Origin of the sequence: Paenibacillus mellifer (assembly GCF_023195895.1) — a bacterium.
Classification (GTDB): Bacteria; Bacillota; Bacilli; order Paenibacillales; family Paenibacillaceae; genus Fontibacillus; species Fontibacillus mellifer.
In genome coordinates, this window is the sequence record NZ_JALPRK010000022.1 from 1 (window position 1) to 57,671 (window position 57,671).

Consider the following 57,671-nt stretch of genomic DNA (forward strand, 5'->3'; position numbering starts at 1 on the left):
CTTCAGTTTGCTGCGAACGGAGAGAAGAGAAAGGTTCGGGATCAGTGAGACGTCGTATTCAGTCGTACGCCGGTTACCCTTGATGTCCAATTTACAATTACGGATTATGGTGCCTCTCAAGACTAAAAAGGCCAATGAGTCGGAGTAAATATCGACCCATTGGCCTGCGGGGACAATACCTGCTTTATTGATCTTCCTGCAGATCCTCGTTAGGATCTAGAGTATCTAATGCATGTGGCTTCACGGACAATCCGTTCGCCTCGCGAATAAGTGAGAAGTAGTGATCGCCACGAACGACTTCAAACTCCGGTCCGAGCGCTTCGCTCATGGTGACAACATCCGATGGCGTCAGACTCCAGGCCAGCAGGCCAAGCGAGACGAATAACGGGGATTGTCCGTCCCAGTTTGCTTTGGCTTCTTCGAGGATGCGCAAGCCGTCCTGAACGGTGCTGATGCCCTGAATCGTCGACACCGGCATAGAATCATTTACGATCTCTACCCCATGACGATCCTCCCAACTCAGGAACAATCCAGGCGCTTTGTAATAACGCTCATAGACTGTCGCATAGGATGAGCCAAGCGGTACATTTTTCCCGTCGATCCGATTCAGTACATACGTGAGTTTCATTCCCGTCTTCTGTAAATATTTATAGGACTTCTTCAGAAAGTCCGCAAACGAGGCTTCCGGCCAAGCTTCTGGGTAGAAATAGCCGGCGCCGGACGGTCCGGCGATAATCAGGTCGTTATCCGTTGCCGATTGCCGGAAATAATTAAGTATGGCCGGGGCGGCATCGTACAACAGCGGGCTGGACGTCCAGTTGATCGGCACCTGACCACGGGCAGGGTCATCCCACAGAATACGCATGCGATGCTGATTGTATTGGAAGTTATCGCCTTCGCTGAACGTATACGTGACATAGATTTTGTTTTCCAACGGCGGTGCGGCGGGTGCCTTGGTCTTGATCTGCTTCGCTTGGGTGCCAGAGAAGACGGTCAGGTTGCTGAACCAGTCGGCAGCCAAGACGTAGACGCCATGGTTGGAGGTGACTTCCACGGAGCTGAACTCACCCGCCACGTCGTTGCTGAACCATCCGAGGTAAGGCGTACCCGGCTCGACGTCAGCCAAGATTTTCTCGAACAGAGCTCTTTGCTCCGGATCATTCACTTCCAGCCAGAACACCATCGCTTTATTGGCGACGGCGTAATCGCGCAGATAACCGTACGGCTCCTTCTGCTCGGAGGAGGGCGGCTGAATGCTGCCTGCGGAAACCTTGTATTGGTTCCACATGACGACGGAGGCTGTCAGTTCCTGGGTGCCTGCCGGCGGAACAAAGCGATAAACGAAATATCGTCCGTTGTCGGTGAAGCGATGTCCGCCATCCCCGGCGGATACCTGGGAGTCCTGCCGATCATAAAGGAACGGCTCCTCTTCCGGCGTACCCGGTATGAACTGGGCGATCGTTTGTCCGTCGGCTTGGACCACGACCTCATGCACGGCTGAACCCCAGCCGTCCTGCGTAAATGCGTCGTCAAAACGTAAGTAGACGGCATCTCCGCCCATAAACGGAGTCAGGTCCAGATCGTAGGTGTCTTTGTTACTGGCATCGCGAATTTGTTCGGTTTCTTCGGCAATAACCTCAAAAGATTCAGGGAGTCCCGGAGGGAGTTTTACGGAGACGTCCGGACTGAGACCAACCAGCATGCGGTGCGTCGTTTGTTTCCATAGATGCTCGTATTGCCAGGTATAAGCGTCCATGCGGTCCTGGAACCGCCCGCGCAAATCGTCAAGCACCTTCAGGCGATAGGGGGAAGCCTTGAGTTGTTGAGCTATTTCAGGGCTTGCGACAACGGCGTTTTTGAGCCCGGCTAAGGTCGTCGCGACGTTGATCGAATCCGGAACCTCCGGATCGTAGATGATGATGCCCTTCACTTCATTTTTGTATTTCTTCACGAGATCCCAAGCCTCGTCATGCAGCTTATATGGAACCTTAAGGTCGTTCAGCCAAGTCAACTTGCCCTCTTCCTCGTTCTCCAGTAAGTAAATGCGAGGTTCGGAACGGTTGATGACACCTTGCAGCGTAGCCAGCAAGATCTTGATATCGCCAGGTGAGTTCACCACATCGACCACATCCAGCCGTTTCACCTTTCCGAAGCCTGGAAGCGCTTGTGATTTAGGCCAGCTAATCGTGTTCTTGGATGCAGTTTCCGTTGAGGATTGAGCCGTTGCAGAGGTGGTGCCAAGGGTTAGGGACATTGTGCAGAATAAAACGAAACAAGTCATCGTTATTTTGCGGAACAAATGCGTTCACCTCGTATCCTCATATTTAGGGCCATCGTTCGTTCAGTTCTCCTCTTGAAAGCCAGATCCACGAATTCCCTCCTTTATCGGCCGGTTGTGCAAAGGTTAACGATAGCACCTGTATAATATGTTTAATATATCCAATAGTGATTGTCAAGCAAGAGTACGACATTTAATGGATTGACGAAATGCTATAAATGATATAATGTGAATATATGGAGAGTAAGAAGATAGGAGAAGTCTTATGCAAAACGAACGCAAACCGTTATATATGCAGATTCAACAGCACTTCAAGGATATGATCTTGCAGGGCATGCTGCGGGAGAACGATAAGATCCCATCTGAGAAAGAATTGATGGAGCAGTTTGATGTCAGCCGGATTACGGTAGCGAATGCGCTGATGCAGTTGGCGAAGGACGGCTGGATCTACCGGATCCCTGGCAGGGGTAGCTTCGTGAGCGAAGGAATCAGCGAGCTGCTGCAACGCCACCAAGGTTCGTCGGCACCGGACGGCGGGCCATGGACAATGCTTGATGGAAACCTGGGGACGTTGGCGCATAACGTCGCCTCTTTTGGCGGTGCTTCAACCGATGCTCAGCAAGGAGGAAGCGAGACGGGGATCCAGGTCTCGGGTCGAAAAACGATCGGACTGGTCATGCCGATGCTGGTCGACTATTTTGCCATTCGGCTGCTGCAAGGGATTAATAACATCATCGCCGACAGTCCCTACAGCCTGCAGATTGTGCTGACATACAACTCCATCGATCGGGAGAAGGAAGCAATCAAAGATTTGATTCGCAAAGGGGCGGCCGGGCTTATCATATTCCCTTGCGACGCGGAGACGTACAACGAGGAAATCTTGTCCCTTAAGATGCGCGGCTACCCGTTCGTCTTGATTGATCGTTACTTACCGGGTGTGGCGACGAATCTGTCACGCAGCGACGGGTTGATCGGCGGACAGCTTGCTATCGATTATTTGTGGGGCTTGGGGCATCGCGATATCGCGATCTGCTCGGATTCACCCCTGCCCACCATTACGGTGGAGGAGCGGATCAACGGATATATGGAGGCGCTCAAACAGAAGGAAGCGATGATTAACCCGGCCCTGATCCTAACCGATTTCAATGTGGATTATAGCGAGATCGACAAGAAACACCCATTGTACCGGTTTATTAAGAACCAGATCGCCACCGCCTATATTACGCTAAACGGACGGCTTGGTCTGCACATCTACTCGATTTGCAAGGAATTGGGACTTAAGGTGCCGGAGGACGTCTCGATCCTCACATTCGACGATCCTTCGCCGGGGCTGCATGAATGGGGGTACTTCTCGCATATCTCCCAATCCGAGATTGAAATGGGGGAAGCGGCAGCCCGAATTTTGCTGGACATTTTCCAGAAGCCGGACGTCAAAGATTCGGGATACACGAAAGTGATCCTTGAGCCGAAGTTAATCGAAAGTCAATCTACCGGACCGCTCCGGAAGCGGACAACGTAAATTAGGACCGTTGGATAGGGCATCTGCTTGCTAACAAGCAGGTGTCTTTTTTTGCGAAAAATTAGCGATAAATGATATATCTAATATCTTGACATAAATGATATAGTGAAATATAGTTAATATTACAAATAGATAAACAACTAACAACCGATGCTTAATCAGTGCACTTCACAGTAAGGAGGGTTGCTTGGACGATGGAAAATGCGGGATTACGGGAGCGGAAAATACCGCTGCAGCGCAGGTTAGGAAGACATAAGGATGCTTTGATTGCCGCCGTTATCCTAGTGCCGATGTTTTTGGTATGGCTTGTGGTTTCGGGTTTCCCCACTTTGTTCGGGTTCGTCTTAGGTTTCTTTGAATGGGTGGGGTTGGCGGATACGCCTAATTTTATCTGGTTCGATAACTTTATCAGCTTCTTCAATAATCCGGTGTATACGGATGCCTTGTGGAGATCGATTTGGTTGGGCGGACTGGTAACTGTCATTACGCTTGGGGCAGGGTTCTTTGCTGCACTGCTGATGAATATGCCGTTGTTCGGCAAGGGATTTTACCGTTCGATCTGGTATATCCCCGCCATCACAGCAACAGTTGCGACCACGCAGGTGTTCAACATTTTTCTGGATTCAAACAATGGGGTCATCAACAACATTTTAAAAGCCATGGGCAAGGAGCCCATCGTTTGGCAGTACTCCGTCGGATGGGGGATATTCTGGATCGTGGTCTACTCTGTCTGGAAAGGGGTAGGGGGGGCGGCGTTAATCTGGCTGGCTGGGTTGCAATCCGTGGATCTGTCCTTATACGAGGCGGCGGAAATCGACGGTGCAGGTCGGTGGAATAAGCTGCGGTACGTAACTCTGCCTGGGCTCAAACCAATCGCGACGTACATCGTCATTACGAATTTGATCGGGGCGATCCAAATTTACGAGCAGGTGCTGTTTATTACCAACGGCGGTCCATATGGGCAAACCGAAGTGCTAGTATTCCGCATTTACCGGGACGGCTTCTGGGACTTCAATTTGGGAATGGCTGGGGCATCTTCGTTGATCATGGCTCTGATCGTTATCGTCGTTACCGTGCTGTACTACAACTGGTCAACAAAATCCGACCGACGGACGACCATCCCGCTGAAGCCGGTCAAATCCGCAGGAAAGGAGGCGCTCCCGCATGCCCAGTCCACTAAACGCCAAGGTTAGCAAGCAGTTTAAGCCCGTTTATTTGCTGGGGCATCTCATCCTGCTTGGCGTCGGGATCATCTTGCTGTATCCGCTCATTTTTATGGTGCTTGCCGGGTTCTTTACCAAGACGGAATTCTCCTCAACGGTGTTGGGCATTTTCCCAATCCCCAAAGCTCCGACGCTGGAGAACTTTAAAGCGCTGATCGCCGGGTCCACAGACGCGGCCGTAGCCACCTATATGAAAAACTCGCTTATTCGTACGGTATATAATACGTTTTGGGCGATTTTGACTTCGTTCCTGGCCGGATACGTATTTGCACGGCTGCGGTTCAAGGGGCGGGACGCGCTCTTTCTGATCCTGCTGGCCACGCAGATGATTCCCGGCACGCTGGCCATCATTCCGACTTACCTTGAATTTGCTCGGTTTCCGTTTGCCGGGGGCAACGATGTGTTCACCGGAGGGACCGGGATTCTGAACTCTTGGTGGGTCTACTTCATCGGCGGACCCAGCATCAACATCATGGGGACGTTTCTGGTGAAGCAGTCTCTGGAGAAGGTACCGCTGGAAATCGACGAAGCTGCCATTATGGACGGTGCCGGGACGCTCCGGTTGATCTTCCAGATCCTGTTCCCGCTGCAACTGCCGATCATGGCGTTTATCGCCATCACGACGGCGCTCGGGACGTGGAATGACTTTATTACCCCGTTCTTCTATACGACCAGCGATAGTTTGCAAACGCTTCCGGCAGCGATCACGCGGATATCCTCTGTTGGAGCTAGCCCGGGTGCCGTGATCAACTACCCGATGATCATCACCTTAAGCTTAGGGATTACGATTCCGGCGTTGCTGATCTTTGCTTTCTTCCAGAAGTATATTGTGCAGGGCTTAGCCAATACGGGCATCAAAGGGTAAGGGTAACCGTCAACACGCTTTGAGAAAGAACAAATAAGGACATTACGGTCCGTTCCGGATCGAATGGATAAACACCCGAGTTGAAACTTGATTTACTGGATACTCACAATGAATCAAATCAAATTTGGAGGGGTTCAAGTATGTTGTGGAAAAAAATGCACGTCATGTTTCTATCGCTGTTAATCATCGCCTTGTTAGCGGCTTGCGGTTCCGGGGGAGGCAATACAGGCGGCAACAAGGCCGCGAACGAACCGAGAACCAACCAAAACCAACCATCCGGTAATGACGGCAAGTCATCGGAGGGAGGCGCAACCATTACGGTGCTGAACGAAGGGGCCGTTGGGGTAGGGGTAGGGGTGCTCGCCGACCTGCTGGAGAAGAACAAGCAAAAGACGATTGCCGACGAGACGCTGAACCCGCGGATTTTAGAAGAGGATTACAATTATACTCCCGGTCAGCGGTTGCAAAAAGCCGGCCTCTTCCCGTACTATTATCAATCGTTTATAAACGAGAAAATGCAAAGCAAAAACATTACGGTCAAAACCGAGGACTGGGGCTGGGGCGAGCCGTTGATCCAGAAGCAAACGGCGGGATTCCTGGCCAAGAACATGCCGGACATCATCGTTGGGGAAACGCAAATGCCTGGGTTTGCCCAACAGGGCTTGCTTGAGCCGTTCCCGGATGAAATGGCGCAGGAAATTCGCGACAATGTCGCGCCTGCTGCCTGGAAGCCAATGGAGTATGATGGTAAGATTTATGGCTTTGCCTCGCAGCCTGGCGTAAGCAGCTTGTTCTGGAACAAGGATTTGGTGAAGCAAGCGGGCTTGGATCCGGATAAAGCACCGGCAACATGGGATGAATTATTGGCCAATGTGCAAAAGGTAACCGAAGCAGGAAAAGGCAAGTTCTATGGCGGCGGGGTATACGCCGGGCCAAACGCCGGGGGATATTTGCGGTATGGTACACTACTAGTAATCAATGGCGGGGGATTCGCCCATGATCAAGGCCAACCTGTTTTTAACTCCGACGCCAATGTGGAAACGGTGCAATTCCTGAAAGAGCTTAACGCAAACCATCCTGCGGGATTGATGGCAAACACGAATGAAGGAACCTATTTCGATGCATTCAAAAAAGGACAAATCGCTTATTTGATCGACGGACCGTGGCGGGCGATCGAAAGTTCGCAAATCGGCATCGAATACGGCATGTCGCAAATTCCGTTGTCCCCGGACGGTCAAGCCGGTAATATCACGATCGGCGCTGCGTTCCATGCCGTTCCGAAGGATGCCAAAAACAAGGAAGCTGCATTTGAGTACATTCGCGCGATGTACAGCGAAGAAATCCAGCAACTGGTCGCCGATACCGGCGTCCGTTCGCCGGTCTTGAAGTCGATCGCCGAAACCGATGCCTACAAAGCTGGTTATCCGGAAATGTATCAGCATTATCTGGCGATGTCTGGTAACGTGCAAGGGCTGCCGACGTTTGCCAAGGAAGATTCGAAGATCTGGCAAATCTTTGGCGAAGCCGTCACTAAAGCGTTAATGACTGAAGGGGATATCCAAACCATCATGGACGAGGCGCAGAAGAAAGCGGAGGCCATTACGAAGTAAACTACATTGAAAGAGTGATGCAGCATGCCTTATGAATCAAATCACATCATGACCCAAAAGGCGAAGCAAAGGCTTGCCAAATTACAAGCGTACATTTACCGCCCGATCGCTGGGCTCGAGGTTGAAGCTTGGGTGACGAAGGAGCCGGTCCCTTATGCCGATCGGAAGAGCGGTCAGCATATCCGGCTTCAACCCGGAGATAAATGGGGAGAGTTGTGGGATTGCGCCTGGTTTCATTTTCAAGGAACCGTTCCGGAAACGGCCGCCGGCCAAAAGATAGTTCTGCTAATCGACATTAATGGTGAACTATGCCTCGTGGACGAAGCCGGAACCCCGCGTCAAGGCTTAACCAACGTGAGTTCCGAGTTCGACTATAGCCTGGGGCGGCCCGGCAAGCGGGTGGTGGACGTCAGTTCCGCCGCCCGGGGCGGGGAAGTCATTGACCTCTGGGGAGATGGCGGCTGCAACGATTTGTTTGGCCATTATCGCAGCGGGACGCTGAAGGAAGCGGAAATTGCAATTTGCCACGAGGAAGCCCGCCAATTGGCTTACGATCTGGAGGTGCTGATCGAGCTGGTCGAGCACCTCCCGGACTCCAGCGCAAGGAAAGCTCAAGTGCTGCAATCCGTTTACGAGGCGGCTCTCCTGCTGGCGGAGATTAATGAGAAGACGGTGCATTTGGCGAAGGAACGAGTGGCCGGCGAATTGGTGAAAAAAGGCGGCGATCCTGTACTGACGGTCAGCGCCATCGGCCATGCACATATCGATTTGGCTTGGCTCTGGCCGATCCGCGAGACGATCCGCAAGGGGGCACGGACCTTCTCGACTGTGCTGCGCAACATGGAGAAGTATCCGAGTTATGTGTTTGGCGCAAGCCAGCCGCAGCTGTACCAGTGGATGAAGGAGTATTATCCGCAGCTTTATGCGGAAGTGAAGGAGCGAATCCGTGAGGGCCGCTGGGAGGCGCAAGGCGCGATGTGGGTCGAACCGGATGCGAACATTTCCGGAGGCGAGGCGCTGGTTCGTCAGATCCTGTACGGCAAACGGTTCTTCCGGGAAGAGTTCGGTAAGGACATGAAGGTGTTGTGGCTGCCGGACGTCTTCGGCTATACGGGCAGTTTGCCGCAGTTGCTCAAGAAATCCGGCGTGGACTACATGATGACGCAGAAGCTCTCATGGAGCACCTACAACACCCATCCGCATCACAGCTTCTACTGGGAGGGCATCGACGGGACGAAGGTGCTGACGCATCTGCCGCCGGAGGATACTTACAACAGCCCGGCTGCTCCGCGGTCGCTGGCCAAAATCGAGCAAGCCTACTTAGACCGGAACGTGTCGGAGCACGCGCTGATGTTGTTCGGAATCGGCGACGGTGGCGGCGGACCTGGGGAGGAACATCTAGAGCGACTCGAACGGGAGCACAATCTACTGGGACTTCCGCCGGTCGTTCAGGAGCCTTCGCTTGCATTCTTTGAGCGATTGGAGCAGGAAGCTTCCCGGTTCCAAACCTACCGGGGCGAACTGTATCTTGAGAAACATCAAGGGACTTTGACGACGCAGGCACGCAACAAGTGGTATAACCGCAAGCTGGAAAAAGCGCTGCGCGAGCTGGAATTCGCCGCTTCGCTGCAGCTCGCGCTTGGCGAAAGCCCGGCGGCGTACCCGACCGCTCGGCTGGAGGAAATTTGGAAGGAAATGCTGTTGTATCAATTCCATGATATTTTGCCGGGTTCGTCGATCACACGCGTGTACGACGAGTCGCTGGAGCGTTATGCCAAGCTCCTTGAGGAAGTTCGGGCGATGACCGCCGAAGCCTATGGGCGTGCAGCGGGTAGGTCCGGAGTTGCTGCCGACGAGACCGTCCTGTTCAATTCCTTGCCGTGGGAGCGGCGGGAATGGGTGGAGATGGACGGCAGCTGGCAGTATGTGCAAGTGCCGGCGATGGGCTGGCGTGAGTTGAAGCAGGCTTCTGCGGAGATCCTGGCGCCGGAAAAGGTGCTGATCGCCGAGGAGCTCCGTCTGGAGAACGAGCGCCTTGAGGTTCGTTTCGCCGAGGACGGCAGCATCGTGTCGTTATACGACAAGGCTGCCGATCGAGAAACGGTTCAGCCGGGCGAGCGGGCTAACGTGTTTACGATCTATCATGATGATGGCGATGCTTGGGACTTCCCGCGCGACTATCGCGACATGATCGCGGGGACGATGACGCTGGAAAGCCGGCGTGCTTATGTCTCCGGCCCGCAGGCGATCGTCGAGCAGGTCTATCGCTTTGGAGAATCGACGTTAAAACAGACGATCCGCTTGCTGCAAGGCGAGGATCTGCTGCGATTTGAGACGGAAGCGGATTGGCAGGAGAAGGGGAAGATGCTGCGGGTTGCTTTTCCAGTGGCGGTTGTAAGCGATCAGGTGAACTGCGAAATCCAGTTTGGGGTATTGAAACGACCGACGACGCGGAACAATGCGATCGAGTTCGCTCGCGACGAAATCTGCGCTCATCATTATCTCGATCTGTCCCAGCCGGATTACGGCGTAGCGCTGCTGAACGACAGTAAATATGGACACCGCGCGGAAGGTGGCGTATTGGACCTAAACCTGCTGCGCAGTCCAGGATATCCAGACCCGCAGGCCGATCGGGCGGAGCATCGCTTCACCTACGCCGTGTATCCGCATGCGGGCGACTTCATCCAAGCGGGGGTATATCGCAAAGGGTATGAGCTGAATATTCCGCTGACTCTGGCGGAAGCGATCCCGACGACAGCTCAAGCTGACGGAGCGGCTGATAACCATACCCAACAGTCGTTGCCGCTTGTTATCTTTGATCATCCGCATGTGATGGTGGAGGCGGTTAAGAAAGCGGAGGACAGCAATCATCTCATCTTCCGGCTGTACGAAACGGCGGGAGCCGGGGCGGATGGCGAACTGAGCTTCGGACCGGCTTGCCGGACCATCGAAGAGACGAACCTGCTGGAGGAGCTAACCTCGCTGTTAGCAGAAGACACAAATCAAATTCGCTTGCAGTTTACACCGTTTGAAATTAAGACGATTCGCGTGCAGTTGGCATAACCGTAGAGTTGAGGGCTTCTAACGAACTTCTAAGTTGCGAAGGAGGGGCTATAGCGTGACAGGAAGAGCACGGGCGGAAGAGCGGACCGGGTTCCAGGAAGGTAGTAATTACAGTGCTTCGTATGATCTGCAGGCGGATTTCGTGATGGTGTATGGCATTGGAGAAACGATGCCCCAGCGGATTCGCGAGTGGGCGGAACGAGGGTATCGGGTACATCTGATGACCGGGGTGTCCTGGGGAGGTTACCAGGACTACCTGAACGGCAAGACGGACGGTCGCCCCCATTGGGATGAAGCCCAGAAATATCAGGACGGCGAGATGATTATCCATGGAACTTCGGTAGATATTCCTTACATGGTGCCAACGATCAGCTATGCCGACTTTCTCGTGGAACGGATTCGGCCGGCTGTTGACGCCGGTGTGGAAGCCATCCATTTGGAGGAACCGGAATTTTGGGTGGAAGGCGGTTACTCCGAGGCGTTCCAACGCGAATGGCAAAATTATTACAACGAGCCATGGCAGCCGCCCCATTCCTCGGAGGATGCGCAATATCGGGCCTCCAAGCTGAAGGCTTACCTGTACACGCGTTGCCTGGACCGCATCTGCTCGGCGCTCAAAGAGTATTCACTGGTCCGGTACAATCGGCCGTTGCGTTTCTTTGTGCCGACGCATAGCTTGATCAACTACACCCAGTGGCGAATCGTCAGCCCGGAATCGCGGCTGCTCGACGTGCCGACGATCGACGGCTACATCGCTCAGATTTGGACGGGGACGTCGCGGACAGCCAACGTATATGAAGGAAAACGTGCGGAGCGAACGTTCGAGACGTCGTTCCTGGAATATGGAATTATGCAGGAATTGGTGCGTGGGACGCATCGTCGCATGTGGTTCCTGCATGATCCGATTGAGGATGATCCGACGCGAACCTGGGCGGATTACCGGGAGAACTACGTCAAGACGTTGATCGCCTCGCTCTTGCATCCGGCAGTTTCCCGCTATGAGGTGGCCCCCTGGCCTCGGCGGATATTTAAGGGAAGTTACCCGTCAGCCGATGGAAACGACAAAGAGGGGATTCCGGCCGAATACGGGACGATGTTGCTGAACGTGATGCATACGCTGGGGAACATGGAACAGGAGGAGGTTCGGGTATTCGGTAATGCCGCCGTCACCGGCGTGCTCCTGGCCGACTCGGCCATGTTCCAGCGGAAACGGATCGGAACGGTATCGTCTGGGTTTATGTTGAAATACGACGGGACTAACGAAGTGAAGCTGACGGATGAGTCCGCGGTCGAGCTGCTCAATTTCTCGGCGTTTTACGGGCTGACGTTGCCGCTGGTTAAACATGGGCTGCCGGTCCGACCGGTGCAGCTCGATAACGTTCGGCGGTTTCCCGGATATTTGGACGACTACCGTGTACTGGTATTAAGTTATGAGTTTATGAAGCCGGAATCCCCGGATTTGCATGGTGTTTTGGCCCAATGGGTACGGGAAGGCGGCGCGCTCATTTACGTCGGAGATGACAGTGATCCGTATCATGGGGTTCGAGAATGGTGGAACCAGGGACGGCGACATTATGTTTCGCCTCGGGCCCATTTATTCGAATCGCTCGGGTTACCGGGTGAATCCAAGGCAAATACGGAGGGAATTACAAGGGTTGGCGCTGGTTTGATTAGCTACTTGCCGATGCGGCCGGACCGGATCGCGGAGAGTGAGGCAGCGGCTACTCGGTTCCGCAATGCGGTGAGGGAAGCGATGAAGGTGCTGGGCAGCATGAAGGGGGTGGCGGATACCGGCCATTCCACGCAACACGCAGTCTCCGACAAAAGGTTGGGAGGGCCGCCTTTGGTGGACGCCCTTTGCTGGGAACCGAAGAACTACTTCCATCTCCGCCGGGGTCCCTACGTCATCGCGTCCGTCATGACCGAGTCGATCAGCGAAACACCGCTCGAGCTGGAAGGTCAGTTCGTCAACTTGCTCGACGCCGGCTTGCCTGTTATTGAACGGGTTAACGTCCAGCCGGGCCGCCAGGCCCTGCTTTACGATTTGATACACATCGGGCCGGGCGGTCTTGCTAACAACTCCGGCTTGATCGCCGCCTCCTCCCGAATCGAGGACTACCAGGAGGATGAGCGCGGCGTCACGTTTATAGCCAAGGGGCCTCGCCCGTTGCAGGCCGTGGCACGGATCCGCTGCGATGCAAGACCTGCTGCCGTTTCTGCAGAGGAGCTGGATTATGGAAAGGGAGAGGGGCGTGCACTTCCCGCATTAACGCCCTTTGAATGGGATGCGAGATCGCGTACGCTACTCATCCACTACGAGCATGGGGACGGAGGAACTCGCATTACGGTGACGAAGTAGAAAACGATGAATAACGACAGGATCACGATATCCGCATGGGAGGCAGATAACCAATGAATACGAAATTGCGTCCACCGGCAGTACCTTTGGTAACCATTGATCCTTATTTCAGCGTCTGGTCGATGGCGGATCGTCTGACCGATGACTTCACCCGCCACTGGACGGGGCGCCGGCAGGCGTTTACCGGATTGATACACATCGACGGCGTGGCCTGGCGGTTTGCCGGGCGCGTCGAGTCCAATCCGGAGCGGTATTATACGGAGCCGGAGGCGATGAACCAAACCGGACTTGAAGTTACGCCGCTCTCGACCCGCTACCAGTTTGAGGCAGGAGGGGTCGGGCTGGACGTGATCTTTACAAGTCCGTTGTTACCGGACGACTTGGAGCTCTTGTCGCGGCCAGCTTCCTATGTTTCTTTCCGCGTTCGCTCTCTCAACGGACGCCCTCATCAGGTGCGCCTCTATGTAGACGTAACCGGGGAGTGGTGCGTGAACGAAACCGACCAAGCGATCATTTGGCAGCAAGAGGTGCAGGGAGACCTCACGGTGCTACAGGTCCGCCATGCCGAGCAGAAACCGCTTCATGTCTCAGGCGACGACCAGCGCATCGATTGGGGCACCTTCATGTTGGCCGTCAAGCAGTCGCCGGATGTACGGACTTATCTGGAACAGGCCCAGGTTCGCAAACAGTTCGTCCGGGAAGGCGATATCCGGCTTCATGAAGATAAGGCGCCGATCGCTCAACCTCAGTCGGTTCGGGACGCCGAACTGGTCATGGCTTGCGTGTGGGAGCTCGGTGAGGTTACCGGGACGGAAGAGAAGTCCCAGTTGCTCGTCCTCGCCTATGACGATGTGTACGCAATTGAATATTTTGGTCGGCCGCTGGAGGCTTATTGGAAAAAGGACGGAAAAACGGTCGCAACTCTGCTGGACGAAGCGTTCAGGGACTACCCGGACCTCATGGTGCGATGCGAGACATTTGATGCTAAGTTGCGCGAAGACGCGGTTCACGCCGGCGGGGATAAATACGCCGATATCCTGTCTCTGTCCTTTCGGCAGGCGATTGCGGCGCATAAACTGGTCCGTGATCTCGAGGGGCAAGTGCTGTTCATGTCCAAGGAATGCTTCAGTAATGGCTGTATCGCCACGGTGGACGTGAGTTATCCTTCGATTCCGCTATTTTTGCTGTACCAGCCTGAGCTGGTGCGCGGCATGATGCGGCCGATCTTCAAATATGCCGCCAGCGACGCGTGGGAGTTTGAATTTGCGCCTCATGACGTGGGTCAATATCCACTCGCGAACGGTCAAGTGTATGGCGAGAACAAGCTGGAGGGGCAGATGCCGGTCGAGGAATGCGGCAATATGCTCGTCATGGCGGCTGCAGTTACGTTGGCAGACGGTAACACGAACTTCGTGCTGGAGCATCGTGAGTTGCTTGCGAAGTGGGCTGACTATTTGGTGGAGCATGGGCTTGATCCGGAAAATCAGCTATGCACCGATGATTTCGCCGGACATTTGGCGCGCAATGCCAACCTGTCGGTCAAAGCCGTGATGGGCGTAGCCAGCTACGGGTTGTTGTGCGGGCTGCTCGGCGAAGCGGAAGCCGCGGAGCGTTACCGCCAGGCCGCCTCGGACATGGCTCGGAAGTGGGAAAGCCTTGCAGCCGACCCAACTGATGAGAGCCACACCGTGCTGGCCTTCGGTCAACCTGGAAGCTGGAGCCTGAAATATAACCTGGTCTGGGACGGCATCTTCGGGACCGGTTTGTTCGGGGAAGAGACGATCCGCCGCGAGGTTGTCTGGTATGTGGGGAAGCGGGAACGGTATGGCACACCGCTGGACAATCGGGCGGCCTATACGAAGGCGGATTGGCTGGTTTGGGCCGGAACGTTGGCGGAAAGTCGCGAGGACTTCGAGCGAATCATAGCGCCGCTCTGGACGTTCTTGAATGAGACGCGGGACCGCGTCCCGTTCACGGATTGGTACGATACCAAGACGTCGGCGCAAATCGGTTTCCAGCATCGGACCGTGGTTGGCGGCTTGTATATCAAGCTGCTGAAGGATCGCGGTTGGGAACGGGCCTAGGGTTCGATGAATCTAATCGATATTTCAGATAGAATCTTTGCCTTGGGCCGGCTTGGACGTAAATCTGTTCGTTTTTTCGCATACATCGGATATGATATCCTGAGAGTACATCTTCAAAAGGAGTGTTCATATCTATGGAGCAAATCATTCCGGAAATTACGTTAAATGACGGTTTAAAGCTGCCGGTGGTTGGGTTAGGCACCTACACGCTTCGCGGCAGCGAAGGTGTGCAATCGATTGTTAATGCGATCCACTCCGGGTACCGCTTGCTCGATTCCGCCTATAACTATGAGAACGAAGGAACCGTCGGCGAAGCCGTAAGGCGCTCTGCAGTACCAAGGGAAGAGCTCATCCTTGCGTCCAAGCTCCCCGGCCGCTATCACACCTATGATAAAGCGGTGAAGGCGATCCAGGAATCACTGTACCGCGCGCAGTTGGATTACTACGACCTGTATTTGATCCACTGGCCCAATCCGATCCAAGGCCATTATGTGGAAGCCTGGCAAGCTTTGATTGACGCGAAAAAGTGGGGGCTGATCCGCTCCATCGGCGTCAGCAATTTCCTGCCCGACCACCTGGACCGCCTGGTGGAGGAAACCGGCGTGACGCCAAGCGTAAACCAGATAGAACTGCATCCGTTCTTTAATCAGGTTGAGCAGCGCAAATATCACGAAGAGCACGGGATCGTCACGGAATCGTGGAGCCCGCTGGCTCATGGCAACGACGTCTTGAATCACGAGATCATCCGGCAAATTGCCGAACGTCACGGGAAGTCGGTGTCCCAGATTATTTTGCGTTGGCATTATCAACTGGGAGCCGTATCGATTCCAAAGTCGGCTTCCGCCGCTCGTCAACTGGAGAACCTCTCGATCTTTGACTTCGCCCTGGACGAAGGAGAAATGGGACAGATCTCCGGCTTAACCCGCCCGGATGGACGGTTAAGAGATCAAGACCCGGCGGTATACGAGGAGTTTTAATGGAGCAATAACAAAGCGAGCCGCAGAGAGATAACCTCTGCGGCTCGCTTTTCTAATCCTTCGGATGAAACGTGATTTCACTTTCGCGGTCACATCGATGGACGACAGATATCAATCGGGACCTCTCCAGCCGGTGGCATCGGCATTCCAGAATGCCAATTCCGTTCGCCGTGTCCTCCGGTTCCTGCCGGTAAACGGTCGAACGGTTCAGATACATCAGCAGCTCCCCTTGGATGGCGGCGCACTGCCGACTCTTGATTCGCACCGTTTGGGTGAAGATCCCGCCTTGTACCGGAAGCTTAACGGCTTCGAAGGCGGACAAGTAGGCGATGACGGAATAAAGGGCCTGCAGAAAGCCGAAATGACAACCCGCACCGATCAAGATGAGGCAGTTCAACAGCAGTAAGAGACGTTCCGGGGACAAACTGCGATATTGGAGCTGGTTCGCCGCTTTCTCCGCAATGTCCAGTGCCCCTCCAAACCGTAAGGATAAACCAAGCCCGAATCCTAAAGATACTCCCCCGATCAACGCCGCTGGCAGCGGCTCGTTGATTAGCGAAGGGTAGGGATGGAGCACGAGCGTCCCCAGTGAAAACACCAATATTCCGATGACGGTGAAGATCCCGTAGGACCAATGTATATTTTTGCGGTAGAGAAATAGGAACGGTAGATTAAGCAGAAACAGGAACAACCCCAGCCGCATTTCCGTTTTTAACGCTAGCAATGCGGATAAACCTGTCATTCCTCCAACAACGATGCCATGGGGCATTAAGAACAGCTCCAGGCCGACGGAGGCAAGAAGTGCGCCTACAATGACGCCCGCAGCACGGCCAAACGGCGGAATTAGGTACTTAAAGCCGCTGCGGGATTTCCCGGAGGAATGAACTCTCATTTGATGTTTCAAACCGACCCCTCCTTACTGGATAAACCCATGATCAAAGGCAGGTGGTTCTAAAACTGGCAACGATTGGAGCCTACTTCCCACTCAATAGGATCTGTCGGATTTGCTGTTGATGGAGCCGCTCGCCAAGCACGACGACCAAGGCCTCGGACGTCAGCATCAGATCGGCTCCGGGACTGATGTGTTTTTTGTGGTTTTTCTCGATCACGGTGATAATCGTAGCTCCAGAGCGTTGACGAATTTTGAGCTCACCGATCGTTTTGCCAATCGCTTTATAATTCGAATCTAATTTGTACCATTCAATGATCAGATCACCCAAAGCTACCTCAATGTTCTCCATAGCTGTCGGTTTGTAGGTCGCCCCGCCGATAATGGCCGAAACGTATCTCGCTTCATCGTCGTCCAAGGTCACCATAGAGACGCTGTCGTCCGGATCATGAACATCGAAGTGAGAGAGCTCACGCCGACCGTCATTATGGATCATGATCGATAATTTATCGCCGCTGCGGGCTTGAATGAGAAATTTTTTGCCGATTCCCGGTAGATCGGTTTCTTTAAGATTCATTTAAAGTCAGCCTCCAGTTTTAGAGTCGTCTTACCCCTTTTGGGTATTGCAAAATAAGCCTCTGTGATTTCCGTGTTTGTGCAAACGTGAATGCGGGGAGGCCAAGTATCTAAAGAGTTACTACATTAATTAATCAACAAACATGGTTGTAAATTTGACGGGCATAAGAAGAAGCCGCTTTAACAGCAAGCCAAATAACGGGCGGAAACTTGCCCATGGCGCCAGAAGCAAAAAGCTGATCAAAGCAGGGACATGAATCCATGGATGCGGGGTTCTGTCGATAAAAAGCTTGCCGTGGGTCGGCGTGTTGTTGAGGCGAAGCGATACCAAGTGGTGTACGTTGCGATAATCGGTTTCAAGCGTTTCTTCTCCGTTGGCCGTCGCTTGGACAGGGGAAGAAATAAAGGAAGGGAGGGATAGAACCAGGAACAACGACATAATAACGACAACCAACCAGCGAAGCCCTGATTTTTGCGTGTTCATGCGTGATCCCTCCCCTTGGACATCGATTTACTTATCTTAAGGATAGCATATCGACGTCTTTCTTATTAAAAGAAAGAGTTGTCATGGATAACCATTAGCTCGATTAGATTAAGAAATATCGGAGTAGAATATACCCGCTGGAAACCACGATGGACAGGAGCATCAGCAGGAAGCCGTATTTAAGGAAGCGCATAAACGTAATCGGCTCCCCTTCCTTCGCAGACATCCCCGCGGCGATCAAATTGGCGCTGGCTCCAATCAGCGATCCATTGCCCCCGAGACATGCGCCAAGTGCCAAACTCCACCAAAGCGGCTCCAAGTTGCTGATTCCCATGGCCCCCATATCCTGAATCATCGGGATCATCGTAGCAACGAATGGGATATTATCAAGGAACGAAGAGGCGATTGCGCTAAGCCACAGAATCAGCATGGAAGTCGTTAGCGGGTCCCCTCCGGTCAAGTCGATCGCCCACTCGGCTAACCGCTTAATTGTGCCGGTATCGATCAAACCGCCGACAAGAACGAACAACCCGATAAAGAAGAAGATGGTAGGCCACTCAACGGAGCGGAACGCTCTTTCCATCACATGCTCCCCAGTGAGTAATAATAGTAGGAAAGCACCGGCTAAAGCTACGGTAGCCGACTCCAAATGCAGCGTTTGGTGCATGAAGAAGCCCAGCAGCGTCAAGCCCAAGATAGTCAGGCATTTCACGAGAAGTTTCCGATCCGTGATCAAGCCTTCCAGGCTGATGTTCATAATGTTCTTCTGATTTTTTGGCGTTGACTTAATGCTCTTGCGGAAAATCATGACGAGAAGTGGTAAGGTGGCTGCCAGAATCACAACGACAATCGGCGCCAGATTTTGCAGGAAAGCAACAAAGGTCAGTTCCTTCACGGCGCTGCCGATCATGATATTCGGCGGATCTCCGATCAAGGTTGCCGTACCACCGATGTTTGAGGCAACGACCAGTGAGAAAATGAAAGGAAAAGCCTTGACCTTAAGCTGACGGGTAATGCTGAAGGCGACCGGCACCATTAGAATGATCGTCGTCACATTATCCAAAAATGCGGATCCAACGGCCGTGATCAGCGCGAGCAACCAGAGGATCGTTACAGGATTGCCTTTGGCCTTCCGGGCCGTCCAAATTCCTATATATTTGAATAATCCCGTTTCCGCTGTGGTATTTACGATAATCATCATGCCGATCAAGAGACCCAGCGTATTAAAATCAATGTGATGAATCGCAGACTCCTGATCAATGATGCCGAAGACGATCATCAGAACGGCGCCAAACATAGCCAGCAGCGTCCGATGGATTTTCTCCGAGATAATAAGTGCGTACGTTAATAAAAAGATGATGATGGCCCAGATTGCTTGTTGTTCCATAATAATTCTCCTCTCCAAGGTTGCCGTAATTCGAGGTATCTTTAGATTGCCATGCAAGGGCAGAATTATGCCATTCTATTTGAAAAAAAGGCAAAAAGAGCCCGCAACGTGGCAGGCTCCTCCGATAACTCTCATTTTCTATTGTTTGTAAATGCCTACATCATTATATTATTAGTCATTTTAAAAGTAAAGAACTTACTGCTAGGATTACCGTCATCGGTTTGTACCCTTGGGCTGAGCACATCCTCGACTTAGGTCTAGGTTGAAAAACCGTCCGTAGTCCGTTTTGGAAAGCCTGTAATCCACCTAGAATAGAGACATAAGGTTGATCGAATGAGAGGCGGTGATAAATCGATGAAAACAAATCGACCGAAAGTATTCGCTATTGTATTAATTGCCCTTGGTGCTTTGATTCTGCTGGGCAAGTTGACTCCCTTCCTGGGCAGCCTGTTCGGCTTGGTGATCGCGATCGTCATGATCGGTCTCGGTTATTACGGAATTCGCCGGGGGAACGCCTTCTTCGGATGGTTGGTCCTGATTTTCGGGGTCATTTCCCTGATTTCTAAGCTGGCCTGGCTGATCGTCCCGCTCTTGGGTATCGGATTAATCGTATACGGTATCTCTTCCTTAAAGGGAAGACGGAGTTACTGATTTGATAGCATACATGCAAAATAACTTGAAATGAGGACCGAAAGGTTAGGAGGGAAGGGTGTCATGAGTGTATTTCGTCGGGTACGAGATATTACGGTAGCTACTTTGAATGAAAAGTTAGAGCAATCTCAAGATCCGGTCAGATTGATCGACCAGTTCCTGATCGAAACGCGACAGGAAATCACCGAAGCCGAGAAGCTGCATTACCAATACAGCGGTCATGCCAAGCAAATGAAGCAGCAGGTGGATCAAGCCAAGGTCATGCGCGACAAACGTGAGGAACAAGCGCTGCTCGCTTTGAAAGCAGGCGAGGAGCACTTGGCTAAGCTGGCCTTGCAGGAGAAGATGCTGTATGAGGAAAAGGTGGAGCAATACACCGAATTGTACTCGCAGAGCTTGGAATCCCTGCAGGAATTGGAAGCTCAGCTGAACGAATTGAAGACCGAATATCAGGTTGTGTATAGTAAACGTCAATATTACTACGCAAGAATGGAGACGCTTCGTTTACAGCAGCGGATGAACCAGCGGATGAGCGGTTACGGCGTGCAGGATGTGCCGAAGATGTTCCATCGCTTGGAGGATCGGGTATCCGATATGGAATGGGAAGCCCGCAGCCTGCGTGATTTGCGGAGAGCGGGTACGGATTTCGTGAACCAAGCCGGCTCCGCCATCCAATCTACTCTGGAACAGGAGCTCTCCCGCTTGAAGCAGAAGCTGAATAACAAGGGAGAGGAGTAAGATCGATGGGAAGACCTTTGTATCGTTCCAGACGGGATCGCTGGATTAGCGGTTTGATCGGTGGATTGGGCGAATATTTCGGCATTAACGTCGGCGTGCTCCGGCTGATCGCTTTTCTCAGCATCTTCTTCACCGGCGGGACGACGATATTCATCTACCTTATCGCCACCTTGGTTATCTCCAAGGAGCCGTATCCGCCTCACGATCCATACTATAACGGCGGATGGCCGGGCGGAGGTCCACAGCCGGGTTACGGCCCCAAACGCCGGGACTTCTATGAGGATCCCCGTTTCGGAGCTCGCCCGCCGTACGGAAATCCAAACGGAAATACTTACGGAACCCAGCCGCCGCAATACGGCGCGGGCGCTCCGGGAACCGGATTCCAAGCCTCCCCGGGAGCTTCCAATCTGGATTCCATGATGGAAGATATCGAGAAGAAAGCGATGAAAAAAGAACTGGATGAGCTGCGTAAGAAGCTCTCCGACTACGAGAAGGGAGAAGTGTAAAACATGGGAGTATTCAAGAGAATTAAAGATATTACAAAGGCATCGGTTAACGACTTGCTGGATAAGGTGGAAGACCCAATCGTCATGCTCAATCAGTACCTGCGAGATATGGAGGCTGAAATTCGCGACGCCGAAGTGACGGTGGCCAAGCAAATGGCCAACGAACGCCGGATGAAGCAACGCCTGGACGAAGCGGCTCGCATCTCCTCGCAACGGGAAGCTCAAGCTGAAATTGCGCTTCGCAATGGCCAGGAAGAAGTAGCTCGCAAGATGCTGGAAGAGAAAATCCATTATGATCAAAAGCAAACGGAATTCGCCGAGCTGCATGCTCAGTCTGAAGCTCAGGCGGCTGAACTCAAACAGCAGCTTCACGAGATGAAGGACGAATTCTACAAACTGCGCAACAAACGGAACGAGCTGGTGAGCCGTGCGCAAATGGCGAAAGCCAGAAAACAAATGTCGCAAATCAGCAGCCTGCATACGATCGAAAGCGGCAATGCTTCGCTCGGATTCCATCGGATGGAAGAGAAGATCATGCAGTTGGAAGCCGAAGCCGAGGTAGCTGGCGTTGTGTACCGGGGTACTTCGCCATCCACGTACATCAGCCCAGCGGATGCCGAGAAGCAACTGAAAGTGGATGCGCAGCTTGAAGCGTTGAAAGCGAAGCTGAACCCGTCCGAGGTTCGCGAAGAAGACAAGGAATAACTACACGTCCGGTGGACATTGTGATATTCTAAATATTGGTGAAGCCATGCGGTATGGGGTCCCATACCGTTATGGCTTTTTACAACTCTATGAACCTGCAGGGAGGTGCGGCATATGGATACACGAAAAAGGTTCTTAGCCATCGCTTTGATTGGATTTGGGGTACTGTTGATTTTCGGGAAGTGGCTGAGTTTCTTCACCATTGTCGCCCTCTTGCTTCTTATATTCGGCATTTATATAATCCGGCAGGGGGAGCAGGTCAAGACCGGCTATATCTTACTTGCGATCGGCGGTGGAATGATTCTGCTCGACCATTTCATGCTGGTCCTGGCAATTCTGATGATCTCGCTTGGTTATTACTACGCGAAAATTCGCAAAACGCAGCCTCAGGGCAATTACGTGCAGAAACAGAATATCACCTCGAGTATCCGTTGGGATCGCGATCCATGGAGCTTGCGGAATACGAGCATGTGGCATGTGTTCGGGGAGCTGGACATCGATTTGTCGCTGGCCATGGTGGAAGGGGGACATAACGTCCTTATGTTTCAAGGGATCGTCGGGGATGTCGATCTGGTGATTCCGGAGGATTACGGCGTGGAGATCGAAGCGTTTGTGTTGTTTGGGCAAATCGACTTCAGCCAAGACAAAGAAACGGGCATGCTCAATCGGCTGTATTGGAAGTCGCCGAACTATGAGCTCCGTGACCAAAAAGTGAAAATCATCATTTCCTATCTTGTAGGAGATGTCGATATACGATTAACTTAAGACAGGAGGAACATCCCGCATGAAATCGAAAAAGCCGAGCAATATGGTATCCCGCAGCATGCGCGGAGGGATTCTCCTGTCTGTCATTATGATGGCAGCCACCTTTTACGTGCTGTATACATACGGGTATTTCCACCCCCAAACGTCTTGGAGGACGGGCATCAAGGCCGGGGTTACGTTACTGTCGCTGCTTGTCATCATCGGTGCGGCTTACGGTTTAATACAGGGATATCGTCCCAAACGCCAAATCGACGGACTACGTGAAGCGCTCCTGCAATGGGAGAAAGGCAACCAAACCGGGAGCGTTCCAAAGCTTGGCGAAGACGAACTCGGCCGACTGGCGGAGCAACTGGAGCGGATCGGTAAACGCTGGGAGGAGCAAGTGTCCTCCCTTCAGCGATTGTCGACGCATAATGCCCAATTAGCCGAGCAAGCTCGAGTTTCGGCCATTGTGGAGGAGAGGCAGCGGCTCGCACGAGAGCTGCATGATGCCGTGTCCCAGCAGCTGTTTGCCATCTCGATGACGGCCACGGCCGTAGGGAGAACACTGGATAAGGACTTTGACAGGGCGCAACGCCAGGTGGAGTTGATCGAAGAAATGGCTTCGGTCGCCCAGTCGGAAATGCGAGCGTTATTGCTTCATTTGCGGCCGGTCTACCTGGAAGGCAAGGAGTTGTCCCAAGGTTTGCGCGATCTGGTTAAGGAATTGAAAACCAAGGTCCCGATGGATTTAACGCTTGAGATGGACGAGGACTTGAGCTTAGGTAAGGGCATCGAAAACCATCTGTTCCGGATCATTCAGGAGGCGATGTCCAATACGTTGCGGCATGCCAAGGCGGACAAAATGGAGATTCGGATTCACCGACGGGGCGAAGCGGTCAAGGTGACGTTGCGTGACAATGGCATCGGCTTCGAGCTGGATGATAAGAAGCAAGCCTCCTATGGTCTGTCCAACATGCAGGAACGCATCCATGAAATCGGCGGATCGATTCAGTTTATCACGGCGCCCGGCAAAGGGACGCGCATTGAGATTACCGTTCCATTAATTATTGAAGAAAGCGGGGAAGAGGTCAGCCATGGAGATGGAAGACAAGGAGATTAAAGTACTGCTTGTGGATGATCATGAAATGGTGAGAATCGGCCTGGCGGCGGTACTTGGCACGGAAGACGGCATCGAGGTCGTCGGAGAGGCCAGCAGCGGAGAAGAAGGAATCCGCCTGGCACAGGAATACCGGCCAGATGTCGTGCTGATGGATCTCGTCATGGAGGGGATGGACGGGATCGAAGCCACCCGGCAACTGCTCGCGCAGCATCCGGATTGTAAAGTGATCGTCCTCACCAGTTACCTGGACGACGAGAAGATGTACCCGGTTATCGAAGCCGGGGCTTTCAGCTATTTGCTTAAAACTTCGCGGGCATCCGAAATCGCCGAGGCGATCCGGGCAGCGGCTCGCGGCCAATCGGTCTTGGAATCGCAGGTCGCTTCCAAGATGATGAACCGGTTCCGTCAGCCTAAGGTGGAGGCGCCGGCTCACGAGGAGTTAACCGAACGCGAAATGGATGTTTTGCGGTTATTGGCTCAGGGCAAATCGAATCAGGATATCGCCGATGATCTGATTATTGGGATCAAGACGGTCAAATTCCATGTCACCAATATTTTAGCAAAGCTGGGGGTTGAGGATCGCACCCAGGCGGCTATTTATGCTTATAAGAACGGTTTGGCGGAGTAACCAGCTCCGACAAACCGTTTTTTTACCGGTTCAGCAATTTATAGGAGGAGGAATGAACGAGGTTCATTTCGACCTGGACCTCGTCCAGTTCCATCAAGGAAATTAGCGGCTTACCACGCGACATTAGCTCTTTCCAACGCGCATGCTCATCACGGTACAGCTTCTCTTCCAGGTTGTAGAGATCGATTTGTTTGGCCTTCGCCGCATCAAAGGAACGCCGGATGTCTTGTTCAATTTTCTTCTCCGCCAGCTCGTCGATCGTGGCGGCAGAGACTCCGCTGGCCGTTCCCGCCTCGGTGATATAGGCTTTGATCCGTACTTGGATACGAACCTTAGGGTATTCATCATTAGCGCGGACCCCGACGTCCGATTTGCTATGGATAATGCTCAGCGTTACCGGCGTTCCGTCTTCCAAGGTTAGTGTCAATGGAAATATGATCATTCGATTGAAAGCGATATATCTGGCGCCCTGGAGCATCGCTGAATTAACGAGTCCGCGGTTCGCTCCTTGCGCAATGGCATAAGCCCCGACAAGCTTCACTTGGGAAACGGGCTCGCCCTCCCCTTTCCAGACCTTGGTCGTACAGCTGATCAATGGCAATAGTGCCGTAACGGCCGGTTCCTTCACGCCGTTCATCAGATTAATGACTCGAATTGGCTCAATGAAGGAGTATTGCCTAAATATTTCCTCGGGATCAAGCAGCTCCGAATTTAATACTGATTCATTAAGAAGGGATATGCTCGAGAAAATATCGGGAATGTTCTGATAGGTGCCAAATACCCAAGGCGTATACCGAAGATCGCGGTTTTGGATTAAGCCATTGACGGCTTCAGTCAAGTGCTTGTCGAGTAGCGCCTTGGAGAAGACGATCGCCCTAACATGGGTCCAGAACGTTCGCTGCTGCGAGGCGGGATAGAGGGAGTTCAACGCCTCATCGATCGTTCTCCCCTCGCCCTGGCCGATCCACACTTTACCGTTCCCCGTTTCAACGGTGCCTTCCTGTTTGGCAATTTCTGCAAAGTCCAGTAATTGGCTGTAGATGATATAGCGGCCTTCCTTATAATCGACTCCCAGCGCGGTGATGAAATTGATGTTTTGCGTTTCTTTCATATCCCAACATCCTGTCAGCAGCAGGCTAAACACAAGTACTAGGATCGCTAATGAGGCTCTCAAGGTTTGTCCCTCCTTGCGGTTTTGTCGAGTGGATGAAGGATGCGTGGCCTCTTCTTGATCGTGTCCGACGGATTCTTCAGTACGGCTTTGGCAAAGTCGGTTTTTACAAACGGGGAGAACGGGGACAGATAGGGTACGCCATAGGACTCCAAGGAGGAGAGGTAAAGAGCCAATCCGATAAAGCTGACCAAGAATCCAAACATCCCGAAAATGGAAGACAACAGCAGAATGCCGATCCGAAGATGGGACGCCGTACCGCTTAACGTCTGATTCTCCAAGGTTGAACTGGCCACAATTGCGATCGCTACAGTAACGATGATCGTCGGAGATGTGATCCCAGCACGAATCGCGGCATCGCCGATGATTAAACCGCCTACCACCGTAATCGTTTGTCCCATGGCTTGAGGCAATCGTTTACCCGCCTCGTTGAAGATTTCGAACAGAAAGAGCATGATGAAGGTCTCAAGCGGGACGGGAAAAGGTAAGCCGTGCCGGGAGTTACTGATGGTCGCCAACAGCGGGACGGGAATTTGCTCCAGGTTGAAGCTGGTTAACGCCACGTAGAAGCCCGGCAGAAACAAGCCGATCGTAAGTCCGACAATTCTTAGCACCTTCTGCACGGATACGATATAAAAAGGAGTATTGGCATCCTCCGGAGAAATCAGCAGATTCATGAGCGTAACGGGAGCGACGATGGCGATCGGGTTCCCGTCTACCAATACGGCGAAGCGGCCTGCCAGCAGGGTATCACAGACGTAATCAGGCCTTCCTGAATAATCGGTTAGCGGGAAGATCGCTCTTCGATGTGGACCGGCTATGACAGATTCCATATAGGAGGTGCCTATGATGGCATCGGTATCGATCCCGTGCAGCCGGGTTTTCGCCTCCTCGAGAATATCCGGATTGATGATATCCTGGATATAAAACAGAGCAATTCGCGTTTCTCCCCGCGTCCCCTTTAGGAATTCCTCCACACATAACGTGGGCGTACGAAGCCGTTTTCGAATCAAGCCGATATTGGTCGTTAGATTCTCCGTAAATCCGTCGCGTGATCCTTTTACGGCTGCTTCTGTACTGGCCTCTTCGGGAGAACGACTCGGCGGGTTCGAAATATCTAAGCTGTAGAAGGCCTGGTTCTCTTCGAAATAAATGACCAGCTTGCCGGAGTAAACTTGCAGCGAAAGATGATGCAGCAGGTCCGGTCCTTCGATCGGGCTCAGCGGCAAGTAACGATTCCGTCCGATCGTCTTGATCCCGGGTTCGGCCTGGTCCCGAAACAGATTGGCGAGACGCGGAAAAACGACGTCGTTGAGCTGCTTCATGTCCGTCATCGGTTCACAGTAGATTAAGGTGATCGGATGGTCCTGTCCCGCGTCCGCATCGAACCGGCGGATCTTCACGTCGGCGGAATGTTGAAAGTAGTGGTCCAAGAACGGGATATCAATAGGTCCGTCCTGCTGGTCGGAGGGCCGGTCGCTCGGATTCATGTGGATCGTCCTTTCTTGCGTGGTCTAAACATGCTGACAGCGGCTAGGATAAGTGTCATTCCTAAGATAAAGTAGGCGTCTATTGGGAAGATGTATCGGATCATGAGATGCTGGAACGTGACATCGGAGAAGGTATAACAGCTTAGCGGAACGAGAATTACAGCAAGGGTGATGAGCAAAGACGGCCTCCAGCGAGCGGCAGGTACCCTCCACATATCGGCGATAACGATCAAGGCAAAGGAAATGCGAATGCAACTCCCGGATAACCATTGATAGATGGAAAAGAAGTCCGTTTGCGACACATATTTGCCGAAACCTGCGATTCTCCATTCCTCGTAAGCCGGATATCGCTGGACGGCCGCCTCAAACGGGTTGAATTCGGCGATGGCACCGGTTAATGGACCCAAAGTTAAACCAAAAAGAATGAACGCGAAAATGAAGAGTTGCTTCTTGTTTAAGGGGGCCTTCAGATACGGCTGTAGAAAAAAGATAAAATAATATTCAAATAACCCGGAGCAGGTGTACAAGACACCTCGGATTACCGGGTCCCAACCCTGCTCTAATAGGGGGAACAGCAGACTGTAATCTTTGAATTCCACATTTACGATGGCGACATAGAAGCCAAGCAGCACAACAAGCGGCAGCAGGATGCCGGAGGTGATGGCAATTGTCTTCATCCCCTTCAGGGCTCCGCCCAGGCATAATAACATGAGAACCAAAGAGGTAGCCAAGACGGGGGTATACGGCAGGAATGTCACTTTCATCCACATCACGGTATCAAATAAACTAAACCACGCGGTTGCGAAGAAAAATACCGTCATAACACATTGAAAGAGCAAAGCAGGAAATCGCCCGAGCCGTTGGCGAATCCATTCGGGAAGCGCCTCGGTTCCGATCCGAGATGAGGCGAACCCAATCAAGCACACCACGATCGCAAACGGAATAGCAGCAAGGAGCACGGAGAACCAGGCGTCGCGTTTGGCGATTTGCAGCAGTGCAGGTATGATGAATACATGGTTCGTGATCCCTATGGTTAGCATCAAGGTCATGATGGCCTGCAGTTTCGTTGGTTTCGGTGAGCGGATCATAAGCTACTCCCATCTGATAGGTTCTGGCTCTATTCATGGTTTTATTATTCGCAGAGGAGGTTCGTGGCATGCAAAACCGTAAGTTATGGAAGATCGGTTTGTTGATCCTCATTTGCGCCATGCTGCTGGTGGGCTTACAGCGCTTGAAGGAAACCGGTCGTGAAGCGATAGCCCCCGGGCCAATTGACGCGGCGGAGCAGCAGTTGGCTGCCCTGTATTCGATGGGCCAAGCGGTGACGCCGGATCCCTTCCAGTTGACGTTGAAGTGGCAAGGCGAATGGAGTTCGCTGCTCGCTCCGGAAGAAGCCGCCGGGGTGTTGGCGAGCCGGTTGGGGTTGCCGGTGCCGGAAGCAGGGACCGTCCAAGGACGCGTGGTGTATGAGGCCAAGGGACAGATCGAGGGCTTTCCAGCCGAGTTGGAGCTGACTACCCTTGAGGAGGGCAAGCACTACGCGATGCTTCGAATGGAAGCGGTAGGTGATGAAGCCGCCGCATTGGAGCGTCTGCAGGAAGCCCAGCGAATGGCGGGGGAGTCCCTGGCGGACGAAGGCGTACAGGCCGAATGGAACGCAGCGGTTCAGGGCGTGGCCTGGCCTGCCGCCGCAGCTGTTGGGAAGACAGCATCCGGTAAGCGCAAACTCGATGTCACGTTTGATAAACTGGAAACCAAAATCAATCAACTCCCAAAGCTCAAGCTGAAACAGGCGGAAGAGTTTGCGGATGAACTAACGGCTAGCCGAACGTATTCGGTTGACGCTTTACCGATAGCCGTCCAAAGCGGTGGGCATCGTGTGGCATTGCAGCTTGCGGTACACCGCAATAGCGGTACCGGCATGGATGAGATCACGATCGGCACTCCGCTGCTGACTGTGGAATACTAGAGAAGATCAAGGAGGCGAGAGGCAGGTGCGACGTCTTCTGCAGCAAGAACGAAGCCGCTACTCGGAAATCTCCGTCTATGAAACGGACGAGCTATATGGCGAACGCGGGGAGTTTCGCGTCCTGCAATTCGCCAGCGAGGCAGTACAAGGCGCCATGGATATGAAGCGGCCCAAACGGATCATACTAGAATATCCGCGTGCGATGCTGTATTTACTTCAGCGCCATGTTACGGAGCTGTGCCGGGTATTCATCATCGGCCAGGGGACGGGAACGATCGCTAGACATTTGAATGGAGTTCGTGTCACGGTGGCGGAGATTGATCCGCTGGTGGAGGAGATTAGCCGCACCTATTTCGGATATTCGGGTGGACCGGTGAAAATCGGGGACGGTCGCAGCCTGCTGGAAGAGGAGCAGCCGGGAACCTTCGACGGCATTATTGTGGATGCTTTCTCCGAACAGGGAACTCCGGCCCATTTGACCTCGTTGGGATTCTTTCGGCTTGCCGCAGAGAGGTTGGATCGAGAAGGTTTACTGCTTCTGAACGTGTTCGGCCGAGGAGCCGACGATGGATGGGTTGCCGCACTGACCTCAACCTTGCGGGAAGCGATGACCTATGTGCGAGTCTTTACGCTGCCGTCAGATCAACCTCATGCTCTAAGGAATATGATTATCGCAGGCAGCCAGAAGCCGATAATGTATGAATTACACGGCATGGCAGGTTTTGGAGAGATTGAGCCTCGAGCAGGGCATCTCATCCATGAACGGACACCCTAGAAAAGTTTGCACAAGTTTCTGAAAAACGTTTGTTTTCTGAAATTTATATGATGGCATCGAAGAGGCGAATATGCTAAAATGGCATCACATCCCGTGATGCCGTGTAAAGACATGTACTTGATCGGGAATTGAAATGAACGATCACTAATCTTACATAGAAAGAATGAGGAGCCATGGCTGAAAATCTAACTCAGGAAACTGTTCGGCCCCCAGGGGCGGTATTTTTCATTTTTGGAGCCACCGGAGACTTGGCGCGCCGCAAGCTCTTCCCGGCCATTTATTCCTTATATCGCGAAGGCAAACTGGCTGAGGATTTCGCCGTGGTTGGCGTTGCCCGTCGTCCGCGTTCGGACGAGGAATTTAAGGAGGATCTTTATCGTTCTATCGAGGAATTTTGCCGTTATAAGATCGGAGACAAGGAGCAATGGGCGAGGTTTGCCGATCATTTCTCCTATAAATCGCTGGACATCAATAACGTTGATGGCTATCGTGAGCTCCGAGAGTTAACCGAATCCGTGGAAACGCGTTTTGGTATTCCCGGAAACCGTCTGTTTTATCTGGCGCTGGCACCGGAGTTGTTCGGCAGCGTATCCTTTAACCTGCAGAAGGGCGGTATGCTGAATACCAGCGGCTGGCACCGTTTGGTGATCGAGAAGCCATTTGGTTACGACCTGCAATCGGCTCAGAAGCTGAACGAAGAATTGAGCCAGGTGTTTAAGGAAGAAGAAATCTACCGGATCGACCACTATCTCGGCAAAGAAATGGTCCAGAACATTGAAGTGATTCGCTTTGCGAACGCCTTTTTTGAGCCGCTGTGGAACAACAAGCACATCGCCAACGTGCAAATTACGCTCAGCGAAACGGTTGGCGTAGAGGAACGCGGCGGGTATTACGATCATGCCGGTGCGCTGCGCGATATGGGGCAGAACCATATGCTGCAAATGCTTACGATGATCGCTATGGAGCCGCCAAGCCGCTTGTTCCCCGAGGACATCCGCGACGAGAAGGTGAAGGTGCTGCGGTCGCTGCGGCCTTATGATTCGGCACAGGAAGTGAAGGAATACGTGGTGCGCGGTCAATATACCGAAGGGGAAGCGAGAGGCAAGAAGCTGCCAGGCTATCGCCAGGAGGATAAGGTTGACCCGAACTCCAACACGGAAACGTATTTTGCGGCCAAAGTGTTCGTGGACAATTTCCGCTGGGCGGGCGTGCCGTTCTATATCCGCACCGGGAAGCGACTTCCCGTGAAGACCACAGAGGTTGTCGTCGAATTCAAACAGATGCCAACCAACGTTTATCTCGGCCAAAAGCATACGCTGGAACCGAACCTGTTGGTCATCCGCGTGAACCCGATGGAAGGGATCTACATCAAGATCAACGCCAAGAAGCCGGGCTCGGAATCGCAAATTGAGCCGTTGGCAATGGAATTCTGCCAAAGCTGCCTGGTGGGCATCAATTCGCCGGAAGCTTATGAACGCTTGATTCATGACGCGGCTCAAGGGGATTCAACCTACTTCACCCGTTGGGACGAAGTGGCGACGGCGTGGGCTTTCGTTGATCGGATCGCAGCGGCTTGGGCGCAAAACCCGTCCGATATCAGCACGTACCCTGCCGGCTCCTGGGGGCCGAAGGATGCGGATGAGCTGCTCGCGCAGGACGGTTTCCACTGGTGGCCGGTGAACGGTCAGGAAGAAGACAATGTGATCTGGATCAAGCAGAATTAGTACAGAGCGCTCCGTCACCTGCAAGGGCGGCGGGCGAATAGAATAGGGTTAGCTGGAAACACCTTTATGTCCCGGCCAGGATATAAGGTGTTTTTGCTTAACGGAAGGACAAAATATGTTACAATAGAGAACGTGAATTTGTGGAACGAGAGGAAAGTGAGCATGAACAAAGCATTGGACCAAGTGCTGCAGCAGGAAGTGGACAAACGGCGCACGTTTGCGATCATTTCCCACCCGGACGCCGGGAAAACGACGTTGACCGAGAAACTGCTGCTGTTCGGCGGCGCAATTCGCCTCGCCGGATCGGTCAAGGCGCGCAAAGCGAGTAAACACGCGACAAGTGACTGGATGGAGATTGAGAAGCAACGGGGGATTTCCGTCACTTCTTCCGTCATGCAGTTTGATTATAACGGCCATCGGGTGAACATTTTGGATACACCGGGTCACCAGGATTTCTCGGAGGATACCTATCGTACGCTGACGGCGGCGGACAGTGCGGTCATGCTGATTGACGTGGCCAAAGGCGTCGAGGCGCAGACGATCAAGCTGTTCCAGGTGTGCGCGAAGCGGGGGATTCCTATCTTCACCTTCATTAACAAGCTAGACCGGGAAGGCCGAAGTCCGTTTGAGCTGATGGAGGAAATCGAGCAGGTGCTGGGCATCCGCTCGGTGCCGATGAACTGGCCGATCGGGATGGGCCGGGAGTTGTCCGGTGTCTATGATCGAATGAAGAACCAGGTAGAGTTGTTCCAGGGCGACGATCACTCCACGATCCAGGTGAAGAAGGTGGACGGCTATAATGATCCCGTGATCCGTGAGATGGCCGGCGATTATCTTCATGATCAGCTGTGTCAGGATCTCGAGCTGCTGGATGTTGCAGGCGATCCGTTTGATTTGGAGAAGGTCCTTAACGGGCAACTGACACCGGTATTCTTCGGCAGTGCAGTCAACAATTTCGGCGTGCAGACGTTCCTGGAGAACTTCCTGCAGTTGGCGCCTAAGCCGGAACCACGCCGCAGCACGCAAGGTATGATTGAACCAACAAATGAGAAGTTCTCGGGATATGTATTCAAGATCCAGGCGAACATGAATCCGGCGCACCGCGACCGAATCGCTTTCATGCGCATTGTGTCAGGCAAGTTCGAACGCGGGATGTCTGTTAAGCATGTGCGTGCGGGGAAGGAAATTAAGCTGTCCCAGCCTCAGCAATTTCTGGCCCAGGATCGCGATATCGTTACCGAGGCCTACCCGGGGGATATCATCGGGTTGTTTGACCCGGGAATTTTCCGGATTGGCGACTCGCTTAGCCAAGGCAACGAAATCGTATTTGACGAGCTGCCGACGTTCTCGCCGGAGATTTTCGCCAAAGTAACGGTGAAGAACGCGCTGAAGCATAAGCAATATCAGAAGGGCATTGACCAATTGACCGAGGAAGGTACGATCCAGGTGTTCACGACGGTTGGCTTCGAGGACACGTTGCTTGGAGTGGTCGGGCAGCTTCAGTTCGAGGTGTTCGAATACCGGATGAAAGGCGAATACGGCGTAGACGTGCAACTGCAACGGATGCCGTTCCAATTCGCGCGCTGGATCGTGAGCGACAAGATCGATCCATCCAAGTTCCGGATCAATTCAACGCTGGTGAAGGACAAGAAAGGCAATTACGTCGCATTATTCGAGAACGAATATGCGATGCGGACGGCGATGGAGAAGAATCCGGATGCCAAGTTCCTGGAGACTGCGCCTTAATCGGAAAGACCGCCCTTAGACAGGGCGGTCTTTGTTGTAGCGGGCAACTCTATTTCAACGGTTTGAGGCTGGCCTGATCCACTTGCTGCTTGAGCACGGATACCAGTTCGTTTTGTTCGGACGTATCGATATGCTTCCAGATCGTTTCGAAGACAACACCCAAGCCAGGCAACGCAGCTTCCTGGGCATCGATCGAGCCCTCGATCATCGCCCGCAGCCCCTGCTCATCTTGGCCGTGGATTTTGTGCATAACCGCTTGACGCAGGTCGAGTGTAATGGATGGCACGGTTTTTCCCTCCTTGAAATATGTGACTTGCCCGGTGTTAATTTGCCCGATCGGTTCGGTGAACATACAAGCACCTCCCTTAACGAAAGGGATGAGGGGAAGAAGCAGTCATCCGGAGAAAACTGCGAATGAAGATTGTGGTATACTAATTTGGATGAGAATTATGTTATGGGTGGTGAGAGCATGGCAAATACAGCCAAAAAACAGTTTGCCGTGATCGGTATGGGCCGGTTTGGGTTAAGTGTGGCAACGGCACTCAGCAACATGGGCTTTGATGTACTGGCCATCGATGCCGAAGAGCATCATACGCAAGCCGTTGCGAACCAGGTCACTCACGCGGTATCCGCGGATTCGACCGATGAAGATGCGCTGCGCGCACTGGGGATTCGTAATTTTGACGTCGTCGTTGTGGCTATCGGTGAAGATATCCAGGCCAGTATTTTAACAACGCTGATTCTAAAGGATATGGGCGGTCCGCTCATCGTCGTGAAGGCGCAGAACGAATTGCACGGCAAGGTACTGCAGAAAATTGGTGCTGATAAGGTTATTTTTCCGGAACGGGATATGGGACTTCGGGTGGCGCATCATCTGACCTCCCCGAACATTTTGGATTACATCGAATTGTCAGAGGAATACAGTATTGTGGAGATGCGCGTCAGCTCGCAGATGATCGGCAAGAATCTGAAGGAGCTGGATATCCGCGCGAGGTTTGGTTGCAACGTGATGGCGATCAAGCGGGGCAGCAAAATGAATATCTCACCTGCGGCAACGGACCGTCTGACGGAAGAGGATATACTAGTTATTGTCGGTGAGAAAAGCGATCTGACGAAGCTGGAGCTGGCTTACGCGGAGTCTTAAGACAAGCGGTCGAAAGATGAGGATGGAATGGGTATGGAGATATTGTCCGCGCAGAACCCCCGCGTCAAGGAATGGGCGGGACTGCTTGAGAAGAAAAACCGGGACAAGCAAGGCAAATATTTGATCGAAGGCCTTCATTTGGTGCAGGAGGCGCTTGAGGCGCAGGCCGACGTGGAATGTGTCTGCTACGACACTCTCGGCGGTATTCCGGCCGAGCTGCAGGCCGCGGCGTCCGCGGGGCTGGACGTCGATTGGATCGGCGTGTCCGCCGCCGTGATCGCGAAGTGCAGCGACACGAAGTCGCCGCAGCCGGTGTTCGCGGTCGTGCGCAAGGACCGCGGGAGGGTTGCTCCGCTCCTGGACCGGGAGCGGAGTTTGGTGGTGGTGCTGGACGGCGTGCAGGATCCCGGCAACGTCGGCACCATCATCCGCAGCGCCGACGCGGTCGGGGCGGACGGGGTGATCGTCGGCGCAGGCTGCGCCGACATTTACGGGCCCAAGGTGCTGCGCGCCACCATGGGCTCGCTGTTCCATCTGCCGGTCGTGCATAGCGACCTGGCAGAGGTGCTGCCGCAGGCGAAGCAGCGGGGCATTCGCCTGGCCGGCACGAGCCTGCAGGCGGCGGCGAATTGCTTCGCCTACGATTTCACGCAGCCGGTGTGGCTGCTGTTCGGCAGCGAAGGCAGCGGCCTCAGCCCGGAAGTCCGCGGGCTGATGGATGACGGGCTGCTTATCCCGATGCGCGGCAGGGCAGAGTCGCTGAACGTGGCGATGGCCGCGTCCGTACTGCTATATGAGGCGATGCGGCAGCGGCATTTTTCTTAAGGCAGGCCATATGTAAGAGAAAGACCGGAGGAGATCCTAGTTGAAAGGATCGCTTCCGGTCTTTTTTTAGGCCTCCCCCAGCTTCTTGCGGATTTCGGAAGGATAACAGCCATAGTGCTCGACAAACAACTTGGTGAAATGGCGAGAGCTGAAATAGCCAACGCGTTGGGCGACATCCTGAACCTTACAATCCGGCTCGGTCAGGAGCAATTCCTTCGCTTTCAACATACGAATGCTCGTGACGTATTTGACGAAGGTGATACCCTGTTTTTTATGAAACAGAGAACTCAAGTAATTGGGGGTCACCTGAAGCTCTTCCGCTAGAGAGCCGATGGAAATATCCTCTTGGTAATACTCGTCAACATAATCCATGGCCCGCTTTACGAGATCGCCGCTCGCCGCAGCGGCTCCCTTCCCCTCCTGGCTCAGCAGGAGTTCTCCCTGACGCTGGAGGGTTTCAATCCATGCTGCAGGCTGGAGATTCACGTGAAGGGCAGGACAAATCGCTTCCTTCAAAAAAACGGTGATCCGTTGATAGCGTACGGAATCCCCGTGCAACCCAGGCAATTGCTGCTTGCCGAACGCGATTAACTTATTGTGATAACCGACATAATCTCGGTCCAGGTATAAGCTGACAAGTTGATGAACCGATCTGCTGAGGGACGAAACTTCCTCCGCAGCAGTCTCGGCACGCAGCTCGGCCAAGGAATATAACTTATTGAGCATCAGGGAAGCCCTGAGGACCGAAGCTGCATGCAGTTCCTCCAACTGCCCAAACAGTTCGCCCGCCGAGAGACTGTTCTCGCTCTGCAGGACCGTCAAAGGTAAGTATGGAGTCTCCTCTCGTCGCCCTTGCCCAAGGGTCATCATGATCTGACGTCGCAAGTACTGGTTAACCTCGTCGTTTAATACAGCGTCCAAAGTCGGCCAAGCCCAGACAGAGGTTAGATTATCCTCGCTTAATTGCAGATGACCGCAACGAATTCCTTGCGTCAGCGAGTGCTTTTGTGCCGCCTGCTGGAGGTTCAAGGCCAGATCGTTTAATCGGGAAGCCGACGGCTTGCCCCTGTGAACTCCATAGAAGAGCACGCTATAGAAGCAATAACCGTCATAGGCAGGGTCTTGCCGCAGCGGCCCCGTTTGGAACTCCCGGTAGCGATTCGATAACCAGTGTTCGAATTCATAATCAAGAAATTGAGCGTCCCGTTCGCGTCCAATCCTCGCTTCCCGGACGCATCTCTCCAGTTGCTCCGGTTCAGCCGGCTTTAGCAAATAATCGCTGGCTCCCAGCCGGAGCGCCTGCTGCGCGTAATCAAACTCCATAAACCCGCTAAGAATGACCCAACTTGCCTGCGGAGCCAGCGTCTTGCCAATCCGAATGGCCTCGATGCCGTCAAGCTTCGGCATTTTGATATCCACGAATACGAGATCGGGTGTGTTTTGGCGTAATAACTCCAGCAATTCCTCGCCATTTCGAGCTTCTCCAATTATTTGGCACGGCAAGTTCTTAAGCTCCAGCTCCTGAAGCATACTTCTTAAGGTAGAACGAATCAGCTTCTCGTCATCCGCGATGATGATTTTCATAGGTAGTGCTCCTTCGTCGGAATATGAATCGAGATGGTGGTTCCGGCACCCGGCCGGCTCTCTACCTCCATCACGGCATCCGGGTAACTCATGATTAGACGGGTTCGGACATTGGATAACCCAATCTGGTCCTCTGAATTGGAGGCGGAAGGGTCAAACCCCACACTGTCGTCCTTGACCACGATCTCAATGTAGTCCTGCGAGTCCATTTCCCTTCTCTGAGCCTGTACCGACACGGACACCATTTCCTTATCAGCCGGTTCAACGCCATGGATGATGCAGTTCTCGACCAATGGCTGCAGCAGCAGCTTAGGGATCGGGAATGAAGCGGCGTCCGGATCGCAGTTGATCTGGAAAGCCAATCGATCATCGAACCGGAGTTGTTGCAGCATGCAATATTTGCGCAGGATGTTCAGTTCTTTCTCAAGGGTCGTCTCATGGACGGGTTCCAAACTGTAGCGCATCATGTAACTCAAAGAGATGATCGCCGTTTCTAGTTCTTTCGTGCGGCCTTCCCGGTTCAAGCCGATAAATCCGTTCAGCGTGTTATATAAAAAGTGAGGCTGAATCTGCGATTGCAGCGCCCGATATTCGGCATCCTGCTGGGCCAGCTTCGCTAAATATTCCTGGTTGATGAGCTCATCCAGACGAGAAACCATGCTGTTGAGGGAATGACCGAGCTGGGCAATCTCATCGTTTCCGGGTAAGGTATACCGCTCGGACAAGTCGCCTCTCTTTACTTTGTGCATAACGTAATTCATTCGTTTGAAAGGATTCACAATCCAGCGGGTAAAATAAATCAATACGCCAAAGGTGACTAGAAGGGCAGCCGCCGTGAGCAGGAGCGCGACGATATAAATCCACCGAACTTGGTCCTTCTTCTCCTGGTTGGATAGAAACACGACGATTCGCCAGTCTGCGGGACTGATTTTTTTGGAAATGCCTAAATAGTTGTTACTTTCATACCGATCCTTCTGGCGAAAAGAGGATAATTGCTCCTTCAGCTCCTCCGGCACGGTTTGGTTGGCGTATAGGGTGTTCCCGCTTTGATCCAGGATCACGACGATGGAAGAGACGTTAAAGTCGACGTCACTGGCGATTTTCTCCAGCACCCTCTTATCCGCATCCGCCATGATCACGGCTAGTGGGCGTCTCGTGTCCGGGTTCTTAATCAAACGAGCTACCGAGAACGCCTGCGGTACGGTTTCCAGGTTCAAGTAGTCCTGAGGATGAGAGCTGATAAAGACCGCTTGTCCGTCGCCGTTGTAGGCCTGCTGGTACCAATCTTGCGTACGAAAGGCGAAGTCAGGCTTCAAGGAAATCGAACCTTTCGACGTCAAATACGCTTGACCCTTGACGGGTACAATCAGCGTACTCAAGATATCTGGGCGGGTATTCGTCAAGTATTGCGGCAGCGTACCTTTGAGAGCCCGGTCTGTGGTTAATTTGATATAATCGCTGGCGGTATCATACGTATTGTTTGCTTTGATGGATCTGACCCGCTTCAGCGACGAGGAGAAGGATTTGGCCAAAGCGCAAATCAAGCGGTATAAAGAGATCCGTTCTCTGGTTCAGCAGGGCGATATGTATCGTCTGGTCAGCCCGTTTGCCGGGCACGAAGCGGCCTGGATGTTCGTCTCCGAAGATCGGAGCGAGGCCCTGGCGTACTATTTCCAAAGTATTAGCGGAGCCGAATGCGCCGCGGCGTAAGTTACGCTTAAAAGGACTGGATCCTGAGAAGGTCTACAAGGTCGAGGAGAGCGGACTAGTGATGAAAGGGGATCGCCTGATGGCTATCGGGATTATGCTCCCTGCGGAGCTGAAAGATTACTTTAGTTATTCGGTTCGTTTGAAGCTTATCGACTAACCGAAAGCTATTCTTCATCAAGAAGCATAAAACCCCGAAACCATGGTTTCGGGGTTTACTTTAGGTATAGCTTTTGATGGCTAGTTTCGAACAAAGTGCTTTTTTGTTCAATTCCAGGTCTTTTAAATAATTGTTGATTTTAGCGTCCAATTGTTCAATGAGGTGCGAACGAATATCCTCAATCTGCTCCTCCTGGCAGAACGCGGAAATGGCAAGAATACCGTCGGAGTAGTGCTTCGTTTCCTGGATGGCGGTATTTAGCTTCTCTTTATACAGCCGTTTGACCGATCCGGTAATCGATTTGATCTCGTAATAACGATTCGTTTCGACGAGTAGTCTCCACGGTGTTATCCTGGAAGCAAGCTGATCTTTCCTTAACTCTAGGGTGATTTGATACATTGTTTTTGAGCTGTTCATGATGTTGATCCCCTTGTATATTTATACACTGTACTGAATATTATATCACAAATCATGAGAGCTTTTGAAGCTACAATCTAGAACTTTAAGACTAAAAAAAAGTGATACTAGAGAACTATAAGCAATTGGTTGCGAAAAATCAAGTGACAAATCATACAAGTTTCCGTTTCCACCTGCGCGTCCTTCTTTTTTACCTCTGTCCCGCATAACTTGTAGAGATGGAAGTTGAGAACAACCTCTAGGGGTTTTCCCGCTGCAGGGGGTGAAACATGCGGATACGACGACGCGGATGGCGGAGCCGGACAAGACGACCGAAGCGCAGAAGGAAAGTCTGGATCGCTGTCGTGATCATTACGATTATTGCTCTGGTTCAATTTGTTCAGTACGTGGAGCGCCGGATGACAGGACCGATCGTTCACCTAGCCCAGATTCGAGTCAAACAGATCGCCACCGAATCCATCAATGATGCGATTACCGCTCAGGTGGCGAATCAACAGCAGGTTGGGCAGCTGATCGATTGGAAGACGGATGATAACGGTAAAATTACCGGGTTCATGCTGAACTACTCCGCCCATATGAAGGTGACCTCCGAGACGATTCAAACGGTTCGGCACACACTGGACGAGGTGGCCCGGCTATCGGAAACCATTCCGCTGGGGCAGGCTCTCGGCAGTCCGCTCTTGGCTTCCTTTGGCCCGAGTATCCCGATCAAGATCGAGCCCAAAGGGGATGTGAAGGTCGACTTGAATACCCGACGCCAGGATGCCGGCATCAATATGATCCTTGTGGAAGTGTACCTTCGGGTAAAGACGGAACTGGCCGTGGTTGTCCCCTTTGATATGGAGTCACAGGCGGTGGAAACGGAAATCCCGGTCTCCTATCTGCTCGTGGTCGGGGATGTGCCCATGTATTACTATGACAGTAAAGGCAATCCGGTCGGTGAGGGCCAAGCGGATGCCCCGAACATTGCGCTTCCGGCGTTGCCGGGCGGCGATGATACGGCGGAACCGCCGGCAACCAAGGAAGAGACGGTTACGCCGGACGGGGCCAACGGATCAGGGGAACCCGCCGGGAATACAGGAGCAGGGAACACCAGCTCAGAGGAGCCGTCCAACCCAGATATGAATACAGGGGGACATAATTAAAGGGCGCCGGTTATCTGGACGCCCTTTTATTTTTTTTGGAGCGTTCGGCTTGCTCCCATTTCTTCAACAGCGGATAAGGATCAAACGCCCATTCCGTGCTTCCGGTATCTCGGTATATCCCGTAATGCAGATGCGGCGGGAATTTCCCCGAGGTTCCCGGCGGGCCGTAACCGCTGCTGCCAACCCATCCGATGGTTTGACCCGGTTCGACGAAATGGCCGACTTCAATGCCCTTTTCATATCCCTGCAGGTGCGCGTAATAGTGGTATCGGTTGCTGATATCCCGGATCCCGATGCGCCAACCGCCGTAGGGATTCCACCCTTTTGTCTCCACCACGCCGTAACAAACGCTGCGTACGGTTACACCCATCGGGGCGAACAGGTCGGTTCCTTCATGGATGCGCAAACCTCCCCAGCCGCGCCGATCCCCCCAGGTGTCTCGATAGGTATAGATGCTGCGCAGCGGCAGCGGGAATGCACTATCAGTTAAATCCAGCCGACCCCAGTTCTTGTACATTTTCGCGAATTGGCGGATTCGCTCCACGGCGGAATCGTTTTGATAGTAACGCCATAGGGCGATGCGGAAGTCTTCTTCCTTATAGCCGAAGCCGGTTAAATAAGAAGCTAAGGTAAACAAGGCGTCCCGATCGTTCTTCGGATCGGCCGCTCCATCGGCGGTGGCGTCTTTCCCGCTGCCGCCAAACAATTCGATCGTCGCCGGATTCCGGTCCTCGGGATCCGGATTAAACGGGCCGGTCCAAAATGCTTCCCGGAAGCGGAATCCGGTAACTCGCTGCTCCTGCTGCTGTTGCTCCTTCCGCGGAGTGATGGTGCGTTCGTATTGGTCTACTGCGGCAAGCCAATACCAGGGAACCTTCGTGAGCAACTCCATTTCCTCGAATAACAAGCGCCTTTGATCGTAAACACGGGTTACCGCCTCTGCCGTCGATGTTCCTGGGGCGGCCTCGACCTCGGTGGTTATGAACCCGGCTCCCGGCCATGATGAAGTGAGAAACGCAACGGCGACGATACAACAAACCGCTTTGCCGCGGGCAAATCGATAAGACCTCAAGGCAAGCTTCCTCCTTCGCCTTTATTTTGCACGCGATTCGTGACCTCTCTTAGATTGAGGCAAATGATGTGTTTTTATTCCATTTTGCGAAGTAGGTTTTTCCAGTGGTTTCATGATATAATAAATGGCGCTACGGCTTAAATCACAAGAAGGAAGGTCTTGCGCTTTGGCAAAACAAATCCAGGAACCGAAACCGGATTGGATTCGTATCAAGCTGACAACAGGAGATAATTATCAAGACATCAAGCAAATGATGCGCTCCAAAACCTTACATACCGTTTGTGAAGAAGCGCGCTGTCCGAATATATATGAGTGCTGGGCGAACCGCACCGCGACGTTTATGATATTGGGCGATATTTGTACACGGGCCTGCCGCTTCTGCGCGGTAAATACCGGTCTGCCGACCGAGCTTGACTTGCAGGAACCTCAGCGTGTTGCTGAAGCGGCAGAGCAAATGAGTTTGCGCCATTGCGTAGTTACCAGCGTAGCTAGGGACGACTTGAAGGACGGCGGGGCCAGTATTTTCGCTGGAACGATCAAGGCGCTCCGCGAGCGGTTGCCCCTTTGCAGCGTAGAAGTGCTTATCCCCGACTTTCAGGGCGACGAAGAAGCGCTACGTGTTGTAATGGATGCGAAACCAGATATTCTGAACCACAACATCGAAACGGTGGAACGGTTGTCCGACCGTGTCCGGGCGAAAGCGAAATATCGCCGCTCCTTGGAACTTCTTCAGCGGGCGAAAGTCATGAAGCCGGATATCCCGACGAAATCCAGCATCATGCTGGGCGTCGGCGAGGAATGGGACGAGATTTTGCAGGGGATGGATGATCTGCGGGCCGTGGATTGCGATATTTTGACAATTGGACAATACCTGCAGCCTACACCACAGCATCTGCGTGTTGAGAAGTACTACAAGCCTGAGCAATTTGCGGAGTTGAAGGAAGAAGGGATGAAGCGGGGCTTCAGCCATGTGGAATCCGGTCCGCTCGTGCGCAGCTCGTATCACGCCCATGAACAGGTCAATTCGGCCAAGAAACAAGCAGGCGTTCCCGCTTCGTCGTAAACCAGAAGGAGGATGGATCCTTTGATTCAAATCGGGGGCAGAACCTACGAACTGATTCAGAATTATCGGGAAGCTTGGGATCCCGAAGCATTTAAGCAGCGGTACAGCGAGGTCCTCGACCGCTACGACTATATTATTGGGGACTGGGGTTACGAGAAGCTCCGCCTTAAGGGCTTTCTGCGAGACAATCATCCCAAGGCGAACCGAGATACGGCTTATTCCGGAATCACGGATTATATCAATGAATATTGTAATTTCGGCTGCGCTTATTTCGTCCTCCAGAAGGTGAAAGACAACCATAAGGAAAAGGATACCCCTAAGGACAAAGAAAGTGGTAGCGGAAAAAGCGTACAGTTACAAGAAACAGAAACGGCCTCCGAATAATAATCGGAGGCCGTTTCTTTACGTCGAGTGGATTAGTTGATGGATAAGTTCAGAATGCCTTGTTTATAGCTCCAGGTTAGCTTCGGATATTTCTTCTGGAACTCATGTAGTTCCAGATAGGATTCACCATCCACCAATTTGGCCGTTTTGGCGGCCAACGTGAAGCCGGCTTGCTTGCCGAGGGGATCGGTGATGGTTAACTTTCCAATGCTCGAGGTCCAGGCCGGAGTGCCTTGAATCAGCGAGGACAACAAACGGGATGGAGCGTATACTTGCTTGCCGCTTTGGATGACATCGATATAACCCGGGAAAGCCGTTCCGTTAATATTCAACGAAGCAGGTCCGCCGCTTACGCTGACTTTCCGGGCACCAGCCTCATACATTCCGGTAATCAACTGCGCGGCTGCGTTGTTGTTCACCTCGAGGTCCGGCTTCAGGCCGACATGGTTGAAATCCACTTGCTTCGGTGTCAGGTAAGCTTGTACGGTCAGCTTCAGGGAGCTGCCATTGGATAACGGGAAAACGTTCTGGATACGTGCTTTCCCGTAAGTTTGGGCTCCAACGACCTTGGCGATTCCGTTGTCGCGAAGCGCACCCGTTAATATTTCCGAAGCGCTGGCGGAGAGCCCGTTGGTCAGCACGACTACCGGCATCCCAATGTCTTCGCCGCCCGTGATCTCAACGGGCTGTAGTTCGCCGCTTTGGTCGACGGTATACATCAGAACGCCATCCTTCATGAAGTGCTTGGCGATATTGGCGGCTGACTCGACATAACCACCCAGATTGTCGCGCAAGTCCAAGACGAGTGCGCTAATCCCAGCCTGACGCAAGGAGGTTAATTTCTGTGCGAACTCTTCATCCGCCGTATCGGAGAAGGAGGAAACCGCGATGTATCCGACCCTACTGGAAGGAATGACCGATCCGGTGACCGAAGGCAGCGAGAAATGGGCTCGCGTAATCGGATAAACCAATGTCTGTCCGGCCCGGTTCACCGTGATCTTGACCAGGGTGTTCTCTTCCCCTTGAATCCGCGCTACGTCCTCGCTGCTGGTCACTGCTTGCCCGTCTACCTTGGCGATGATATCGCCCGCTTTAAGACCCGATTTGGATGCGGGGGAATTCGGCAGCACGTCGGTGATGTACAGCTTGTCATTATAGAAGCGAAGCGTAACTCCGATGCCCACGAATTCCTGATTAACGCCATTTTCGAAATCCTGCAGATCCTCTTTCGAGAAATAATCACTATAAGGGTCGTCCAGCGAATAAACCATGCCGCGTATCGCATTATCCAGGAACTCCTGGCGTTCTACGCCTTCAATATTGTAGGCTTCCAAATAATTCAATACTTCCTGGAGCGCCTGGAGATCGGATGATGTTTCTGTCGTCCCCAATTGAATGATTGTTCCGGCCTCTGCAGTACTGGCTGTTCCAGCCGCCTCCGCCGCTCCGGCTGCTTGCGGCAAGCCCAGCAGTGAGAGGGATAACATCGGGATTAATGCATACTTGCGGAATGAAGTTAAGATCATATTCGGTTCTTCCTTTACATAATTTTCGATACTCGGGAGCTTGTCTTCCCGCTATCTAATCCAGGAACGCATTCCGCACCCGGTTCCAAAATGGAAATGGCCGATAGCGGACAAAGCTGATTTTTCGGTCGGAAACCTGGCAGCGGACGGAGACCATATCATTCATCGGCAGATTGACATGATCAATCGTCAGCAGCAAGTTCTGTTCTTTGCGCGAATAAATATCGCAGTGATGATGCTTAGGCAGCACCAGCGGTGAGCCCAACGTCCGGAACACTCGATTGTTAATTGAAGCGATTTCCGTGATCTGCAGCGCTTCGATCGTCGGGTGGATCATGGCTCCCCCCAAGCTTTTGTTATAGGCGGTACTGCCGGACGGAGTGGATACGCAAATACCATCACCGCGGAACATTTCAAACATCTGGTCGTTAATATCAACTTGGGCAACGACGGTGCCGTCAACGCCCTTTAGCGTAAATTCGTTTAAGCAGATGTGGGAGGAAGCGCCCGACTTCTTCTGAAGCTCTAGCTCGATCAAGGGATAACGAACGATACGAGGCCTCAGCAATCCGGGATCCGAATGTCCGCTCATCATCTGCACCAGCTCGGGAATTTCGTCCGCTTTCCAGTCGGCGTAGAAACCCAGATGGCCGGTGTGAATTCCGACGAATGCGATGGAAGAAATTTGATCGATAAACGTATGGAAGGCATGAAGCATCGTGCCGTCTCCGCCGATGGAGACGACGATATCCGGGGATTTCGCATCCAGCTCAAGTCCCTGCTCAGCCGCCAGCTTATGGAAGGTTTGGCTTAATTCGACGGATAAGGGGTCCCCTCGGTCAAGTACATAGTATCTCAAGTTGACAAGCTCCTTTTACAGAGGCTGTTCAAATCATAGTCGTTTTGAACACGCGCTTGAATATCCTTTTGTAAAGATCATAATCAATTCGCCAGAAGAACACAACGTTTCATTTTCGCTGCCGTAAGCGATGAATGAAACTGGACAGGAATGACAAAATAAGTAGGATGGCCATCGTCACCAGAAAGAATCGGAAAGCTCCTGGGAGGGCTTGCCAACCATAAAGCACCTCATCTTGTCCAAATTTGGGCGAAGCGATAGCCCAAGCCGGCGCGGACCCCATGAGAGGGTTCCAGATGAGCAGCAGCAGCCCGGCGGATAACACGGCGTGAAGAAAACGGGCCGCCAGAAAAGGGAAATAACGCAGGTCAGCACCATTTAGAATGCTGGCGACCTGGGCATGTACCGATAAGCCACCCCAAGACAAGATGAATGCGGCCGCCGCCGCTTTATACATCAGGGGAATCCCCTCCGGCGCTGCGGCTGCTTTAGCGCCTAAGGTGACTTCAAACAAGCCTCCCATCAGCGGTTCAGCCAGCTGACTGGGCAGTCCCAAAAGCGGCAAGAGATGGCGAAATCCCCCGTATAGTGAGCTCATAAAGCCCGAGGCCGTGAGCACTTCAAGGATGACGGAGAAGAAGACAACCAGCCCGCCGACAACGGTCATTAGCTGCAGGGAAGAGACAACCGCTTGCCGCAGGAGTTCTCCGAGGCGGCGTCCGTCTTGTATCCGGGCCTCATGCATCGCCTGCAAAGCTAACTTCAGGCTAAAACGGCCGGATCCAACGCCTTCTTCGGAGCTTGCCGGCTCATCGCGGTCGGGGCGGTAGAAGCGCATGACCAGACCGATCAGCAATGCCCCTCCGTAATGAGATAACGCGAGCGCACCGGCCAGCTTCGGATTGCCGAAGAAGCCAACCGAGACCGCCCCGATCAGAAAGATCGGGTCAGACGACGTGGTAAAGGAGACAAGTCGTTCTCCCTCTATTCGGGAAACGAGGCGCTGCTCGCGCAGCTTGGTAGCCAGCTTGGCGCTTACGGGGTAGCCGGAGGCAAACCCCATGGCCAATACAAAACCGCCGTTGCCCGGGATCCGAAACACCGGTTTCATTAACGGGTCAAGCAGCTTGCCGAGAAAATGGACAATCCCAAAGCCAAGCATGACCTCGGAGATCACGAAAAACGGAAACAAGGACGGGAACAACACGTCCCACCAAATGGCCAGACCGCGGACTCCGGCTTGCCAGGAGGCTTCCGGGTAGCCGATCATCACCACAGCTAGCAAAAGTGCAGCGATGAGGAATAGAAAAGCCGTCAAGCGTTTGAATACCATGGGTACGCCTCCACATCAAATCATAGTGAAGTGTATGAATTAACTGGGACAAACAGCACAAAAAAATAAAGGAAGCGGTTTCAATAGGGGCTGATATTTCTGAACTTCTATGTTAAAATGATTCTAGAAGACCAATATGGATCTTTTGAACCAGCTATGATCCGATCCTAAACGTGGCAGCAGCCAAATTTTATGGATGGAGTGATGTTCATGAGCATTGTCGCAGGTGTTCTTGTCTGTGCTTTTGTTTATGTTATCCGCGCCTCTCTCGTCCATTCCGGCGAAGAGGATTGGCGCAGCTACTGATAGATTCCAGACCCGCATATAAGTAGAAGCTCCGGTAGGAGCTTTTATTTTTTTTTGATATAATAAGGAAAAACGGAGGCGGTGAACTGATGAATCAAGGCTTAAGCCTATACGACAACCTTGGCGGAGAAGAGACGATACGGCGACTGGTAGAGGCCTTTTATCCCCGGGTTCAACGTGAACCGTTGCTGGGTCCCTTATTCCCGGAGGACATCACCCCGGTGATGGAGAAGCAATTCATGTTCTTGACACAGTTTTTCGGCGGACCTTCCCTTTATTCCGACGCCGTTGGCCATCCGATGATGCGTGCTCGGCATCTGCCGTTTCCGGTGACAACGGAACGCGCCGAGGCTTGGCTGGCCTGCATGCGCGCTGCGCTGGAAGAGATAGGGATCGAGGAGCCGTTGCGTGAATTCGTGCTGGAGCGGTTGTCCGGTCCGGCTTTTCATTTTGTAAATACACCTTAGACGATAACAGATCATCCGCCGAGCGGACCTTTGAAAGGAAGTAGGACAATTTGGAACTTGAACCTCTGTATCAGATCAAAGTCACTTGCATCCATTGCGAAAATGAATTTTCAACCTCGCGCGTACGTCCCAGCTTTAAGCGGGCCACACGCACGGATACGGACTTTTGCGGATATTATCAGAAGGAGAATCCGGATTATTATGTGGTTCGGGTATGTCCCTCGTGTGGATTTGCTTCGACGGAGAATTCGGCATCCCGCTTGACCGACCGGCAGAACGCTTTATTCGAGGACGCGATCGCCAGCCGATTCAACAAGAAGAGCTATGGCGGCCATCGCGATTGGGATACGGCGCTGGAAACCTACAAGCTTGCGCTGATTTGTGCTCAAACCATCGGGGAGACGGATCGGATCATCGCGAGCTTGCTGCACCACATCGCTTGGCTGTACCGGTATCAAAGCAATGTCGAACAGGAGAAGCGGTTTCTGGAATTTGCGCTGGAGGCCTATATCCGCGTTTACGAAAATGAAGGCGTTGGCGGCAGCGATGCGCGCCTGATGTACTTGATTGGCGAGTTATACCGCCGGGTTGGTAATTACAATGATGCGGTCAAATGGTTTGGACGCGTCATCAACGACAAGCGGATTGTGGATGCGGCGATGATCCGGGCTTCCCGCGAACAGTGGGCCCTGCTACGAGAGGAAATGCTTAGCGGGGGGCATGAGCTACCCGAGGAGATGCGCGGCTAACGGACAAGCCTACACGACGATTGTAGCATCAAGAAGGGCCGTCTCAGAGGAAACGGCCCTTCGTTGCGTATCGAATCTCCTAGACATTTTGGAATCCTGCGGCGCTGGATTTACCGAATAACCGTATCGGTTAACAGGTAATCGTTGTCGCAGTCCAGGACATGAAGCTTGTTCCCGCAGCAGGGAAAGACAAGCAGCTTCTTCTTCCCTTCATGAATCGTTTTCAGCTCGCGGGGCTTCAGCGGCAGCAGCACGTTGCTGCTAGAGCAAAACGGGCACTCATGTACATAAACGTCGCCCATGACGACATCATAGGGCCACGACTGATTAAAAGGGATCATTCGGAATCGGCTGGCGGGTTGCCCGCCTCTTCTTTGGCTAGTTCTGCGATTTTTTGCAATAAAATGTGCTGCGGCATATGCATAAGGTGCTCGATCGGCACTTTGAGTTTGGCGGCTAATTTCACGGCGGTATCCGCCGAAATTTGCAAAGGTTTCATGGAATATCCCTCCTATAGTCTGGCAGCTAGTTAATAGTGCAACCCCTAATAGCATACACTGTTATCCCATAAGCCATCAATATGAACGATACGGAAAGGAAGCGAACTTATGTCAAGATTTGCTGAACCGATTCAACCCACTTGGGAACTGGATACCATTTTTCCGGGAGGCTCTGCCTCCACGGCACTGCGCGATCATCTAGAAGCTTTGGAACGGGATATTACCTCGTACCAAACCAAGCTGAAAGATCTGGAGGCTCCATCCACGCTGGAGGAGACAAAGGCCTTGGATGACTTGATCGCGGACCTGCAGTCGGCGGCAGCCCGTCTGTATGAGGCGAACAGCTTTGTCGGCTGTTTGACGGCACAGGATCAACACGATAAGAAGGCGCTGCAGTTGGACGCCAAAATCACTTCTTTAGGCGCTTCATTTAGTAATGTCATGACTTTATTCTGGAACGTTCTTCGGTTAACGGAGGATGACGTATGGGAAGGCTGGATGGCACGGGAAGAAGTTATGCCGATTTCCTTCATCCTTCGCGAGAAACGGGAGCAAGCCCGGGAGAAGCTGGCGCCGGAGCTGGAGAATCTGGTGTCCGACTTGGCGGTGGACGGCTACCATGGATGGGGGCAGCATTACGATACGATCGTCTCCAAGGTTGGCGTGCCTTTTGAAGATCCAAACGGCGAGGTCAAGACGTTATCGGTAGGCCAGGCAGCCAACAAGCTGGATGATCCGGACCGTAGCGTACGGGAGCGCGTATTTGCCAGCTGGGAGGAAGCTTGGACGAAGGCGGAGGACTATTCTGCCGATACATTGAATCGTCTCGCGGGTTTCCGGCTCAAATTGTACGAGAAACGCGGCTGGGAGGATGTCCTGAAAGAACCGCTGGCCATCAATCGGATGTCTCAAGCCACGTTGGACGCGATGTGGCAGGTGATCGTTGAGAACAAGCCGAAGTTCGTTGCTTATCTGGAGCGCAAAGCCAAGTTGCTTGGTGTCGATAAGCTAAGCTGGACCGACGTGGATTCTCCGCTGGGCCAAGCCGCCGGTAAAATTACATATGAACAGGCGGCAGAGGATATCGTCAAGCAATTCGGCAACTTTAGTCCCAAGCTGGCGGAGTTTGCCACAATGGCGTTTAACAAACGCTGGATCGAGGCGGAGGACCGCCCCGGCAAACGCCCCGGAGGATTCTGTACCTCCCTGCCGAAGAGCAAACAGACGCGTATTTTCATGACGTTCGGCGGTACGGTTTCCAATGTTTATACGCTGGCACATGAGCTTGGGCATGCTTATCACCAAAACGTGATGGAGGAGCTGCCGATCTTTAATCAGGATTATGCGATGAATGTAGCGGAGACCGCTTCGACCTTTGCCGAGATGATCCTGGCCGATGCCTTCGTGAAAAATGCGGCGAATGACCAGGAGAAGATTGTCCTGCTCGCTGACAAGGTGCAAAATTCGGTTGCCTTTTACATGAATATTCATGCCCGTTTCCTGTTCGAAACCCGGTTCTATGAGAAACGCCGGCAGGGCGTGCTGGATGCTGCCGAGTTGTCCGAGCTGATGGAGGAAGCACAACGCGAAGCATTCCAGGGGGCGCTGGGCAGCTATCACCCGCATTTCTGGGCGTCCAAGCTGCATTTCTATATCACGGACGTGCCCTTTTATAATTTCCCTTACACCTTCGGATATATGTTCAGCACCGGGCTTTACGCACTGGCGCAGCGGGAAGGCCAAAGCTTTGCGGCCAAGTATGATGCGCTCTTGCGAGATACCGGCCGGATGACGGTGGAAGAATTGGCCGCCAAACATCTTGGCGTCGATTTGACGAAACCGGATTTTTGGCGTGAAGCAATGGCTGTGAATGTCGCCGACGTGGATGCTTTTTTGGAACTGACCAAGTAACCCGTTTTAATCGATAGGTCCTCGAAAGAGGGCCTATTTTGTTTGATGATTTTTGTCGGATAGTGGAGAAAGATTCATTCTAAATAGGTATAAATAACCATTTATGTTGTATATTGTTGATTAGAAGGAAATATTATCCTATAATGTGACATAAGCCCTATATCATAGGTTGCAATCTTTTGGGGGAAAGGTGGGAGGATATTGCTGAGAGCTGAACAAATTTCACTCGTTAGGCAGATCGACTTGGTTTTTAAGGAGCTGGAGGAGGAACTGGCGGGGTTATCTTCGGGAACCGTATTTCTGCAGATCCGGAATAATACCGTCGGTAAGTTTGGCATCCGCCACAATCCGATTGCCGGCAGAAACGGGCAGCTTAGTGAAGATACTCGTGGGTTAAATGCGGAACAGATCCATTCTTTTCGGATGATGGCGATTCAAGCGCTTCAGTTCAAACGGTACTGGACGCATGGCGAGATCAGCTATGAATTTGCATTACGTCAGGGTGCCGTAGTTATCGACGCGGTCATGGAATCGAACTATAACATGGCCAATCTGCTAATCCAACGGTATCCACATAAGGATCACGGTACAAATACATACGGGAACCTGTCTTCCTGAGGTTTCAACCGGGCAAAGGGAAACAGGCGATCTGCTAAGCAGACCGCCTGTTTCTATAGAGGGTAATAGGAGTATGCAAGTTACAGGTTCGAACGACCCGACAATTGCTGCTCCGCCAGTTGAACCAAACGTTTTGTGATGTAGCCTCCAAGAGATCCGGTTTCACGGGAAGTATAATTCCCATAGTAACCGTCTTGCGGGATTTGTACGCCCAATTCCTGCGCTGCTTCCATTTTCATTTGTTGCAACGCAGCGGTCGCTTGAGGAACAACAAGGTTATTACGGCTTCCGCGGCTTTGACCTGCCATGTTTGTCACCTCCTTTGGCGTTAGTGATGTTAGTATGGTTCGTAGGGTGCAAAATATGCGGTGAGATCCAAAGCTAGGGCAGTGGTAATTATTTCTTTCGGCCCGAAACTCGTGTAACGGGGCAAAAAAAACCGCCTTCTAGGAAGGCGGAAATTCTGAAAATAGAATGGGATCATCCGTGATCCGGATAGATCATCTCCAAGGAAAGATGGAGTTCCAGCGTCTGCTGAGGGTTTAACTCGATGAGTCCGGTCTCGTTGGCCGGAAGGTCCAGATTCGGGGCGTCCGGCAGCCAGGTGTAGGGCTCGATACAGAAAAATTGATCCGCTTCCCCCTTTGAATAGATGACCCAAAACTTAAAATGTTCCGGATCGGCTGAATAGCGCAGCCCATAGCCGTCATCGCGCATCATCAGAGCTTCCACCGGTTTGTCCCCGATGCGCAGCATGGTGTCACAATTGACGCCTTGCAGATTCATCCCCGGATTTAGCGCTTCCCACGCTCCTAGCGGAGCGGTCTCCCCGGTAGGGATATTTTCCTCGTCTGAAACGAACAGGTTCGACACCGGCAGCTGCAAATTCCAGCGCTGGGGTTCTCCGTCAATCTTAAACCAGGTATGCAGCCCCAAACCGAAAGGGGCGGGATTATGACCCAGATGGGTAATCTTAAAGGTTTGCTTCAAGCTTGCACCTTGAAGCCGAAGCGTCATCTCCAGCTTCAATGGCTCGGGATATTGTCGAATCCAGTTCGGATCGTCGGAGGTCACGAATTCCGTTGTGATCGCGCAGCCTTCATCATCCTCTTCAATATCGCTCACGCACCAGCTTTGGGTCCGGTGCAAACCGTGGATGTGGTTATCGTTCGCCGTGTTGCGGTCGAACTGGTATTCTTGCCCGGCATACGTGAAATGCCCTCTACGAATGCGCCCGGGGGGAGTTAAGAGCGGGATGCCGAAGTGATATGGCTTTTGCAAATAGAAATCAAGTTCAGTTTCCTCTGGATGACGCAGCACATCGCGCTGCTGGACATTGTCCCATATACGAATGACGTTATTTCCAAGGCGGGGTAGCAGCGTGACTTCAAGTTCGCGGCTATGTAAGATGTACGTATCGTAACCGTTCCATTGCCCTTTGGTCACCTTTTTCATATCGTTGCTCCTTTTCCCACATAATCAAGTTCCTTAAGGCTAGACTAATCATAACACTTTTTCCGTTGGACGAAAAATGGATTTGACACTGCAGCCAGCTCAATTTATGATGATAGGCATAAACGATAATGCGATGATGAGGGAAAGTAAGCGAAGTATTCGTTCTGCAGAAAGCCGGTGGTTGATGCGAACCGGCGGGCGAGCTTGCGCTGAATGGGCCTCGGAGCGCCGGGCTGAACGCAAAGGGTGACGAGCCGTTTGTCAGTAGGCCGGCCGGGTGATCTACGTTACGGATTGATAAGGCCGATTCTTCTTGGGTTGGTGTCCTGTGACACTCACACCCTGCTAGCTCCAAATCGGCGAATGAGGGTGGCACCACGGTCTCACGTCCCTTTGCGGACGTGGGGCCTTTTTGCATTTCGGCGGCCCCTCTCGCATCAGAACCCTAATTCCCATGAATCTTAAACCTATGAAGGAGGAGTTTTTCGTCATGAAAAAAGTACTATCCGGTATTCAACCCAGCGGTAAACTAACGCTTGGCAATTACATCGGGGCGATTAAGAATTTCGTTACGCTGCAACAGGATCACGCCTGTAATTTTATGGTCGTGGATTTGCACGCGATCACGGTTCCGCAGGAACCTGCCGCACTGACGGAGCAATCCGAAGCGGTGGCTGCTCTGTACATCGCTGCTGGGATCGATCCCAACAAGGCGAACGTATATCTGCAATCCCATGTGATGCAGCATGCGCAGCTCGGATGGTTGTTAACGACGCTCACCTCGATGGGCGAACTCGAACGGATGACGCAATTTAAAGATAAGTCTGCTGGCAAGGAATCCGTGGGAGCCGGATTGTTCGTGTATCCTGCCTTAATGGCGGCGGACATTCTGATCTATAACGCAGACCTGGTGCCGGTTGGGGAAGACCAGAAGCAGCACTTGGAATTAACCCGCGATTTGGCAGGTCGGTTTAACCACCGGTTCGGCGACTACTTTACGCTGCCAGAGCCTTATATTCCGGAGGTTGGCGCACGTATCATGTCCCTGGACGATGCCTCTAAGAAGATGAGTAAGAGCAATCCGAATCCGGGCAGCTATATTGCCCTGCTGGACACGCCGGACGAGATCCGCAAGAAGCTTAGCCGCGCGACAACCGATTCGGGCCGTGAGGTGAAATTCGATCCGGCGAGTAAACCGGAGGTCAGCAACTTGATTACGATATACAGCCAGTGCTCGGGGCTGTCCATCGCCGAGGTGGAGCAGCGTTACGAAGGACAAATGTACGGGCCTTTCAAGAAAGACCTGGCCGAAGTTGTGGTGGGCGTGCTGGAACCGCTCCAGCAGCGGTACCGCGAGATTCGCGAGTCGGGAGAGCTGCGCAACATCTTGCGTCAAGGCGCGGAAAGAGCGTCCGAGATGGCGGAGAGAACGTTGCAGGACGTACAACGCCTGATGGGTTTTGTCGGCAAATAAACAGGTGTAGAACGAGAAGGGGTGTGCTTGAGGCGATTGTATTGCCTTGGGCAACCCTTTTTTTGTACATACGGTCTCCATTTATAACAGGGGGACAAAATGATGATTCAGGTACGGTAAATCAACTGCCCCTCTCTGAGGTTCTTGTTGATGGTGGAGCATAATGACATAATCAAAGGACAGGGTAGGTTTTGCGACTTATCCATGCGACGATCCATTTTATGAGTAAGGCGGGGTTCTATGAACTTCTTAAGAAGCCGCACGTTCCGCAGCAAGCTAAAATCGGCTTTTCTCATCGTCATCATTCTTTCCGTACTGATCACCGGAGGTTTCTCCTATTCCATATCCGCACACGTTGTGGAGAAGAACGCGTTACATCTTACGCAGGATACGGTGACTAAATCGGCTCAAATCGTCGATGAGAAGTTGAATAAGCTGATGATTATTATGATGACTTTTATGTTAAGCCAACCTTTTCGCAGCATGCTGAAGGATGCTTCAACCGGAGAGGCGGACCGGTATTATACGCATTTGGCGAATATGGATAACGTTTTTTCACAAGCCCGTATTGCTGAACCTCTGATTCACTCGATCTATATCTCCACGCCGATCGGCGAGTTTTACCCACTGACTATCAACCGGAATCGGCATACTCGTTTTGAGGATACGTTTCTGTACGATAGGGTCAGGCTGGAGAACCAAAACGTTTGGGTGGAGGGCCATGAGGACATGTTATTTTCGGGCAATGACCGAGTGATCTCTCTCATCCTGGAACCGATCTTCGACGTACCGGTCAAGGACGTTTATATCGTGGTCAATATCCGAGAGGAAGGGTTTCGGAATCTGGTGGAAGCCGGAGTTGGGCAGGATGCGGTACGTTTTTTGCTTAATGCCGATGGAATTCCGGTTTATTCGAAAAATAGTAACTTGGTCCAGAAAGCAATCGGAACAGCACCTCTTCTGAACGAGTTACAACAGGATGTGGCTGTTATCGGAAGCGCTTCCTATCGGATTGATCACCGTGATTATCTGCTGAATTACGCCCGTTTGGGGATAACCGACTGGACGATGGTTACGATGCAATCGAAGGATTACGTACTCAGGGACTTGATCTACGTGAAGTGGATGATTGTCGGCATCACCCTGGGGGCGTTCTTGATCACCGCGCTCATTTCCGGCGGGTTGGCCCGTTATCTGCTCTCCCCGTTGCAGGGACTGCAGAGGGTGATGAAGCGTGTAGAGGCCAATGACCTTACCGCGAGATTCGATGGACAAGGGAAAGACGAGTTGGCGCAGGTGGGGTTCCGCTTCAATCGGATGCTGGAGCAAGTGGTTGTCTTGATTGATGAGGTCAAACAGGCGGAAACGAATAAACGGGCCGCTGAGATCAAGGCGCTGTCCGCCCAAATGGACCCGCATTTCTTATACAATACGCTGAACACCGTTTATTGGAAGCTAAAGCTTGGACAAATTGAGGAATCGCAGCGGATGGTCGTTTCCTTGTCCCGCTTATTCCAGCTGGGTCTTAATAAGGGGAACGAGATTACAACTCTGCAGAAGGAGTTGGAACACGTCAAGCAATATTTGGAGATTCAGGCGTTGTGTTACCCGAACCTTTTTCATTATGAAATACGTGGAGGGGATTCACGGTTCGCTTCTTGGCCGATTCCTAGACTTATGCTTCAGCCGCTGGTTGAGAATAGCATTCTGCACGGCTTCAAGGATATGGAAACCGGGGGTCAAATTACGATCGAGATGGCCTATGACCCGGATCAGGAGTTAGGCGAGATTACGGTTACGGACAATGGGCGTGGAATGGAGGAGCATCTGCCGGAACACGGATATGCCATTCAGAACCTGATAAGCCGGCTGCAGTTGTTCTACGGAGATCGCGCCAAACTGGCGCTGGATAGCAAACCGGGTCGGGGGACGATGGTGACTTTAACCTTACCACGGGGAGGAGAGCAGCATGATGAAGGATGAGATACAGGATCCAATCCGTTTATGCGTGATAGATGACATCCGAAGCGTTGTGGCTGGTTTGACGGCGATCGCTTGGGAGGATTACGGGATCTTATTAGAAGGAACCTCGGCCAACGGAAGCGACGGGCTGGAGCTCGTGACCCGATTGAAGCCGGACTTAGTCATCACCGATATTCGAATGCCGAAGATGGATGGTCTGACGATGCTCCAGCATATGCTCGAAACAAACCATCCGTGTAAAGTGATCTTGATCAGCGGGTATGCAGATTTCGAGTATGCCCAGCAGGCGGTTCATCTGGGCGCATACGAATTTGTAGTCAAGCCGTTTACGGAGGAAGATATTCTGGACGTCGTGCTGCGGGCAAAGGAGCAAATTCTGGAGGAACGATCCAAGCTGCATCACCATCACTTGATGGAGTCGAAGCTGCGCGAGAGCATGCCCGTGCTTCGCCAGGAATATGTAAGTATGCTGGTCCACCATCGGACCACCTGGGAGCATGCCTCTGAACGATGGAATTTCCTTGGGATCGAATTGGAACATCACGACTTCATCGTCATGTTGATCGAGATCGATAAATACCGGGAGCAAGTTGCCGACTTATCGATCCGAGAGGCCGAGTTGATCCGTTTCTCCCTGCAAAATATCGTGGAAGAAACGATCCGTGAATTTAGCAGCTGCGTTGTAATTCGTGCAAAAAACAATCGATTCTTGGCGCTCCTGAACGATCCCGCTTTCGGAGACGTGATGCAGATTGCCGAGTCCTGCTGCCGGAATATCAAGAAATACTCCAAATATACCATCTCCATCGGTGTCTCCGGTAAAGTCCTTCAGACCCATCAGCTACCCGATGCCTATCGAGAAGCGGAGCGGGCGCTCGCTTATCATATCTTCAGTGAAGGGAATGCCGCCATCGGGATCGGTGATCTGCCGGAGACCGGCAGTCAGCCTCCGCTGTCCCTGGAGCGCAAGGATGAACTCCTCCTCGCGCTTCGTACCGGCAACGGGGATCGGGCTGTTGAGCTCTTATGCGCTATCTCCTCGCAGCTTCAAGGACTTACGCCGCCGCCCCATCCGGATTATCTGCTCAGCTTATATGATGAGCTGGCGGCTTCCGTAATCCGGGTGTTATATGAGCTGGCGCCCTTCGCTGAGATACAGCCGCTGATCGCCCGATATAAATCGACGCGAGGCACCACGGGGATGCCTTTAAGCAGCCTCGAGCAGCAGCTGTCGCTGTTATGCCGCGAAGGGGCGAATGTGGTAGGCAGCAACACGTTGTCGGAAAGCCAGAAGATCATCTTTCGATCGTTGGAATTTATTCAAAGTCGGTTGGGAGAAGAAGTGACGTTGACCGAGTGCGCGGCTAACGTGCATCTCAGCGTGAGTTATTACTCTAGCTTGTTTAAGAAGGTTACAGGAATGACGGTCACGCAGTACGTCAATCAAGAACGAATTCGATTGGCCAAGACTTTACTGGTGGAAGGCAAATCGGTGCAGGAGGTTTCAGTTGCGGTGGGTTATGAAGAACGGCGTTATTTCAGCGAAATGTTTAAGCGAATTACCGGTATGACTCCCACGGAATTCAGATCTGATTATCATCCTGATCCACCGGAAGAGGCTTGATCGATAAGATCATGAAATCGCTACCCTAGAGAGTGGGTTTGCCCCACTCCTTTTTTATGCGCGTGATTTTATAGTGAAAGA

At 52.6% G+C, this 57,671-nt stretch carries 53 protein-coding genes and 1 other annotated feature; of the genes, 33 read left to right on the forward strand and 20 right to left on the reverse strand.

The window, feature by feature from the left end; all coding sequences use genetic code 11:
* Positions 1 to 184 precede the first annotated feature (184 nt).
* Positions 185 to 2,143 (reverse strand): GxGYxYP domain-containing protein, encoded by a 1,959-nt coding sequence (locus M0651_RS18965; RefSeq protein ID WP_248553299.1) that lies wholly within the window; start codon positions 2,141 to 2,143, stop codon positions 185 to 187.
* A 400-nt stretch (positions 2,144 to 2,543) separates the two neighbouring features.
* Here M0651_RS18965 and M0651_RS18970 point away from each other — a divergent pair, with 400 nt between their 5' ends.
* The 8 genes from M0651_RS18970 to M0651_RS19005 all read left to right on the forward strand — a co-directional run bounded on the left by M0651_RS18970 (position 2,544) and on the right by M0651_RS19005 (position 15,978).
* Positions 2,544 to 3,797: a GntR family transcriptional regulator gene (locus tag M0651_RS18970; RefSeq protein WP_248553300.1), complete on the forward strand. Its 1,254-nt coding sequence runs from the start codon at positions 2,544 to 2,546 to the stop codon at positions 3,795 to 3,797.
* 194 nt (positions 3,798 to 3,991) lie between these two features.
* A complete protein-coding gene (locus M0651_RS18975; RefSeq protein ID WP_248553301.1) occupies positions 3,992 to 4,990 on the forward strand; it encodes a carbohydrate ABC transporter permease in 999 nt (332 codons plus the stop codon).
* Complete coding sequence (locus M0651_RS18980; RefSeq protein WP_248553302.1) at positions 4,962 to 5,885, forward strand: carbohydrate ABC transporter permease; 924 nt, start codon at positions 4,962 to 4,964, stop codon at positions 5,883 to 5,885. The genes M0651_RS18975 and M0651_RS18980 overlap by 29 nt, the downstream gene beginning before the upstream one ends.
* A gap of 140 nt (positions 5,886 to 6,025) precedes the next feature.
* A complete protein-coding gene (locus tag M0651_RS18985) occupies positions 6,026 to 7,495 on the forward strand; it encodes an extracellular solute-binding protein (protein ID WP_248553303.1) in 1,470 nt (489 codons plus the stop codon).
* Positions 7,496 to 7,519: 24 nt separating this feature from the next.
* Positions 7,520 to 10,558 carry an alpha-mannosidase gene (locus M0651_RS18990; RefSeq protein WP_248553304.1) on the forward strand — a complete coding sequence of 1,013 codons (3,039 nt, stop codon included), beginning with the start codon at positions 7,520 to 7,522 and terminating at the stop codon, positions 10,556 to 10,558.
* A 55-nt stretch (positions 10,559 to 10,613) separates the two neighbouring features.
* Entirely contained in the window at positions 10,614 to 12,917 is a 2,304-nt protein-coding gene (locus M0651_RS18995; RefSeq protein WP_248553305.1) for a hypothetical protein, read from the forward strand.
* Positions 12,918 to 12,970: 53 nt separating this feature from the next.
* Complete coding sequence (locus M0651_RS19000) at positions 12,971 to 15,001, forward strand: glutaminase family protein (RefSeq protein WP_248553306.1); 2,031 nt, start codon at positions 12,971 to 12,973, stop codon at positions 14,999 to 15,001.
* Positions 15,002 to 15,135: 134 nt separating this feature from the next.
* A complete protein-coding gene (locus tag M0651_RS19005; protein WP_248553307.1) occupies positions 15,136 to 15,978 on the forward strand; it encodes an aldo/keto reductase in 843 nt (280 codons plus the stop codon).
* 52 nt (positions 15,979 to 16,030) lie between these two features.
* Here the strand turns inward: M0651_RS19005 and M0651_RS19010 are convergent, their stop codons facing one another.
* From M0651_RS19010 to M0651_RS19025, 4 genes are all read right to left on the reverse strand, one after another.
* Positions 16,031 to 16,882 (reverse strand): YitT family protein, encoded by an 852-nt coding sequence (locus M0651_RS19010; RefSeq protein ID WP_248553308.1) that lies wholly within the window; start codon positions 16,880 to 16,882, stop codon positions 16,031 to 16,033.
* Positions 16,883 to 16,952: 70 nt separating this feature from the next.
* Positions 16,953 to 17,444, reverse strand: a complete 492-nt coding sequence (locus tag M0651_RS19015) for a cation:proton antiporter regulatory subunit (protein ID WP_248553309.1) — start codon at positions 17,442 to 17,444, stop codon at positions 16,953 to 16,955.
* 129 nt (positions 17,445 to 17,573) lie between these two features.
* On the reverse strand, positions 17,574 to 17,927 hold the full coding sequence (locus tag M0651_RS19020; protein ID WP_248553310.1) for a hypothetical protein: 354 nt from the start codon (positions 17,925 to 17,927) through the stop codon (positions 17,574 to 17,576).
* A 103-nt stretch (positions 17,928 to 18,030) separates the two neighbouring features.
* Positions 18,031 to 19,314: an ArsB/NhaD family transporter gene (locus M0651_RS19025; RefSeq protein ID WP_248553311.1), complete on the reverse strand. Its 1,284-nt coding sequence runs from the start codon at positions 19,312 to 19,314 to the stop codon at positions 18,031 to 18,033.
* Between the two features lie 354 nt (positions 19,315 to 19,668).
* Between M0651_RS19025 and M0651_RS19030 the strand changes: the two genes are divergently transcribed.
* The 7 genes from M0651_RS19030 (at position 19,669) to M0651_RS19060 (ending at position 24,409) form a co-directional block, all read left to right on the forward strand.
* Positions 19,669 to 19,965, forward strand: coding sequence for a hypothetical protein (locus tag M0651_RS19030; RefSeq protein ID WP_248553312.1), 297 nt, complete (start codon positions 19,669 to 19,671; stop codon positions 19,963 to 19,965).
* 63 nt (positions 19,966 to 20,028) lie between these two features.
* On the forward strand, positions 20,029 to 20,703 hold the full coding sequence (locus M0651_RS19035; RefSeq protein ID WP_248553313.1) for a PspA/IM30 family protein: 675 nt from the start codon (positions 20,029 to 20,031) through the stop codon (positions 20,701 to 20,703).
* 5 nt (positions 20,704 to 20,708) lie between these two features.
* Positions 20,709 to 21,209, forward strand: coding sequence for a PspC domain-containing protein (locus M0651_RS19040; protein ID WP_248553314.1), 501 nt, complete (start codon positions 20,709 to 20,711; stop codon positions 21,207 to 21,209).
* 3 nt (positions 21,210 to 21,212) lie between these two features.
* On the forward strand, positions 21,213 to 21,914 hold the full coding sequence (locus tag M0651_RS19045; RefSeq protein WP_248553315.1) for a PspA/IM30 family protein: 702 nt from the start codon (positions 21,213 to 21,215) through the stop codon (positions 21,912 to 21,914).
* 114 nt (positions 21,915 to 22,028) lie between these two features.
* Positions 22,029 to 22,679: a cell wall-active antibiotics response protein LiaF gene (gene liaF / locus M0651_RS19050; protein WP_248553316.1), complete on the forward strand. Its 651-nt coding sequence runs from the start codon at positions 22,029 to 22,031 to the stop codon at positions 22,677 to 22,679.
* A gap of 19 nt (positions 22,680 to 22,698) precedes the next feature.
* On the forward strand, positions 22,699 to 23,781 hold the full coding sequence (locus tag M0651_RS19055) for a sensor histidine kinase (RefSeq protein WP_248553317.1): 1,083 nt from the start codon (positions 22,699 to 22,701) through the stop codon (positions 23,779 to 23,781).
* Entirely contained in the window at positions 23,756 to 24,409 is a 654-nt protein-coding gene (locus M0651_RS19060) for a response regulator (RefSeq protein WP_155606127.1), read from the forward strand. The genes M0651_RS19055 and M0651_RS19060 overlap by 26 nt, the downstream gene beginning before the upstream one ends.
* 22 nt (positions 24,410 to 24,431) lie before the next feature.
* On the opposite strand, the gene M0651_RS19065 is transcribed toward M0651_RS19060, so the two are convergent.
* The 3 genes from M0651_RS19065 to M0651_RS19075 are packed head-to-tail and all read right to left on the reverse strand — an operon-like array spanning position 24,432 to position 28,158.
* Complete coding sequence (locus tag M0651_RS19065) at positions 24,432 to 25,583, reverse strand: Ger(x)C family spore germination protein (protein ID WP_248553318.1); 1,152 nt, start codon at positions 25,581 to 25,583, stop codon at positions 24,432 to 24,434.
* Positions 25,580 to 27,070: a spore germination protein gene (locus M0651_RS19070; protein WP_248553319.1), complete on the reverse strand. Its 1,491-nt coding sequence runs from the start codon at positions 27,068 to 27,070 to the stop codon at positions 25,580 to 25,582. The genes M0651_RS19065 and M0651_RS19070 overlap by 4 nt, the downstream gene beginning before the upstream one ends.
* Entirely contained in the window at positions 27,067 to 28,158 is a 1,092-nt protein-coding gene (locus tag M0651_RS19075) for a GerAB/ArcD/ProY family transporter (protein ID WP_248553320.1), read from the reverse strand. The genes M0651_RS19070 and M0651_RS19075 overlap by 4 nt, the downstream gene beginning before the upstream one ends.
* 68 nt (positions 28,159 to 28,226) lie before the next feature.
* Here M0651_RS19075 and M0651_RS19080 point away from each other — a divergent pair, with 68 nt between their 5' ends.
* The 4 genes from M0651_RS19080 (at position 28,227) to M0651_RS19095 (ending at position 33,284) form a co-directional block, all read left to right on the forward strand.
* Positions 28,227 to 29,039, forward strand: coding sequence for a YwmB family TATA-box binding protein (locus M0651_RS19080; RefSeq protein WP_248553321.1), 813 nt, complete (start codon positions 28,227 to 28,229; stop codon positions 29,037 to 29,039).
* Positions 29,040 to 29,064: 25 nt separating this feature from the next.
* The gene (locus M0651_RS19085) at positions 29,065 to 29,814 is read left to right on the forward strand and encodes a spermidine synthase (RefSeq protein ID WP_248553322.1); all 750 of its coding nucleotides are present in this window, start codon (positions 29,065 to 29,067) and stop codon (positions 29,812 to 29,814) included.
* A 173-nt stretch (positions 29,815 to 29,987) separates the two neighbouring features.
* On the forward strand, positions 29,988 to 31,538 hold the full coding sequence (gene zwf / locus M0651_RS19090) for a glucose-6-phosphate dehydrogenase (RefSeq protein WP_248553323.1): 1,551 nt from the start codon (positions 29,988 to 29,990) through the stop codon (positions 31,536 to 31,538).
* A 162-nt stretch (positions 31,539 to 31,700) separates the two neighbouring features.
* Positions 31,701 to 33,284, forward strand: a complete 1,584-nt coding sequence (locus M0651_RS19095; RefSeq protein WP_248553324.1) for a peptide chain release factor 3 — start codon at positions 31,701 to 31,703, stop codon at positions 33,282 to 33,284.
* Between the two features lie 49 nt (positions 33,285 to 33,333).
* On the opposite strand, the gene sspI is transcribed toward M0651_RS19095, so the two are convergent.
* Positions 33,334 to 33,570 (reverse strand): small acid-soluble spore protein SspI, encoded by a 237-nt coding sequence (gene sspI / locus M0651_RS19100; protein WP_308195553.1) that lies wholly within the window; start codon positions 33,568 to 33,570, stop codon positions 33,334 to 33,336.
* Between the two features lie 183 nt (positions 33,571 to 33,753).
* Here sspI and M0651_RS19105 point away from each other — a divergent pair, with 183 nt between their 5' ends.
* Positions 33,754 to 34,428, forward strand: a complete 675-nt coding sequence (locus tag M0651_RS19105; RefSeq protein ID WP_248553325.1) for a potassium channel family protein — start codon at positions 33,754 to 33,756, stop codon at positions 34,426 to 34,428.
* Between the two features lie 33 nt (positions 34,429 to 34,461).
* Complete coding sequence (locus tag M0651_RS19110) at positions 34,462 to 35,253, forward strand: TrmH family RNA methyltransferase (RefSeq protein ID WP_248553326.1); 792 nt, start codon at positions 34,462 to 34,464, stop codon at positions 35,251 to 35,253.
* 66 nt (positions 35,254 to 35,319) lie between these two features.
* Here M0651_RS19110 and M0651_RS19115 read toward each other — a convergent pair whose 3' ends face one another.
* Positions 35,320 to 36,837, reverse strand: coding sequence for a response regulator (locus tag M0651_RS19115; protein WP_248553327.1), 1,518 nt, complete (start codon positions 36,835 to 36,837; stop codon positions 35,320 to 35,322).
* On the reverse strand, positions 36,834 to 38,381 hold the full coding sequence (locus M0651_RS19120; RefSeq protein ID WP_308195551.1) for a sensor histidine kinase: 1,548 nt from the start codon (positions 38,379 to 38,381) through the stop codon (positions 36,834 to 36,836). The genes M0651_RS19115 and M0651_RS19120 overlap by 4 nt, the downstream gene beginning before the upstream one ends.
* Between M0651_RS19120 and M0651_RS24215 the strand changes: the two genes are divergently transcribed.
* Both M0651_RS24215 and M0651_RS24220 read left to right on the forward strand, forming a co-directional pair.
* Positions 38,362 to 38,547: a hypothetical protein gene (locus tag M0651_RS24215; RefSeq protein ID WP_308195555.1), complete on the forward strand. Its 186-nt coding sequence runs from the start codon at positions 38,362 to 38,364 to the stop codon at positions 38,545 to 38,547. The two genes, M0651_RS19120 and M0651_RS24215, sit on opposite strands and share 20 nt — an antisense overlap.
* A 16-nt stretch (positions 38,548 to 38,563) precedes the next feature.
* Entirely contained in the window at positions 38,564 to 38,704 is a 141-nt protein-coding gene (locus M0651_RS24220; RefSeq protein WP_308195554.1) for a GH36 C-terminal domain-containing protein, read from the forward strand.
* A gap of 60 nt (positions 38,705 to 38,764) precedes the next feature.
* Here the strand turns inward: M0651_RS24220 and M0651_RS19130 are convergent, their stop codons facing one another.
* Entirely contained in the window at positions 38,765 to 39,121 is a 357-nt protein-coding gene (locus M0651_RS19130) for a hypothetical protein (RefSeq protein WP_248553328.1), read from the reverse strand.
* 269 nt (positions 39,122 to 39,390) lie between these two features.
* Here M0651_RS19130 and yunB point away from each other — a divergent pair, with 269 nt between their 5' ends.
* Entirely contained in the window at positions 39,391 to 40,266 is an 876-nt protein-coding gene (gene yunB, locus M0651_RS19135; RefSeq protein WP_248553329.1) for a sporulation protein YunB, read from the forward strand.
* A 10-nt stretch (positions 40,267 to 40,276) separates the two neighbouring features.
* Here the strand turns inward: yunB and M0651_RS19140 are convergent, their stop codons facing one another.
* Positions 40,277 to 41,338, reverse strand: coding sequence for a M23 family metallopeptidase (locus tag M0651_RS19140; protein WP_248553330.1), 1,062 nt, complete (start codon positions 41,336 to 41,338; stop codon positions 40,277 to 40,279).
* A gap of 166 nt (positions 41,339 to 41,504) precedes the next feature.
* On the opposite strand from M0651_RS19140, the gene lipA reads away from it, so the two are divergent.
* Both lipA and M0651_RS19150 read left to right on the forward strand, forming a co-directional pair.
* Positions 41,505 to 42,401, forward strand: a complete 897-nt coding sequence (lipA, locus tag M0651_RS19145) for a lipoyl synthase (protein ID WP_248553331.1) — start codon at positions 41,505 to 41,507, stop codon at positions 42,399 to 42,401.
* A gap of 12 nt (positions 42,402 to 42,413) precedes the next feature.
* The gene (locus M0651_RS19150) at positions 42,414 to 42,785 is read left to right on the forward strand and encodes a YutD family protein (protein WP_248553332.1); all 372 of its coding nucleotides are present in this window, start codon (positions 42,414 to 42,416) and stop codon (positions 42,783 to 42,785) included.
* A gap of 32 nt (positions 42,786 to 42,817) precedes the next feature.
* Here the strand turns inward: M0651_RS19150 and M0651_RS19155 are convergent, their stop codons facing one another.
* The 3 genes from M0651_RS19155 to spoVV all read right to left on the reverse strand — a co-directional run bounded on the left by M0651_RS19155 (position 42,818) and on the right by spoVV (position 46,503).
* Positions 42,818 to 44,311: a S41 family peptidase gene (locus M0651_RS19155; RefSeq protein WP_248553333.1), complete on the reverse strand. Its 1,494-nt coding sequence runs from the start codon at positions 44,309 to 44,311 to the stop codon at positions 42,818 to 42,820.
* 55 nt (positions 44,312 to 44,366) lie between these two features.
* Entirely contained in the window at positions 44,367 to 45,170 is an 804-nt protein-coding gene (locus M0651_RS19160; protein ID WP_248553334.1) for an NAD kinase, read from the reverse strand.
* A 109-nt stretch (positions 45,171 to 45,279) separates the two neighbouring features.
* A complete protein-coding gene (spoVV, locus tag M0651_RS19165) occupies positions 45,280 to 46,503 on the reverse strand; it encodes a dipicolinic acid transporter SpoVV (protein ID WP_248553335.1) in 1,224 nt (407 codons plus the stop codon).
* Positions 46,504 to 46,898: 395 nt separating this feature from the next.
* Here spoVV and M0651_RS19170 point away from each other — a divergent pair, with 395 nt between their 5' ends.
* Together M0651_RS19170 and M0651_RS19175 are read left to right on the forward strand one after the other, a co-directional pair.
* Positions 46,899 to 47,276, forward strand: a complete 378-nt coding sequence (locus tag M0651_RS19170) for a globin domain-containing protein (RefSeq protein ID WP_248553336.1) — start codon at positions 46,899 to 46,901, stop codon at positions 47,274 to 47,276.
* A gap of 50 nt (positions 47,277 to 47,326) precedes the next feature.
* Positions 47,327 to 48,025 carry a DUF2225 domain-containing protein gene (locus M0651_RS19175; protein ID WP_248553337.1) on the forward strand — a complete coding sequence of 233 codons (699 nt, stop codon included), beginning with the start codon at positions 47,327 to 47,329 and terminating at the stop codon, positions 48,023 to 48,025.
* Between the two features lie 110 nt (positions 48,026 to 48,135).
* On the opposite strand, the gene M0651_RS19180 is transcribed toward M0651_RS19175, so the two are convergent.
* Positions 48,136 to 48,366, reverse strand: a complete 231-nt coding sequence (locus tag M0651_RS19180; RefSeq protein WP_248553338.1) for a hypothetical protein — start codon at positions 48,364 to 48,366, stop codon at positions 48,136 to 48,138.
* Complete coding sequence (locus M0651_RS19185) at positions 48,363 to 48,524, reverse strand: YycC family protein (RefSeq protein ID WP_155606144.1); 162 nt, start codon at positions 48,522 to 48,524, stop codon at positions 48,363 to 48,365. The genes M0651_RS19180 and M0651_RS19185 overlap by 4 nt, the downstream gene beginning before the upstream one ends.
* Positions 48,525 to 48,633: 109 nt before the next feature.
* Between M0651_RS19185 and M0651_RS19190 the strand changes: the two genes are divergently transcribed.
* Positions 48,634 to 50,436 carry a M3 family oligoendopeptidase gene (locus M0651_RS19190; protein WP_248553339.1) on the forward strand — a complete coding sequence of 601 codons (1,803 nt, stop codon included), beginning with the start codon at positions 48,634 to 48,636 and terminating at the stop codon, positions 50,434 to 50,436.
* Positions 50,437 to 50,637: 201 nt separating this feature from the next.
* On the forward strand, positions 50,638 to 51,054 hold the full coding sequence (locus M0651_RS19195) for an O-methyltransferase (protein ID WP_248553340.1): 417 nt from the start codon (positions 50,638 to 50,640) through the stop codon (positions 51,052 to 51,054).
* Between the two features lie 80 nt (positions 51,055 to 51,134).
* On the opposite strand, the gene M0651_RS19200 is transcribed toward M0651_RS19195, so the two are convergent.
* Positions 51,135 to 51,362, reverse strand: a complete 228-nt coding sequence (locus M0651_RS19200; RefSeq protein ID WP_155606147.1) for an alpha/beta-type small acid-soluble spore protein — start codon at positions 51,360 to 51,362, stop codon at positions 51,135 to 51,137.
* 172 nt (positions 51,363 to 51,534) lie between these two features.
* Positions 51,535 to 52,509: an aldose 1-epimerase gene (locus M0651_RS19205; RefSeq protein WP_248553341.1), complete on the reverse strand. Its 975-nt coding sequence runs from the start codon at positions 52,507 to 52,509 to the stop codon at positions 51,535 to 51,537.
* A gap of 124 nt (positions 52,510 to 52,633) precedes the next feature.
* Positions 52,634 to 52,905, forward strand: a binding site (T-box leader).
* Positions 52,906 to 52,999: 94 nt separating this feature from the next.
* Between M0651_RS19205 and trpS the strand changes: the two genes are divergently transcribed.
* The 3 genes from trpS (at position 53,000) to M0651_RS19220 (ending at position 57,590) form a co-directional block, all read left to right on the forward strand.
* Positions 53,000 to 53,983, forward strand: coding sequence for a tryptophan--tRNA ligase (gene trpS, locus M0651_RS19210; protein ID WP_248553342.1), 984 nt, complete (start codon positions 53,000 to 53,002; stop codon positions 53,981 to 53,983).
* Between the two features lie 240 nt (positions 53,984 to 54,223).
* Positions 54,224 to 55,966: a sensor histidine kinase gene (locus M0651_RS19215; RefSeq protein ID WP_248553343.1), complete on the forward strand. Its 1,743-nt coding sequence runs from the start codon at positions 54,224 to 54,226 to the stop codon at positions 55,964 to 55,966.
* Positions 55,953 to 57,590, forward strand: a complete 1,638-nt coding sequence (locus M0651_RS19220; protein ID WP_248553344.1) for a response regulator — start codon at positions 55,953 to 55,955, stop codon at positions 57,588 to 57,590. Before M0651_RS19215 ends, M0651_RS19220 begins: the two co-directional genes overlap by 14 nt.
* The last annotated feature ends 81 nt before the right edge of the window (positions 57,591 to 57,671 follow it).

Excerpts from the sequence above, each read along its gene's own strand:
- M0651_RS18970 (WP_248553300.1), top strand. The coding sequence starts at position 2,544 with ATGCAAAACGAACGCAAACCGTTATATATGCAGATTCAACAGCACTTC.
- M0651_RS18975 (WP_248553301.1), top strand. The coding sequence starts at position 3,992 with ATGGAAAATGCGGGATTACGGGAGCGGAAAATACCGCTGCAGCGCAGG.
- M0651_RS18980 (WP_248553302.1), top strand. The coding sequence starts at position 4,962 with ATGCCCAGTCCACTAAACGCCAAGGTTAGCAAGCAGTTTAAGCCCGTT.
- M0651_RS18985 (WP_248553303.1), top strand. The coding sequence starts at position 6,026 with ATGTTGTGGAAAAAAATGCACGTCATGTTTCTATCGCTGTTAATCATC.
- M0651_RS18990 (WP_248553304.1), top strand. The coding sequence starts at position 7,520 with ATGCCTTATGAATCAAATCACATCATGACCCAAAAGGCGAAGCAAAGG.
- M0651_RS19000 (WP_248553306.1), top strand. The coding sequence starts at position 12,971 with ATGAATACGAAATTGCGTCCACCGGCAGTACCTTTGGTAACCATTGAT.
- M0651_RS19005 (WP_248553307.1), top strand. The coding sequence starts at position 15,136 with ATGGAGCAAATCATTCCGGAAATTACGTTAAATGACGGTTTAAAGCTG.
- M0651_RS19015 (WP_248553309.1), bottom strand. The coding sequence starts at position 17,444 with ATGAATCTTAAAGAAACCGATCTACCGGGAATCGGCAAAAAATTTCTC.
- M0651_RS19020 (WP_248553310.1), bottom strand. The coding sequence starts at position 17,927 with ATGAACACGCAAAAATCAGGGCTTCGCTGGTTGGTTGTCGTTATTATG.
- M0651_RS19025 (WP_248553311.1), bottom strand. The coding sequence starts at position 19,314 with ATGGAACAACAAGCAATCTGGGCCATCATCATCTTTTTATTAACGTAC.
- M0651_RS19030 (WP_248553312.1), top strand. The coding sequence starts at position 19,669 with ATGAAAACAAATCGACCGAAAGTATTCGCTATTGTATTAATTGCCCTT.
- M0651_RS19035 (WP_248553313.1), top strand. The coding sequence starts at position 20,029 with ATGAGTGTATTTCGTCGGGTACGAGATATTACGGTAGCTACTTTGAAT.
- M0651_RS19040 (WP_248553314.1), top strand. The coding sequence starts at position 20,709 with ATGGGAAGACCTTTGTATCGTTCCAGACGGGATCGCTGGATTAGCGGT.
- M0651_RS19045 (WP_248553315.1), top strand. The coding sequence starts at position 21,213 with ATGGGAGTATTCAAGAGAATTAAAGATATTACAAAGGCATCGGTTAAC.
- liaF (WP_248553316.1), top strand. The coding sequence starts at position 22,029 with ATGGATACACGAAAAAGGTTCTTAGCCATCGCTTTGATTGGATTTGGG.
- M0651_RS19055 (WP_248553317.1), top strand. The coding sequence starts at position 22,699 with ATGAAATCGAAAAAGCCGAGCAATATGGTATCCCGCAGCATGCGCGGA.
- M0651_RS19060 (WP_155606127.1), top strand. The coding sequence starts at position 23,756 with ATGGAGATGGAAGACAAGGAGATTAAAGTACTGCTTGTGGATGATCAT.
- M0651_RS19070 (WP_248553319.1), bottom strand. The coding sequence starts at position 27,070 with ATGAATCCGAGCGACCGGCCCTCCGACCAGCAGGACGGACCTATTGAT.
- M0651_RS19075 (WP_248553320.1), bottom strand. The coding sequence starts at position 28,158 with ATGATCCGCTCACCGAAACCAACGAAACTGCAGGCCATCATGACCTTG.
- M0651_RS19080 (WP_248553321.1), top strand. The coding sequence starts at position 28,227 with ATGCAAAACCGTAAGTTATGGAAGATCGGTTTGTTGATCCTCATTTGC.
- zwf (WP_248553323.1), top strand. The coding sequence starts at position 29,988 with ATGGCTGAAAATCTAACTCAGGAAACTGTTCGGCCCCCAGGGGCGGTA.
- M0651_RS19095 (WP_248553324.1), top strand. The coding sequence starts at position 31,701 with ATGAACAAAGCATTGGACCAAGTGCTGCAGCAGGAAGTGGACAAACGG.
- M0651_RS19105 (WP_248553325.1), top strand. The coding sequence starts at position 33,754 with ATGGCAAATACAGCCAAAAAACAGTTTGCCGTGATCGGTATGGGCCGG.
- M0651_RS19110 (WP_248553326.1), top strand. The coding sequence starts at position 34,462 with ATGGAGATATTGTCCGCGCAGAACCCCCGCGTCAAGGAATGGGCGGGA.
- M0651_RS19115 (WP_248553327.1), bottom strand. The coding sequence starts at position 36,837 with ATGAAAATCATCATCGCGGATGACGAGAAGCTGATTCGTTCTACCTTA.
- M0651_RS19130 (WP_248553328.1), bottom strand. The coding sequence starts at position 39,121 with ATGAACAGCTCAAAAACAATGTATCAAATCACCCTAGAGTTAAGGAAA.
- yunB (WP_248553329.1), top strand. The coding sequence starts at position 39,391 with ATGCGGATACGACGACGCGGATGGCGGAGCCGGACAAGACGACCGAAG.
- M0651_RS19150 (WP_248553332.1), top strand. The coding sequence starts at position 42,414 with ATGGATCCTTTGATTCAAATCGGGGGCAGAACCTACGAACTGATTCAG.
- M0651_RS19155 (WP_248553333.1), bottom strand. The coding sequence starts at position 44,311 with ATGATCTTAACTTCATTCCGCAAGTATGCATTAATCCCGATGTTATCC.
- spoVV (WP_248553335.1), bottom strand. The coding sequence starts at position 46,503 with ATGGTATTCAAACGCTTGACGGCTTTTCTATTCCTCATCGCTGCACTT.
- M0651_RS19170 (WP_248553336.1), top strand. The coding sequence starts at position 46,899 with ATGAATCAAGGCTTAAGCCTATACGACAACCTTGGCGGAGAAGAGACG.
- M0651_RS19180 (WP_248553338.1), bottom strand. The coding sequence starts at position 48,366 with ATGATCCCTTTTAATCAGTCGTGGCCCTATGATGTCGTCATGGGCGAC.
- M0651_RS19185 (WP_155606144.1), bottom strand. The coding sequence starts at position 48,524 with ATGAAACCTTTGCAAATTTCGGCGGATACCGCCGTGAAATTAGCCGCC.
- M0651_RS19190 (WP_248553339.1), top strand. The coding sequence starts at position 48,634 with ATGTCAAGATTTGCTGAACCGATTCAACCCACTTGGGAACTGGATACC.
- M0651_RS19200 (WP_155606147.1), bottom strand. The coding sequence starts at position 51,362 with ATGGCAGGTCAAAGCCGCGGAAGCCGTAATAACCTTGTTGTTCCTCAA.
- M0651_RS19205 (WP_248553341.1), bottom strand. The coding sequence starts at position 52,509 with ATGAAAAAGGTGACCAAAGGGCAATGGAACGGTTACGATACGTACATC.
- trpS (WP_248553342.1), top strand. The coding sequence starts at position 53,000 with ATGAAAAAAGTACTATCCGGTATTCAACCCAGCGGTAAACTAACGCTT.
- M0651_RS19215 (WP_248553343.1), top strand. The coding sequence starts at position 54,224 with ATGAACTTCTTAAGAAGCCGCACGTTCCGCAGCAAGCTAAAATCGGCT.
- M0651_RS19220 (WP_248553344.1), top strand. The coding sequence starts at position 55,953 with ATGATGAAGGATGAGATACAGGATCCAATCCGTTTATGCGTGATAGAT.